Below are 57,471 nucleotides of genomic sequence, written 5' to 3'. Positions count from 1 at the left end.
CACCTGCACGGCGATCCTGCCCGCCTTCGCGGGCGGCAGCGGCCCCTCGCGGTGCAGCAGTGCCACCAGGTCCTGCCCCGCGACGTACCGCATGGCGATGTACAGCACGCCCTCCGTCTCGCCCGCCTCGAAGACCGGCACGATGTGCGGGTGGTCGATCGAGGCGGCCACCCTCGACTCGTGCGCGAAGCGCTTGCGGAAGGTGTCGTTGCGGGCCAGCTCGGGGGCGAGCAGCTTCAGCGCCACCGTGCGGTCGAGCCGCAGGTCCCGGGCCCGGTACACCACGGCCATGCCGCCGCGCCCGATCTCGCCCTCCAGGCGGTAGCCGGCGATCTCCTTGCCGACGAGCCCCGAGGGCCGGCCCGCCGGAAGGTCCGGGTCGGCGTGCGCCCCGCCGGCCATCAGCCCTCACCCGTCGGCGGCCGCTCCACGACCCGCGTCGGCGGAGGCGGTTCCGCCTCCTCGGACGGCTGTTCCACGACCTGGGTCGGAGGCCTTTCCACCGCCTCGGCCGGTGGCTGCTCCACCACCTGCGTCGGCGGCCGCTCCGCCACCCCGGCCGGCGGTTGCTCCACGACCCGCGTCGGATCGTGTCCGACGGGCACCACCCGGGTGGGCTCGTGACCGCCGTCCGCCGGAGTACCGCCGGCCGCAGGAGCACCGCCGTCCGCCGGAACGCCGTCGCCCACCGGACCACCGGCCTCCTCCGCGCCGGCCGGCGCCGGAGCGGTGACCGAGGGCGCGGCCCCGGACGCGTACGTACTGAGCCCCGCGCCGTCGCAGTACACCCAGCGCTCGTGCTCCGCGTCGTACAGCCACACCGATTCGCCGTCGACGACCATGCCCACCCGCAGGCCGCGGGTCCGCAGCCGGAAGGCCTCGCCGTCGAGGCGGCCCGCGCCCAGCTCCTCGGCGGCCCGCCGATAGCGGCCGAGGGCGTCCTCGGCGCGGGCGATCAGCGGACGGGGATCGGCGGTCCTGGTGAGGGGCTGGCCCGCCGCCGGAGGGTCGTCGGGGACGCTGACGAGCAGCCGCGCGTCGACCCAGGCCGTCCAGCCGTTGGAGCACTGGATCCGCCCCCAGTCCCCGCTCCGCTCTTCAAGGCGCACCGGCAGGAAGGCGTCCAGGGGCGCCGTGGGCAGCTCCGGATCGGGCGCCTCCCAGGCGGGCAGGCCGTCGCGCGGCACGACGTGGGTGGGCCGGAAGTCCGGCACGTACTCGGACATGGGGACGGTCACGGGCTACCTCCGCATGACGACCGGCTCGTGGCGGCGCAGCAGCCGGGCCACGACCAGGCCGAGGACCAGACAGAGCACCACCATCATGCCCATGTCGAACAGCCAGGCCTCCGCCGTGTGCCGCATCAGCGGATCGGTGGTCTTGTCGCTCGGCGCCACCTTCCCGATGTCGATCGTCGCGCCCATCGCCGCGAACGCCCACCGCGAGGGCACCAGCCAGGCCAGCTGCTCCAGGACGGGCGTGCCCCGTACGGTCAGGAGCGCCCCGCAGAACACCACCTGCACGATGGCGAGCAGGACGAGCAGCGGCATCGTCACCTCCTCCTTGCGGACGAGGGCGGAGACGAACAGGCCGAGCATCATCGCGGTGAAGGACAGCAGCGCGACGGCGAGGGTGATCTCCACCAGCGGGGGCATCAGGACCCCCTTACCGCCGGGCACGTTCAGCGGCACGCCGATCAGGGCCACCAGGGTCAGGACGACCGACTGCACGACCGTGATCAGGCCGAGGACCACCACCTTGGAGGCGAGGTAGGCCGAGCGGGACAGGCCGACGGCTCTCTCGCGCCGGTAGATCGTGCGTTCCTTGACGAGTTCGCGCACGGCGTTCGCCGCGCCCGTGAGGACCCCGCCCACGCAGAGGATGAGCAGGACGTTCAGGGAGGACTCGGGGTTGAGACTGCCCTCCGACAGGGCACGGGCCATCGCCCCCATCACGAACGGCAGCGCCACCATGATGACGATGAAGGTGCGGTCGGCGGAGAGCGCCGCCGCGTAGCGGCGCACCAGGGTCCGCAGTTGGGAGCCCCAGCTCTGCGCCTTCGGCGGCGGGGCCCGCACCTCGTCCGCGGGGGCGCCGCCGCCCAGGGGGAGGTCCGGGCCCGCCGTGGCGTCGGTGATGTACCGGCGCTGGAAGCGGGAGGAGCGGTAGCCGCCCGCCCAGTCGCGGTCCCGTTCCTTCTCGAAGGCCTCGAAGGCCTCCGGCCACTCCTCGAAGCCGAAGAACCCGAGGGCCTCGGAGGGCGGCCCGTAGTAGGCGACCCGGCCGCCGGGCGCGAGGACGAGCAGCCGGTCGCAGACGTCCAGGCTGAGCACGCTGTGCGTGACCACGACGACCGTCCGCCCGTCGTCGGCGAGCCCGCGCAGCATGTGCATCACGGACCGGTCCATGCCGGGGTCGAGGCCCGAGGTGGGCTCGTCCAGGAAGAGCAGGGACGGCTTGGTGAGCAGCTCCAGTGCCACGCTCACCCGCTTGCGCTGTCCGCCGGAGAGGCTGTGGATCGGCTGGTCCGCGCGCTCCACGAGCCCGAGCTCCCGGATCACCTCGTCCACCCGGGCCTGCCGTTCCGCGCGCTCGGTGTCCTCGGGGAACCGCAGCTCGGCGGCGTACCCGAGGGCCCGGCGCACGGTCAGCTGGAGGTGCAGGATGTCGTCCTGGGGGACGAGTCCGATGCGCTGGCGCAGCTCGGCGTAGTCCCGGTACAGGTCGCGGCCGTCGTAGAGCACCGTGCCCCGGTCGGCGGGCCGCTGGCCGGTGAGGGCGTTCAGGAGCGTGGACTTCCCGGCGCCGGACGGTCCGACGACCGCGAGCAGGCACTTCTCGCCCACCGGGAACGACACCTCGTCGAGGAGGGTCTTGTGCCCGTGGTCGACGGTGACGGCGAGCGACCGCACGTCCAGCGAGACCTCGCCGGTGTCGGTGAACTCGACCAGCTGCCCGCCGATCAGGCAGAACGCGCACCGCCCGATGCCGACGATGTCCTCCGGCGTCACCCGGGCGTCGGTGACGGGCCGGCCGTTGAGGAAGGTGCCGTTGTGGCTGTCCAGGTCGTGGATCCAGTAGGTGCCGTCGGGGTGGGCGCGCAGTTCGGCGTGGCGCCGGGAGACGACGAGGTCGGGGATGACGACGTCGTTGTCGGGGGCGCGGCCGATGCGGATGCTGTGGGTGGGCAGCGGCCGGACGGACGTCGGCTGCCGGAAGGTGCCGGTGGCGGCGGGATGCGAGACGGAAGGGGGCCGGGGAGGCCCGGATTCCCGCTCCCGTACGGGGTCGGGGACGGGCTCGGGGACGGGCTCCGGTCCGGAAAGGGGCTCCGGCTCGGGGGCGGGCGTCGGCTCCCGTACGGGTCCGGAAAGGGGCTCCGGCTCGCGTACGTGCTCGTCGTGTACGTGCTCCTCCCGTACGTGTTCCTCCCGCACACGCTCGTCCGGCGCGTGCTCCCGTTCTGGTGCCTGCTCCGGCTCCGGGACGCGCTCCCGTTCCCGTACCCCGTCCGGCCCCGGCTCCCGTTCCCGCACGTGCTCGGGCTCGGGTTCCGGTACGGGCGGGGGCAGAGGCGGTGATACGGCTTCGGGCGCGGGTCCCGGCTCCGCCGGGCGGGCCCGGGCACCGGTCGAGAGGACGGCGCGCGGGCCGTCCTCCGGGTGTCCGAACCGTACGACGGTCCCGGCGCCGACCTCCCGCGCCCCGGCCACCTTCCGGCCGTCCGCGAAGGTGCCGTTCGTACTGTCCTCGTCGGTCAGGGTCCACCGGCCGGCGGAGGCCCTGAGCACCGCGTGGTGCCAGGACGCCCGGGCGTCCGAGAGGACGATGTCGCTGGTGGGGTCCCGTCCGACGCGGTAGACGCGGCTCGGGTCCATGAGCGTCGCGTCCCCGTCGATCTCGAGGACCAGGTCGGGCGCCGCAGGCGCGGCTGGCCGCTCTCCCATGTCTGGAATTTTATCCGCCGGAGCTGATCCCCGCCCGGCCGGGAGGCGCCGGTATGGTGGGCGTCCGCCGCGGCAGCGGCCCGGACGAACTGGAGGAACCACCCGTGCCGAAAGGCGTCACCAAGCGGCGGCCCCGCACCCGTGCGGCGCTCCTGAAGGCCGCCCTGGAGACCTTCGCCGAGCACGGCTTCCACGCGACGACGATCGAGCAGATCTGCGAGCGCGCCGGTTACACGCGGGGCGCGTACTACTCGAACTTCGCGAGCAAGGAGGAGCTCTTCCTCGCCCTCTTCGACGAGCACAGCGACCGGACGGTGCGGCGGCTCGCCGAGTCGATCGACGCGCTGACGGCCGAGGAGTACACCCTGGCCCGGCTCGCGGAGCTGGCCTCCCGCGTGGAGCCGGACGAGCGGGACTGGTACCTGGTGACCACGGAGTTCACCCTGCACGCCATCCGGGACCCGCAGGCCGCCTGGGTGCTCGCGCGCCACGACGAGCGGCTGCGGGCGGAGATCGCCCGCGGCCTCACCCTCGTCCTGCGCCGGGCCGGACGCGAACTCACCGTGGACGCCGACCGGTTCGCGCGCCTGCTCATCGCCCTGCGCGAGGGCGGTCTCGCGCAGAGCTACGTGGAGCCGGACGAACTGCCGCCGGGCAGCCTGGAACGCCAGTTCCTCCCGGGGTTCCTGGAGGCCTCGACGCGCGAACTCCCCGGCCCGGGAGGTCAGTCGAAGAGGTCCGGGTCGGACGCGGTGATCTGATCCCACAGCGGGCGCGCCTGGAACCAGCCCGCCAGGTGCCCGCCGACCTGACCGCGCGTGAGCAGCGCGGTCTCCCGGTCGATGAGCTGCGGGGTGCCCGCGGCCATCGCGAGGAGCTGGGCCTGGCAGGAGCGCTCCATGGTGACGAACCACCACACGGCCTCGGCGACGGACTGCCCGACCGTGAGCAGCCCGTGGTTCTTGAGGATCACCGCCTTGTACGCGCCGAGGGCCTTGGCGACCCGCTCGCCCTCCTCGCCCTCGTTCACCACGCCCCGGTAGTCGTCGTAGATCCCGTGGTCCTCGAAGAACGCGCAGGCGTCCTGGGTGATCGGGTCGAGCGGGATCCCGAGGCTGGAGAAGGCCTTGCCGTACAGGGAGTGCGAGTGCGCGGCGGCGATCGCGTCGGGGCGGGCGGCGTGGACCCGGGAGTGGATGACGAAGGCGGCCCGGTTCACGGGGCGGCGCCCTTCGAGGACGACGCCCTCGTGGTCGACGAGGATCAGGTCGGAGGCCTTGATCTGGCCGAAGCTCATCCCGAACGGGTTGACCCAGAAGGCGTTCGGGTCGCCGGGGTCGCGGACGGTGATGTGTCCGGCGACCCCCTCGGAGAAGCCGAACCGCCCGAAGATCCGGAATCCGGCGGCCAGTTGCTCCTTGCGGTACCGGCGCTCCTCCTCGACGCTCTCGAAGGCGGGCGGCAGCGGCAGGACGACCCCGTCGGGCAGCGGCCCGACGGCGGCGGCGAGCGCGGGCGGCACGGTGCTCATGGCGGCTCCTCGGCGGAACGGACGGCGGGGCGTGCGGATGGGACTGTCCGGATGGAGTGCGGCGCGCCAAAAGATACAGAGATGTATCCGATACGACAATGGATCGGGGTGAGCCTCCGCAGGCCGCTCCTTGCGGGGCGCCGGTTCCGGTGACTACGGTCGGAGTGAACGATAGAAAGCGCTTTCCCCATCGCTGTCTCCCTGTCTCCTCTGCCTCCCCGTTTCGTCTGTTTCCCCTGGAGCCCGCCCCGTGTCCACCCCAGACGTCCTGATCTACACCCGCACCGCCGGGTACCGCCACGACTCGATCCCCGACGGCGCCGCCGCCCTCGTGGAGCTGGCGGAGGAGGCGGGCCGGGCGGCCGAGGTCACCGAGGACCCGGGCGCCTTCACGCCCGAACGGCTCACCCGGTGCGCCGTCGTCGTCCTGCTCTCCACGACCGGGACCGTCCTGACGCCCGAGGGGCGGACCGCCTTCGAGGCATACCTGCGGGGCGGCGGCGCCCTCCTCGCCGTACACGCCGCCGCCAACGCCGAACCCGACTGGCCCTTCTACGGCGAGCTGCTCGGCACCCGCTTCGACGGCCACCCCGAGGTCCAGCCCGGCACCGTCCTCACGACCCCCGGCGACCACCCGGCGACCGCCCCGCTCCCGGCCCGCTGGACGTGGACGGACGAGTGGTACAACTTCACCTCCGCCCCCCGGGGCGTACGGGTCCTTGCCCGGGCCGACGAGTCCTCGTACCGGGGCGGCACCCACGGCGACGACCACCCGCTCGTCTGGTGCCGGGAGGTGGACCGGGGGCGCGTCCTCTTCACCGCCCTCGGCCACGCCCCGGAGGCGTACCGCGACCCCCTCTTCCGGGCCCACCTCGCCGGCGCCCTGACCTGGCTCACCGCCTGACCGCCCGGGTCACCCCGCCGTCCCGCCCCTGTTGCGCCGCGCCGCTCTTCACGGAAGGTTGGTGTCGGACGGGGGCCGACGCAGGAGGAGACAGGCCATGGGCATCGCCACCGTGAACCCCGCGACCGGCGAGACGCTGCGCACCTACGAGGCCCACGGGCCCGAGGAGGTCGAGCGCCGCGTCGCCGCCGCGCACGAGACGTTCCGCCGGTACCGCACCACCTCCTTCGCCGAACGCGCCCGCCTCCTGCGCGCCGCCGCGAGCCTCCTCGACGAGGACACCGAGGACATCGCGCGCACCATGACCGTCGAGATGGGCAAGCCGATCGCCGCCTCCCGCGCCGAGGCCGCCAAGTGCGCCAAGGCCATGCGCTGGTACGCCCGCCACGCCGAGGAACTCCTCGCCGACGAGCACCCGGCGGAGAGCGACGTCCAGGACTCCGGCGCGGACACCGCCCGCGTCCACTACCGGCCCCTCGGCCCCGTCCTCGCCGTCATGCCGTGGAACTTCCCGCTCTGGCAGGTGATCCGCTTCGCCGCGCCCGCCCTCATGGCGGGGAACACCGGCCTCCTCAAGCACGCCTCCAACGTGCCGCAGACCGCGCTCTACCTGGGCGACCTCTTCCGCCGCGCCGGATTCCCCGACGGCTGCTTCCAGACCCTCCTCATCGGCTCCCGCGAGGTCGAGGGCGTCCTGCGCGACCCCCGCGTGGTGGCCGCCACCCTCACCGGAAGCGAACCGGCCGGCCGGGCCGTCGCCTCCGTCGCGGGCGACGAGATCAAGAAGACCGTCCTGGAGCTCGGCGGCAGCGACCCGTACATCGTGATGCCCTCCGCCGACGTCGTCGCGGCCGTCAAGACCGCCGTCACCGCCCGCGTCCAGAACAACGGCCAGTCCTGCATCGCCGCCAAGCGGTTCATCGTCCACCGGAACGTGTACGACGACTTCTCCGAGCGCTTCACCGCCGCCATGAACGCCCTCACCGTCGGCGACCCCCTCGACGAGTCCACCGACGTCGGCCCCCTCGCCACCGAGCAGGGCCGCGCCGACCTGGAGGAACTCGTCGACGACGCCGTGGCGAAGGGCGCCACCGCCCTCTGCGGCGGCCACCGCCCCGAGGGCGAGGAGCTGCGGAACGGCTGGTACTACCGGCCCACCGTCCTCACCGGCGTCACCCCGGAGATGCGGATCCACCGCGAGGAGGCCTTCGGACCGGTCGCCACCGTCTACGCGGTCGGCGACGCCGAGGAGGCCGTGGCCGTCGCCAACGACTCCCCGTTCGGCCTCAGTTCCAACGTCTGGACCCGCTCCCAGGAGGAGGTCGCCCTCTTCGTCCGCGACCTGGAGGCCGGCGGCGTCTTCGTCAACGGCATGACCGCCTCCCACCCCGCGCTCCCCTTCGGCGGGATCAAGCGCTCCGGGTACGGCCGCGAGCTCGCCGGCCACGGCATCCGCGAGTTCTGCAACGCCACCACGGTGTGGCAGCGCGCCTGACCCCGTCCGGACCCCCTCCTCCCGGCGGCGGGCTCACCCGCCGCCGGGAGCGGCGTCGGCCGGCACCTGCGCCGGGCCGATCTCGCACCACACCGCCTTGCCCTCGCCGCGCGGCTCGACCCCCCACCGGGAGGCCAGCGCGTCGAGCAGCAGCAGCCCGCGCCCCGACGTGGCCGCCTCGCCCGGAGTACGGCGCCGGGGCCAGGCGCTCGACCGGTCCTGCACCGAAAGGCGCACCCGCCGCACCGGCTCGGGCAGCACCTCCAGGGTCAGCACCGCGCCCCCCTCCGTGTGCAGCAGCACGTTGACGAGGAGTTCGCCCGTCAGCAGCTCCGCGTCGTCCGCGAGTTCCCGCATCCCCCAGTCGCGCAGCGCCTGCCCCACGGCCGCCCGCGCGTCCGAGAGGCCCTGCGGATCGGCCTGGTGGATGTACTGGTGGATGCGGGGCGCCCGGGGCGTGCCCGGGTCCGGGCTGCGCCGCAGCACCAGGAGGGCCACGTCGTCGCCCGAACCCCACCGCTCCCACAGTCGGTCGGAGAGGTGGTCGGCCAGCGCCTCGGCCTGCGGCGGACCGCTGGCGATCGCCCCGGCGAGCGCGGCGAGACCGGACGAGATGTCCGAGTCGGGCTGCTCGACGAGCCCGTCCGTGCAGAGCACCAGGGTCTCCCCGGGCACCAGGTCGAGCCGCGTCTCCGGGAACTCCTCGTCCCCGAACACGGTCGCCAGGCCCAGCGGGAGCCCGCCCCGCAGCTTGGGCTGCCCCACCCGCCCGTCGTTGTGCCGGATCAGCGGGTCCAGGTGCCCGGCCCGCACCGCGCGCAGGGTGCCGCTCGCCAGGTCCACCTGCGCGTACGTACAGGTCGCGAAGCGGTTCGTGTCCAGCTCGGCCAGGAACCGGGAAGCCCGCGCCAGCACCGTCGAAGGGGCGTGCCCCTCGCCCGCGTACGCCCGCAGCGCGATCCGCAGCTGGCCCATGATGGCCGCCGCGTGCGTGTCGTGGCCCTGGACGTCGCCCACGACGATCCCGACCCGGCTGCGCGGCAGCGGGATCACGTCGTACCAGTCGCCGCCGACCTGCCGCCCGCTCCACGCCGCGTGGTAGCGGACGGCGATCTGCCCGCCGGTGATCTCCGGGATCCGGCGCGGCAGCATCGCCGCCTGGAGACCGGTCGCCAGCTCCCGCTCCTCGTCGAAGAGCATCGCCCGCTGGAGCGACTGGGCGACGATCGCCGCGAGCCCCAGGGCCAGGTTCCGCTCGTCGGGGTTGAACGAGGTGCGGCCCCGGTAGAACAGCGCCATCCCGCCCAGCGAGCGCGCCTGCGCCACCAGCGGCAGGTAGCAGGCGGCCCGGAAGTCGAGCCGGGGCAGATAGGGGGCCAGCTCGGGGAACTCCCGTCCGAGCGACGGGAAGGACGACGCGAACCGGGGCCGGCCGCTCAGCACCGCCTCGGCCAGCGGCAGCCGCCGGTCGAGACGCCGGTTGCGGAATCCGTCGAGCACGTCGAGGGACTCCCCGCTCAGCGCGATGATGTTCAGCGAGCCGTTCTCCACGAGCCCGAGCGCGAGACCGTCCGCCCCCAGCCGCGCGAGCCCGCCGGGCCCGGTCAGGGCGGCCGTCACGTCGTCCACGGTCACCGCGCGCGACAGCGCGTTCGTCGTCCGCTCCACGATGTTCGTCTGGACCTCGCGACGCTTCTCCAGGTCCCGCACGAAGGCGAAGTGCATCACCTCGGCGGTCGTGTCCCGCACCACGCCGACGATCCGCCGGGCCCGCCCGTCCGGCGAGCGCAGGATCCGCGCCTGCACGTGCGTCCAGTGGGGTGGTCCGTCGTCCTGCGGGATGGGGAAGTGCGCGGTGTACGAGACCGCGCCGCTCTTGACGGCCTCGCGCACGACGCCCCGGAGCTTGACCCGCTCCTCGGGGTCGAGGCGCGCGACGAGCGTCTCCGGACACCCGTCGAAGGCGTCCGGGGACACGCCGAAGACCAGCAGCCCGGACTCGTCGGCATCGATGCTGCCCGTGTCGAGATCCCAGTCGAAGCTGCCGGTCCGGTTCATGGCGAGCCACTCGGCGGGCCCGATCTCGCCACTGCGCGTACGCGGGTCGTCATCGGTCATCCCCCCCATTGTCGAACCCGCACCCCGGCGACGCCATGGCGGTGACACGGCGTGGCGCGAGTTCGCCGCGGAGGACCGGGGCGGACGGACGGGGCGCACCGGCGCCGGGCGCGGCCCCGGATATCGGTGGGACCCGGGGCACCGGCGGGGCAGAATGGGCCGGTGCAGCCGTCCTACCGTGTCCTCGGTCCGTGTCAGGCCCTCCGTACCGGCGACGGGACGGAGGCCGTCCTGGGCGGCGGCCGGCTCCGCGCCCTGCTCGCCGCGCTCGCGGCGGCCGGCGGGCGCGCGGTCGACCCGGGCGCGCTGATCGCACAGGTCTGGGCGGACGCGGACCCGGCCGACGGCCAGGACCGCACCGCCGCGCTCCAGGCCCTCGTCGGCCGGCTGCGCCGGGCCCTGGGCCGGGAGGCCGTCGCCTCCGAGCCCGCCGGCTACCGCCTCGCCGCCGACCGGGACGACATCGACCTGTACCGCTTCGAACGGCTCGCCGCCGAGGGGGCCGCCGCCCTCGCCGCCGGGGAAGCCGGGGCCGCCGGGGACGCGGGCCGTGCCGCCGCCCTGCTGGACGAGGCCCTCGGGCTCTGGCGCGGCCCCGCCCTCGCCGACCTCCCGGGCCGGGACGCGGACCCCCTGGTCGTACGGGTCGAACAGCGGCACGCGCAGGCGCGCCGCGACCGGTTCGCCGCCGACCTGGCCCTGGGACGGGCCGCCGGGGTCCTCGCGCCGCTCGCCGCCCTCGCCGCGGAGCAGCCCCTCGACGAACCCCTCCAGGCCCTGCGGATCCGCGCCCTGCGGGCCGCCGGACGGCCCGCCGAGGCCCTGGCCGCGTACGAGGAGGTGCGCACCGCCCTCGCCGAACGCCTCGGCACGGACCCCGGGCCCGCCCTGCGCGCCCTGCACGCCGACCTCCTCGCGGAGGACCGGCCCGCGGGCCCGGAGCACCCGACGGGCGCCCTGCCCGCCCGTCTGACCTCCTTCATCGGCCGCGACGACGAACTGGGAGACCTCGCCGCCGCCTGGGGCGACCGGCGGCTCGTCACCCTCACCGGGCCCGGCGGCGTCGGCAAGACGCGCCTCGCCCTGGAGGCCGCCGAGACGTACGACGGCCCGGTCCACCTCGCCGAACTCGCCTCCGTACGGGACGGGTCCACGGTCGGCGCCGCCGTCCTCACCGCCCTCGGGGCCCGCGAGACGCAGCTCTGGCAGCGCCCGCCCGTCCCCGACGCCGCGCCGAAGGACCCCTTCGCCGACCTCGTGGAGCACTGCGGCACCCGCCGGATGCTGCTGGTCCTCGACAACTGCGAGCACGTGGTCGGCACGGCGGCGGAGCTCGCGCAGTCGCTGCTGACGCGCTGCCCCGGAGTGACCGTGCTCGCGACGAGTCGGGAGCCGTTGGGGGTGCCGGGGGAGGTGGTGCGGCCGGTGGGTCCGTTGCCGGTGGGGGTGGCGTTGCGGTTGCTGGGGGAGCGGGGTGCGGCGGCGCGGCCGGGGTTCTCGGTGGAGGAGGACCTGGGGGCGGCGGAGGAGGTGTGTCGTCGTCTGGACGGGTTGCCGTTGGCGATCGAGCTGGCGGCGGCGCGGTTGCGGATGTTGTCGGTGGGGCAGATCGCGGAGCGGCTGGATGACCGTTTCCGGTTGTTGACGGCGGGGGCGCGGACGGTGTTGCCGCGTCAGCAGACGTTGCGGGCGGTGGTGGACTGGTCGTGGGAGTTGCTTGAGGGGCCGGAGCGGGTGGTGCTGCGGCGGCTTTCGGTGTTCGCGGGCGGGTGTGGTCTGGCGGCGGCGGAGGCGGTGTGCGCGGACGGGGCGGGTTTGGACGTGCTGGACGTGCTGGGTGCGCTGGTGGACAAGTCGCTGGTGGTGGCGGGTCCGGTGGAGGACGGGATGCGGTACCGGCTGCTTGAGACGGTGGCGGAGTACGCGCGGGAGCGGCTTGCGGAGGCGGGGGAGCGGGCGGAGGTGGAGCGGCGGCACCTGGTGTACTACCGGGAGCTGGCCCGGCGGACGGATCCGGAGCTGCGCGGGTCCGGCCAGGTCGCCGCCATCGCCCGCTTCGAACGGGAGCACGACAACCTGCGCGGCGCCCTGCGGACCGCCCTCGCCCTCGGCGACGAGCAGGAGGTGCTCTGCCTCGTCCACTGCCTCAGCTGGTTCTGGCAGCTGCGCAACCACCAGGTCGACGCCCGCACCTGGGCCGCCGAGGCCGCGCGCCTCGGCCCCGACCCCTTCGAGGAGCCCGTCCGACCCGCGCTGCCGTTCGAGGGGCGGTGCGCCGACGTGCCGCCGCCGTGGACCGGCGAACGCCTCTGGGAGGCCCGGCGCGGCGGCCGGCTGTACGCGCTCGCCACCGAGGGCGGCGCGGGCGCCACCGCCCTCGAACGCCCCGGGACCCGGGACCGGCTCTCCGCCCTCGTCTCCGCGTACCGCCCGGGCCTGCCGCAGACCTGTCGGCAGCCGGGCACCATGTGGTACTTCGCCCGCCTGATGACCGGAGAGCTCACCAGCCTGGACGAGACCCTCACGGAGATCGTCGGCGCCTGCCGCGACCAGGGACCCGGCTGGGACCTCGGCTTCGCCCTCCTCATGCGCGCCAAGCTCGCCGGCCGCGAAGCCGACGCCGAGGAGGCGCTCGCCCTCTTCGAGGCCGCCGGGGACGCCTGGGGGATCGCGGAGTCCCTCGCCGCCCGGGGAGAGGCCTACGAGCAGACCGGCAGGCTCGCCGAGGCCGCCGCCGACTTCGAGCGGGCCACCGAGGCCGCCGCCCGCGTCGGCGCGCGCTCCCAGGTGCCCGTCTTCACCGCGCGCCTGGCCGCCGTGCGGCTCAGGCTCCGGCCGGATGCTGCTCGTCCAGCACTACGGCCACACCGGACGCACCGGACTCGCCCGCGCCCAGCTCACCCTCCTGGAGGGCGAGTTCGGCGAGGTCACCCCGTCGCTCTTCTGGGGCCTGGCCGGCGGGACGTGGGCCTGGCTCGACTGCCTGGACGGCGCCTACGACGAGGCCCTCGACCGGCTGGCCCGCGCCGTCGTGGACGTGGAGACCCTCGCCCACCTGGTCGCCCCGCACCTCGTCGTCGCCCAGTTCGGGACCGCCGCGTGGGCCCGCGCCGGTCGGGGCGGGCCGGGCGACGCCGAGACCGGGGCCCGGCTCCTCGGCGCGTACGACGCCCACGCGGGGCCCGGCGCGGGCGGCTTCCGCCCCTTCACCTCGGAGACGGAGACCCTGATCCGCACCCGCGCGGAGCAGGCCCTGCGCGCGGCCCTCGCCCCGGAGGCGTACGCCCGCCACCACGAGGAGGGCGCCGTCCTGTCCCCGAGGGCCGCCGCCGACCTCGTACGACGGCCCGGCGCCGGGGCTCCTGCGGCCCCGGATGCGTTCTCGCCGACCGGACACCACAATGGCGAGTGCCGGACGAACACGTAGGAGGCGGCATGAACGCTGAGCCCGACAAGACGTCCCCGGGGGACTTCCCGACGCCCGACCGGCTGCTGCACGCCGGATCGGAGGGGGAGTTCACGGCGGAGGACCTGGTCCTCGCCTCCGGCCGCGACGTGACCCCGAAGAACCTCGCCTGGGCGGAACGCCGGATGGCGGAGAAGGGGCGCGCCTCCATGGACGAGCTCCTGCCCTAGGTCCTGTCACCCCGGCCCCGGCCCGGACGCGTCCCGCTCCGGACCGGGGCCGGGGTGCGTCCGGACCGGGCCCGGTCCCCGGCCGCCCCGGTGAAGAACGCCGGCACCGGATGGTGGGGAACGGCGAGCGGCCCCGACTCGACCGGCCGCAACCGGCGGGACGGCGGGGCGTCCGGTTCAGCTGTCACCGGCGTGCACAGGGCGTACGGGGTGCGCGGAATGCTCATGGGCCTCGCTCCCTCACTTCCTCGCCCCGATCCGGTGCCGGACCAGGCTCGTCAGGACCGCCAGCCGGGTCGTGACAGCAGGCACGGGCGGCACCGGGCGCTCGATCCGCCGGGCCTCCTCCGGCAGGGCGGCGAGGTCCTTCCCGAAGCGCTCCCGGGCGGCCGCCGGGGTGTCGGGCGGCTCCGTCCGGAGCCCTCCGCGCATCACGGTCCGCAGCAGCGGCTCGGTGCCCCCGGGCGGCTCCTCGTGCGCCAGGCCGACGACGTCGCGGAGGCCGGGGCCGCGGAAGACCTGCTTCGGGCCCGGCGCCGTCGCCTTCGCCGACGACAGCTTCATGACCGGCCGCCCGTCGTACTCGACCAGCTTGTACGCCGCGTCCAGATACGGCGCGTCGGCGGCCGTGCCGACCTTCGTCCCCACGGCGTACGCGTCGATCGGCGCCCCCTCCCGTACGAGCGCGTCGACGCCGTACTCGTCCAGGCCGCCGCTCGCGACGATCCGCACGTCCGCCAGGCCCGCGCCGTCGAGCGCGGCACGGGCCCGGCGGGCCAGCGCGCCCAGGTCGCCGCTGTCGAGGCGGATCCCGCACCCGGGACCGAGCCGCAGGTCCGTGAGCACGCGCGCGGCCGTCGCGACGCCGCGCTCGGTGTCGTACGTGTCGACGAGCAGGGTCACCGGACCGGGATGGGTGCGGGCGAACGCCCGGAACGCCCGCTCCTCCGAGCCGAAGGCCTCCACGTACGAGTGGGCCATCGTGCCCGCGGCCGCGATGCCGTACCGGCGGGCGGCGGCGACGTTGCTGGTGCCGGCGAAGCCGACCAGGGCGCACAGCCGGGCCGCCTGGACGCCCGCCTCGGGCCCGTGGGCCCGGCGTGGGGAGAAGTCCACCAGGGGACGCCCGGCGGCGGCCAGCACGCACCGCGCCGCCTTGGAGGCGACCGCCGTCTGGTGGCAGAGGAGGGACAGCAGGTACGTCTCCACCAGCTGGGCCTGCGGCAGCGGCGCGGTGACCTCCAGGAGGGGCTCGCCCGCGAGGACGATCCGCCCCTCCGGCACGGCGCGCACCTCCCCGTCGAAGGACAGGCCGTGGAGCGGTGCGAGGTCCTCGACGGGCCGCCGCAGCGTCTCGGCGAAGTCCTGGACGTCGGAGCGGCCCACGCGGAACCGGGAGAGGTAGTCGAGGGCCGGTTCGAGTCCGGCGGCCACGAGGAAGCCGCGGCCCGGCGGCAGATCGCGCACGAAGAGGCTGAAGGTCGCCCGTGCCCGCATGTCCTCCCGCAGGTAGGAGAGGGCCATCGTGACCTCGTACAGATCCGTGGTCGTCACCTGGGACATGCTTCGATCATGCGCGGCCGGCCGGCGCCGCGCACGGGGAGCCCCGGGGCGTCAGCGGGCGCGCAGGGCGGCGAGGGCCGCTTCGAGGTCGGCGGGGCGGGGGCGGTTGTGGGGCAGCTTGCCGAGCACGACGGCCATGCCGCAGGTGTTGGTCACGGCCGAGAAGACGAGACCGGCGGCGATGCCCGCGGAGAGCAGCTGGAAGGCCGGGTGGACGAGCAGGCCGAGGAGCAGTCCGAGGAGGACGACCGAGCCCGCGGTGAGGCGGACCTGCCGCTCCATGGCCCAGGAGGCGCGCGGGCCGCCCTCGGGGCGGTGCAGGTCGTGGCCGCCGTCGGCCCAGGCGCCGGTGCCGCCGGCGAGCGTGGCGGCGGTGATGCCGTGCCCGGCGAGGGTCCGGCAGGCGCTCTCCGAGCGGGCGCCGGAGGCGCAGACCACCAGGACCTCCCCGCGGTCGGCGGCCCCGCGGATCTCGGGCAGGGCGTCCCCGATCCGGTCCAGGGGGATGCTGAGCGCGCCGGGCAGGTGGCCGCTCGCGAACTCGCCCGGGGTGCGCACGTCGATCACGGTCAGCTCGTGCAGGCGGGTGCGTGCCTCGTCGGTGCCGAGGGCGGTGGGCGTGGTCATGGCGGAGGTGGTCCTTGTCTGTCGTCGGGGCCCGCACGGGGCGGGGTCATTTTACCCCTGGGGGTATTGCGGGAGTGTTGCCGGAACGTGTGGTGGTGGCCGGGATCGGTGCGGTCGGGCCCGGGTGCGGCTCTCGGCGGAACGCGTCGGCGAGCATGAGGGTCGCCACCGCCGGGAGCGCGAGCGCGAAGGCTTTCCGCAGCGCGTCTCCGGAGGTCCGGGCGGCAAGCCGCCTGTCGTCCCACGCGCCGAGGACGGCGGCCTCCGCTGGAAAATTACCCCCTGGGGTATGGCTTCCACCGTAACAGGGTTACCCCGGGGGGTATATTCCGGGTCGTGTGCCCCGGTCCCCGCGCGTACGCCGACCCGGGCCCGGCGAAGGACCCCGCGTCGCGGGCCGCTTCCCGTTCCGGTTGCGGCCGCGCGGCTTCGCGGAACCCTGGAAGGGGACCGCGATCGAGGAGGAGCCCCGCGGGGGTCACGGCCGCGCCCGGAGGAGAAGGACACCCGAACGCCGTACGGGAAGTGGGTGGGCAGCATGGAAGCCGTGGGGTTCCCGGAGACCTGCGAGACGCGCACCCGGACGGTCCGGCCCGGCGGACGCGTCGCCACCACCTCCACCCCCGTGCCGGCGGAGGAACGCGGCACCCACCGCTTCGCACCCGGGCAGACGGAGGAGGCGTACGGCATGTTCGGCCGCGCGGCCGACACCGGGGCCCCCGAGGTCGCGCTCGGCGGCCCGCGGCACCCGGCCCTCCAGGTCCCCGACCCGCCGGCCGCCGCGTGAACGGGCGCCACGAGGACACTCCGCCGCCCCGGGCCGTCGTCCTCGACACCGACGGCGTCCTCCTCGACTCCGCCACCGCGCACGCGGCGGCCTGGAAGACCGCGTTCGACGCCTGCCTCGCCGGACGGGCGGCCGACGGCGCCGGAGACCCGGCGCCGTTCGACGCGGACGCCGAGTACCGCCGCCTCGTCGACGGCCGGTCGCGCTACGACGGGGCGGAGGCGTTCCTGACCTCCCGCGGCATCCGCCTCCCGCCCGGAAGCCCCGGCGACCCGCCCGGCCGCGCCACCGTGTGGGCGGTCGCGGCCCGCAAGGAGGCGGCCTTCCTGGACGCCCTGGCCGCCGGGGCCGTCACCGCCTTCCCGGACGCGGCGGAGGCCCTCACGGCCCTGCGCGCCCTCCGCGTCCCGTGCGTCGCCGTCTCCGCGTCCCGCCACGCCCGGACGCTCCTCGCGGACACCGGCCTCGACCGGCTCCTCGCGGACGTCGTGGACGGCGGGGACGCCGCCCGGCTCGCCCTCCCCGGGAAACCGGACCCGGCGCTCTTCCTCCACGCGGCCGCCCTCCTGGGCACCCGCCCCGGCGACACCGCCGTGGTCGAGGACGCGCTCGCCGGAGTACGGGCGGCCCGCCGGGGCGGCTTCGGCCTCGTCGTCGGCCTGGACCGCGCCCCGGACGGACGCGGCACGGCCCCCCTGCGCGAGGCGGGCGCCGACCTGGTCGTCCCCGACCTCACCGCGCTGGTCCGGGAGACGTGGGGCGGGCGGCGATGACCACACCGGTACGGAGCGCGGGGGACGGGCGGCGATGACGACGGACTGGACGTGGACCTACGACCGGTACGACCCGGCGCGCGAGCGGCTCGTCGAGTCGCTCTGCACGCTCGGCAACGGCCGGTTCGCCACCCGGGGCTCCGCACCCGAGTGCCCCGCGGGACCCGTCCACTACCCGGGCACCTACCTGGCCGGCTGCTACGACCGGCGCACCTCCGCCGTCGCCGGCCGGCGGGTCGAGAACGAGGACATGGTCAACCTCCCCGACTGGACCCGCCTGCGCTACCGCTGCCTCCCGGACGGCGGACCGCCCGGCCCCTGGCTGACCCCCGACTCCCCGGAGCTGCGCCACTACGACGTACGCCTCGACCTGCGGGCGGGCACGCTCGTCCGGAACCTGTTCTTCCGCGACGCGGACGGGCGTGCGCTGCGCGTCGGCCACACCCGGATCGTGCACATGGGCGACCCCCGCCTCGCGGCCCAGCGCAGCACGTTCCGCGCCTACGGATGGACCGGTACCGTCGAGGTGGAGTCCGTCCTCGACGGCGCGGTCGTCAACGCGGGGGTGGAGCGGTACCGGAGCCTTGAGGGAAGCCACCTCACGGACCACCGGAGCGGATTCGGACCCGGCGGCACCGCCTGGCTCTCCTGCCGCACCACCGACCCGGTCCTCCACCTCGCCCTGGCCGTCCGCACGGACACCCGCCCCGGGGCGTCCGCCGGGGGGACGGCCACGCCGACCGGCACCGTCCGGACGTACCGCCTGCCGGTCGGCCCCCGCCGCCCGGCGACGCTCGTGAAGACCCTGGCCCTGCGCACCTCGGCGGACCGGCCGGACGGCGACCCGCGCACGGAGGCCTGCGACGAGGTCGCCCGGGCGCCCGCCTTCCCCCGCCTCCTGGCCACCCACGAGGCGTCCTGGCGGCGCCTCTGGGAGGAGGGCGAGCTGTACGTCCCCGGGGAGGTGGGCCGCATCCTGCGCCTCCACCTGTTCCACCTGCTCCAGACGCTCTCCCCGCACACGGCGGAGCTCGACGTCGGCGTCCCCGCCCGGGGGCTGCACGGCGAGGCGTACCGGGGGCACGTCTTCTGGGACGAGCTGTTCGTCCTGCCCCATCTGAACCTCCACTTCCCCGAAGTGGCCCGGGCCCTGCTCCTGTACCGCCACCGACGGCTCCCGGCCGCCCGCGAGGAGGCCCGCAGGGCCGGTGCCGTGGGCGCCGTGTACCCGTGGCAGAGCGCGAGCTCGGGCCGGGAGGAGACCCAGCAACTGCACCTCAACCCCCGCTCCGGGCGCTGGCTCCCCGACCACTCGCACCTCCAGCGCCACGTCGGCTCGGCCGTCGCGTACAACGTGTGGCAGTACGCGCAGGCCACCGGCGACCGGGGGTTCCTGCACGCCGAGGGGGCCGAGATCCTGCTGGAGGTCGCCCGCCACTGGGCCGGCGCCGCCGCCTTCGACCCCGGCCCGGGGCGCTACCGCATCCGCGGGGTCATGGGCCCCGACGAGTACCACGACGCCTACCCCGACGCCACGGCCCCCGGCATCGACGACAACGCCTACACCAACGCGACCGCCGCCTGGGTCCTGGCCCGGGGCCTCGACCTCCTGGCCGAACTGCCCGGCGCCCGGCGGGCGGAGCTGACGGAGGAGCTGTCCCTCGACGACGAGGAGCTGTCCCGCTGGGACGACGTCTCCCGGCGCCTCCACATCCCGTTCCACCGGGGCGTGATCAGCCAGTTCGAGGGCTACGGCGACCTGGCCGAACTCGACTGGGAGGGATACCGGGAGCGGTACGGCGACATCCGCAGGCTCGACCGGATCCTGGAGGCGGAGGGCGACACGGTCAACCGCTACCAGGCCTCCAAGCAGGCCGACACGCTCATGCTCGGCTACCTCTTCCGGCCCGCCGAGCTGTACGGCCTCTTCGCCCGGCTCGGCCACCGGCTCGACGACGACGTCTGGCGCGCCACCGTCGCGTACCACCTGCGGCGCACCAGCCACGGCTCGACGCTCAGCAGCCTCGTCCACGGCTGGGTGATCGCCCGGCAGAAGGGCGCCGACGCCTGGCGGTACTGCGAGGAGGCCCTGCTCGGCGACGTCGCCGACGTGCAGGGCGGGACGACGGGCGAGGGCATCCACCTCGGGGCGATGGCGGGCACGGTCGACCTCGTGGAGCGCGGGATCACCGGCCTGGAGGCGGGCCCGGAGGGGCTCCGGGTGGAACCGGTGGCCCTGGCGCAGATCCCCCGGTTCGCCTTCACGATCTGCTTCCACGGCCATCGGGGCGTCCGCGTGCGCGTCCTCCCCGGACGGCTCTCCGTCCGCGTGCCCGCCTCGTCCGGGAGTCCGCTCACCGTCGTCCTCCCGGGCGGCCGCCGGCACGACGTCGGGGCGGGGGAGGAGCGCTGGTTCCGGCTGTGAACTCCGGACCCCGGCGCGGGCCGGGGCTCAGGCGAACGCGAGCACCTCGGAGACCGGCCGGCGGGGAGTCGCCCGTCCCCGGGGCCCGTACCCGAAGCGGAGCACCATCTGGACGAAGCCCGTCGTGGAGAGGGGGTCCCGCGCGAGCGGGCGCAGTTCGGGCCACTCCAGCGGCTGGGACGTCAGGGAGGTGGCGAGCCCGTCGAGCGTGGCCCGGAGCAGGACCCGCTGGAGGGCCTGCCCCGCCGCCAGCCACTCCCGCGGCGTGTCCCCGGCCGTGCCGAGCAGGGCGATCTGCGGATCCCTCTCGAAGCGCGCCGCACCGCGCTCCGGGACCCGGCGCGGAGGATCGAAGTCCCGCACCGGGGAGGTGACGTCGTACTGCCTCGGACCGAGGGCGTACGAGGGGATCCCCTCCGTCCGGGCGTCCTCCCCGGCCTCGCCGGTGCGGGTCCACGCGGCGATCTCCGCGCGGACCCGGACGTCCGCGGCCTCGAACATCTCGGAGGCGTGCACCAGGCCCATGACGGCCTCGGTGTGCCAGTCCCCGGGGACGACCAGCCGGCACCCCTCCAGGAGGGCGGCGGCCCGGAGCCCGTCGAGGATCTCGGCGGGGACCCGCTCCTCCGTGAATGGGAAGCGGCTGGTGTGCCGCTCGGCCAGCGCGGGCCGGAGCGCGGCCAGGTCCTCGTCCGTCCCGACGGTCCCGTCCAGGCGCACGTCGGCCAGGTGCCAGGGGTCCTCCGGATCGGGCAGCAGCCGCACCTCCGCGCCCAGGCCCCGGTGGGCGGCGGCGACCCGCAGCCCGAACAGGGCCGCTCCGCAGCCGAGGTGGAGGGCACGGCGGTCGGGGTCCGCGCGCGGCATCTCGCGCGCCGGGTCGCCGTACAGCTCGACGGTGTCGGTGTCCGCCCGGTGGACGAACCTCCACGGCTGCGCGTTGTGCATCGACGGCGCGGTGACGGCGTCCTCGACCAGCGACGCCACGAGTGTGCGGGTGGGAGCGGTGGTGATCACGGTTCGTCCTGACTGTGCGTGCGGTGGGGGCGGACGGGGGGACGAGGGGACGAGCGGGGTCCGGGAGGCGAGGGCGCCTCGTCCCTCCCACCGTCCGTCGCGCGCCGGGAGTCCGGGAGGGCCGAACGGCCCCCTCTTCGGACCCACCGGCCCCACCCGCGCGGGCGGGACCTCCGGCCCCCTCGTCCCGGCGGACGCGTCCGGCAGGAGCGGACCGGGCTCGGGGATTACCGTGGGACCGGGCGCGGCCGGCGTCGCGCGGGCGCCCGACGCGACCGGAGGTTTCGATGGGCCGGGAGAACACGGGGTCGGCGGACGCACGGCTGCCGCGGCTGCGCCTCGACGAACTGCTCGACGAGCTCCAGACGCGCATCGACGAGGTCCGGGGGACCCGGGACCGCCTCCACGGACTCCTCGAAGCCGTCATGTCCGTCGGCCGGGAACTCGACCTGCCCCAGGTGCTGCGCGGCATCGTGGAGTCCGCCGTGACCCTGGTGGACGCCGAGTACGGAGCGCTGGGCGTCATCGGCGACGACCGGAAGCTGTCCGCGTTCCTCCCCGTCGGCATCGGCGACGAACTCCGCGAACGGATCGGCGCGCTGCCCTCCGGGCACGGCATCCTCGGCGAGCTGATCCGCCACCCCGAGCCGCTGCGCCTGTCCGAACTGGCCGAGCACCCCGCTTCGTACGGCTTCCCTCCCCACCACCCGCCGATGCACTCCTTCCTCGGCGTCCCGATCCGGGTCCGCGACGAGGTGTTCGGCAACCTCTACCTGACCGAGAAGCGGGGCCGGGCGGACTTCGACGCGGAGGACGAGGCCGTCGTGACGACCCTGGCCGTCGCGGCCGGAATCGCCATCGAGAACGCCCGGCTCTACGAGGAGGGCCGCCTCCGCCAGCGCTGGCTGGCCGCCAGCTCCGACTTCACCAGCGCCCTCCTGTCCGGCGCGGCGGAGACCGAGGTCCTCGACGGAATGCTGGAGCGGGCCGTGGACATCGCGGGCGCCGACACGGGCGTCTTCCACCCGGTCGGGCCGGGCGGCGAACCGCTGGGGGCGCTGGCCCGCGGCGAGCGCGCCGACGCGCACCGGGGCGTGGTGCTGCCCGGCGGCGAGGGCATCCTGGCGGCGGTCGCCCTCGCCGAGGACGGTCTCGTGACCGTCGCGGACGTCGGGACCGACGAACGGATCACGGTCCGGCCCGAGCGCTGGGAGGGCTTCGGTCCCGCCGTGGCCGTCAGGGTCGGCACGAAGGAGCGGCTGAGCGGTGTGCTGGTCCTCGCGCGGCGCGCCGGGCGGCCGCCCTTCACGGGCGCCGAGATCGCCGCGCTGCCGGTCTTCACCGGGCAGGCGGCGCTGGCCCTCGAACTGGCCGACCGGCGGCGCGACGCCGAGCAGGTGAGCCTCCTGGAGGACCGCGACCGCATCGCCCGGGACCTGCACGACCTGGCGATCCAGCGCCTGTTCGCCACCGGCATGACGCTGCAGAGCGCCCGGCGGTTCGTGGACCATCCGGAGGCGGCGGCCCGGCTGACCCGGGCCATCGACGACCTGGACGCCACCATCAAGATCATCCGCTCGACCGTCTTCGGCCTCCGGGAGCACGAGACCCCCGGGACGGCCCCGAAGCTCAGGAGCCGCGTCGTCGAGGCGGTCGACTCGGCCGCCTCCACGCTCGGCTTCGCCCCCGCGCTGCGGATGGAGGGCCTGCTCGACACGGACGTGCCGGCCGGGGTGGCCGACGAGGTGGTCGCGGTGATCGGCGAGGCCCTCACCAACGTGGCCCGGCACGCGGGGGCCCGCCGGGCGGAGGTGGCGGTCGTCGTCGGGGACGGCGTCCTCGCGGTCACGGTGGCCGACGACGGCGTGGGCGTCCGGGAGGGCGGGCGCCGGGGCGGTCTGCGGAACCTGACCGAGCGGGCCGAGCGCCTGGGCGGCGGCCTGTCCGTCCGCCCCCGTCCGGACCCGCCGGGCGGTACGGTCCTCGCGTGGCGCGTACCCCTGGAGACCACCCGGGGGTGAGCCGTGGTGGGCCTTCGGAGAAACGGCAGCCGGAGGCGAAGGTCACCCCTCCCGGGTCCCGTGCTCGTGCTCGTGGGCCTGCGCCGCGATCACCGCCGCCTGGACGCGCCGCTCCACGCCCAGCTTTCCCAGGAGCCGCGAGATGTGGTTCTTGACCGTCTTCTCCGACAGGAAGAGCCGCTCGGCGATCCCCCGGTTGGTGAGCCCTTCCCCGACCAGCTCCAGGACGGCCCGCTCCCGCTCGGAGAGCGCCGCGAGCCGCTCGTCCTCCGGCGGCCTCGCCGCCTCCGGGCCCCGCAGCGAGCGCATCAGCCGGGCCGTGGTGGCCGGATCGAGCATCGACTGCCCGGTGGCCACCGTCCGTACCGCCGCCACCAGGTCCGAGCCCTTGATCTGCTTGAGCACGTACCCCGCCGCCCCCGCCATGACGGCGTCGATCAGGGCGTCCTCGTCGTCGAACGAGGTCAGCATCAGACACGCCAGACCGGGCATCGCCGAGCGCAGCTCCCGGCACACCGCGATCCCGTCGCCGTCGGGCAGCCGCACGTCGAGGACGGCCACGTCCGGCCGCAGGGCGGGGCCCCTGGCCAGCGCCTGGTCCGCCGTCGCCGCCTCCCCGACCACCTCCATGTCGGGCTCGTCGTCGATCAGGTCGCGCAGCCCCCGGCGGACCACCTCGTGGTCGTCCACGAGGAAGACCCGCGTCGGCGCGCCGGCCGCCCGACCGTCCGTCACGGGGCGCCCTCGCGCCGGGCGCCGGACCCGGTCCAGGTCCAGTCGGCGACCTCGGGCATGTCGGTGCCGTGCTCCCGGATCCAGGAGTGGTGGCGGGTACGGGCGTCGGCCATGGCCTGCCGCACCCCCACGGCCCGTACGCCCAGACCGGGCACGCGGTCGATCACGTCCATCACCAGGCGGTAGCGGTCCAGGTCGTTGCGCACGACCATGTCGAACGGGGTCGTGGTGGTGCCCATCTCCTTGTAGCCCCGCACGTGCAGGTTCGCGTGCCCGGCCCGGCGGTAGGCCAGCCGGTGCACCAGCCAGGGGTAGCCGTGATAGCCGAAGATCACCGGCCGGTCCGTGGTGAACAGCGCGTCGTACTCCCCGTCGGTCATGCCGTGCGGGTGCTCCTCGTGGGGCATGAGCCGCGTCATGTCGACCACGTTCACCACCCGGACCGCCAGGTCGGGCAGGTGGAGCCGCAGCAGGCCCGCCGCCGCGAGCACCTCCTGGGTCGGCACGTCGCCCGCGCAGGCGAGGACCACGTCCGGCTCGCGCGTGCCGTCCTCGGTGCCCGCCCACTCCCACACCCCGGCGCCCCGGGCGCAGTGGGCGCGGGCCTCGTCCAGGGAGAGCCAGTCGAAGCAGGGCTGCTTGCCGGCGACGATCACGTTGACGTAGTCACGGCTGCGCAGCGCGTGGTCGGCGACGGACAGCAGGGTGTTGGCGTCCGGCGGCAGGTAGACGCGGACGACCTCGGGGCTCTTGTTGAGCACGTGGTCCACGAAACCCGGGTCCTGGTGCGAGAAGCCGTTGTGGTCCTGCCGCCACACGTGCGAGGTCAGCAGGTAGTTGAGGGAGGCGATCGGCGCCCGCCAGGGCAGGGCGCGCGAGGTCCGCAGCCACTTGATGTGCTGGTTGACCATGGAGTCGACGATGTGGACGAACGCCTCGTAGCAGGAGAACAGCCCGTGGCGCCCGGTGAGCAGGTACCCCTCCAGCCAGCCCTGGCAGGTGTGCTCGGAGAGGATCTCCATCACGCGCCCGTGCCGGTCGAGGTGCTCGTCGGTCTTCAGGAGCGGTTCCTGCCAGGCCTTCCCACTGGCCCCGTACACCGCCTGGAGACGGTTCGACGCGGTCTCGTCCGGGCCGACGAGCCGGAAGTCGCGCCGGTCGGCGGTGGCGGCCATGACGGCTTCCAGGAGGTCCCCGAGGACCCCGGTCGGCTCGTGCCGGGTGGCGCCCGGCTCCTCCACCGCCACGGCGAAGCGCTCCAGGGGCGGTACGGGCAGGTCCCGCCGCAGCAGGCCGCCGTTGGCGTGCGGGGTGGCGCCGAGCCGGCGCTCGCCGTCCGGCACACAGGCCAGCACCCGCGCGGACGGTGCGCCGTCGTCGCCGAACAGCTCCTCGGGACGGTACGAGCGCAGCCACGCCTCCAGCTGCGCGCGGTGCTCCGCGTTCTCCCGTACGCCCGGCAGCGGCACCTGGTGGGAGCGCCAGGTGCCCTCGACGGGCAGCCCGTCGACCTCCGCCGGGCCGGTCCAGCCCTTCGGGGTGCGCAGGACGATCACCGGCCACCTCGGCCGCTCGGGCGAGCCGCCGTCGCGGGCCTCGCGCTGGACGTCCCGGATGCGGTCGAGCGCCGTGTCCATCGCCGCCGCCATCGCGCGGTGCACCCGGCGCGGGTCGTCGCCGGTCACGTGCAGGGGCTCGTGGCCGTAGCCGCGCAGCAGCTCGTCGAGCTCCGCCTCGGGGAGCCGGGCGAGCACGGTGGGGTTCGCGATCTTGTAGCCGTTGAGGTGCAGGATCGGCAGGACGGCCCCGTCGTGGACCGGGTCGAGGAACTTGTTCGCGTGCCAGGACGCGGCGAGCGGTCCCGTCTCCGCCTCGCCGTCGCCGATGACGCACGCCACCAGGAGGCCGGGGTTGTCGAGGGCGGCGCCGTAGGCGTGCGCCAGGGAGTAGCCCAGCTCGCCGCCCTCATGGATCGAGCCCGGGGTCTCGGGCGCCACGTGGCTCGGCACCCCGCCGGGGAAGGAGAACTGCCGGAACAGCCGGGCCATGCCCTCCTCGTCCCGGCTCACGTCCGGGTAGACCTCGCTGTAGCTGCCCTCCAGCCAGGAGTTCGCGACCACGGCCGGGCCGCCGTGCCCCGGCCCCCAGACGCACAGGGCGTCCAGGCCGCGGTTCCGGATCACCCGGTTGAGGTGGGTGTGCACGAGGTTGAGGCCGGGGGAGGTGCCCCAGTGCCCGAGCAGCCGGGGCTTGATGTGCTCCGGCTCCAGGGGTTCGCGCAGCAGCGGGTTGTCCATCAGGTAGATCTGTCCGACGGCGAGGTAGTTGGCCGCCCGCCAGTGGGCGTCGAGCGCGTCGATCTCCTCGTCGGTCGGGGACGCGTCGTCCGAGCGCCTGTTCTTGCGCATGTCTCCTCCGTCGTACGAGTCCTGTCGAGCCGTATGGGTTACGTGGCCCGTACGGGGCCCGCGGCCGGACGCGGTCGTCCGGCCGGCTCGGTGTCCCCGGAGCGCCTGCCCGTGTGCCGTCCCGGGCACACCCCTCGCGGTCGCGGACGCGCCCCTCGCGCGCCTCCGGTGCGGTACGCCCCCATGGTGGTGTGTGATCCGCCCGAAGGCGGTGTGACACGGGGCGGAGTGCCCGGAAGAAGGGCCGGACGGGCCATGAGGAGGGAGCCCGCGGGCCGGAGCTCCGGGCCCGGACCCGGCCCGCGACCTCCCTTCCGCGGTGCCGTTCGCGGCCGGGAGGCGCAGACTCGGGTGTAAGGACCTGTCCGGGCGGACCCCTGCGAGGTCTACGTGCTTGACGTGCCGTTCTGGCTCTGGGGGGCCTTCGCCGTCACGGTGATCGTGTCGCTCACGGTCGACCTGCTGGCCCACCGCCGCGAACACGTCATCGGGTTCAAGGAGGCGGCCGCCTGGAGCGGGCTGTGGGTGGGGCTCGCCCTCGTCTTCGGCGCGGTCGTCTTCCTCGTCCTCGGAGGGACGGCCGGCACCGAATACACCACCGCCTGGCTCCTGGAGAAGAGCCTGTCGGTCGACAACCTCTTCGTGTTCGCCCTGATCTTCGCCTACTTCAAGGTCCCCCGCGCCTACCAGCACCGCGTGCTGTTCTTCGGCGTCATCGGAGCCCTGGTGTTCCGCGGTGTCTTCCTCGCCGCCGGCGTGGCGGTGGTCAGCCGGTTCACCGCCGTCCTGTTCGTCTTCGCGGCCGTGCTCTTCTACAGCGCCTACAAGATCCTCAAGGGCGATGAGGAGAGCTTCGACCCGGGCAGGAGCCCGGCGCTCCGGCTGCTGCGCAAGGTCGTCCCCGTACGGGACGAGTACGCCGGGACGAAGTTCTTCGTCAAGGAGGCCGGCAAGCGCGTGGCGACCCCGCTGCTCGCGGTGGTCGTGGCGATCGAGGCGGCCGACCTGATCTTCGCCGTGGACAGCGTTCCCGCCGTGCTCGCCGTCAGCGACGACGCCTTCATCGTCTACACCAGCAACGCCTTCGCCATTCTGGGCCTGCGTGCCCTGTACTTCATGCTCTCGGGACTCCTCGACCGCTTCCATCACCTGAGCACGGGCCTGGCGGTCATTCTCGCCTTCATCGGCGTCAAACTCGTCCTCCAGGCGTCCCATGAACTCATCAGCACCTCGATACCGGAGATCCCCTCCCCGGTGAGCCTGGCCGTGATCGTCGTGGTCCTGGCGGTTTCCGTGACCCTGAGCCTGCTGCGTCCCCCCGAGGCGTCCGACACCGGCCCGCGGGACGATCCGCCCGACCGGAAGCGGTGAGTATGAGGACATAACGTCCAATAAAACTACAATGAGACAGTAAAGAGACTTAAAGTACTTCTCAAATCTTTTCCATGGTTCTACCGTGAGACGCATGACCAGCCACATGCGTGAGAGCGAGCCGCGGGCCGAGCACGTCTGTCCGGTCTGTCGCGGCGATGTCCACAGCGAGATCAAGCGGCACAAGACCTTGGGGGTCTTCGTTCCGCTCTGGGGTCCGGGCCCCTGTCACAACCCCGACTGCGCCGCGTACGAGCCCCCGCGCCCCCGGCCGCGTCCCCGTCCGTGACGCGGCGCGCGGGCGGACTCCTCAGCCGGTGCGGAAGGCCCGCAGGGCGGACGGGGTGACGTTCCTGAGGAACGGCACCGGGGTCACCGCGACGGCCAGCGCGAAGACGCCGAAGGCGAGCCGCGTACCGCCCCACTCGGCCAGGAGGCCGACCAGGGCCGCGCCCAGCGGCATGGCGCCGAAGCTGAAGAGCCGGGCCGCCGCGTTGTAGCGGCCGAGCATCTCGTCGGGGACCGCGCGCTGGGTGAGGGTGCGGGCGTTGACCGTCCAGAGCGTGCCGCCCATGCCGCCGAGGAAGGCCCCGGCCGCCACCGCCCGGATGTCGGTGGTCAGGGCCGGCAGGGCCACCATCAGGGCGGTGCCGACCAGGTCGGCGAACATCGCCCAGCGCGCGCCGAGCAGCCGGTTCACCCGGGTGACGGCCATCGCGCCGACGAGCCCGCCGACGCCGAGGGCGCTGAGCACGATGCCGTACTCCCGGGGGCCGAGCTCCATGGCCTGCCGGGCGTAGAGCGGCATGAGCGCCAGCCAGGCGCCCCAGACGGCGGCGAGCACGGCGACGATCAGCGACAGCGTGCGCAGCACCCGGTCGTGCCACAGGAAGCGCATCCCCTCGGCGATCCGGGCGTTCACCGGGACGGCCACCGCGTCCGGGGCGGGCGCGGGGGCCCGGAAACGGCCCACCAGGAGGAGCAGCGCGAGGGCGGCCAGGGCGTACGCGACGCTCGTCGCCCCCAGGGCGATCCCCGTCCCGGCGGCCAGCAGCAGCCCGCCGACGAACGGCCCGGCGAACTCCTGGCCGACGGTCTCGGCCCCCACCATCCAGGCGTTGGCGCCCTCGCGCCGCTTCTCCGGCACCGCGGCCGGAACCAGGGCGGAGGCGGAGGTCGAGGCCAGGACGTCGGCGACGCCGAGGACCGCCCCGGCGGCGAGGAGCGTCCCGAGGGTGAGGCCGCCGCCCGTGGCGGAGGCGGTGAGCCAGGCCGTCGCCGCCAGCCGCGCCCCGTTCGCGCCCCAGAGCAGCAGCCGCCGGTCGAAGCGGTCGACGAGCACGCCGATGTGCAGGGCGACGAGCAGCCAGGGCAGCGTGAGGGTCAGCGAGACGGCCGTGACCTCGGCGGGGGAGCCGGTGAGCCGGGCGGCGAGCACCGGGAGGGCCATCTTCACCACCCCGTCGGCGAGGTTGGTGACGGCGGTGAAGCCGACCAGGACCGGGGTGTTGCGGCGGCGGGGGTCCGCCGGGCCGGACTCCTCGCCGGTCTTCGTCCCTCCGGACAGCACGGTGACTATGATCCTCCCCTAACCGCCGAAAGCTTTAGCCGGTGAGACCACTCTGACGTACGACCGGCTACCTCCGCAACCGTCTAAACGCTTAGCCGGTAGAGTGGGCGGCGCAGGTACGGACGAAAGGAGCCCGCCGTGCTGGAACAGCCCGCCCCGGCCGTCCTCGTGGAGGCCTTCGCCAACACGGTCGACGTGGAGGAGGGGAGCGACGAGATCGCCACCCCGGCCGGGCTCGCCCGCTGGCTGGAGGACCGGGGCCTGCTCGACGCGCCCGGCACGGTCCCCGACGAAGTCCACCGGAGCTACCTGGCCCTGCGCGCCGGCCTCCGCGAGGAGCTGGGAGCCCACGTCGGAGACGTCCCCGACCCCGGCCTGCTCGCCGAGGCGGACCGGGTCCTCGCCGCGCACCCCGTACGGGTCACCGTGCACGGAACCCTGGTCCCCTCGGCGGAACTGCCCCCGGAGCGCGAACCGCTGGCGCTGCTCGCCATCGCGTGGAGCGAACTGGTCGCGGCCGGGGACGCGGCCCGCCTCAAGCGCTGCGCGGAGCACACCTGCGGATGGGCCTTCTGGGACGTCTCGAAGAACCGCAGCCGCCGCTGGTGCTCCATGCGGGTCTGCGGAAACCGCAACAAGTCCCGCGCTTATGCCTCCCGCCAACGCCGAACGCCCTGAGGCCGGGTCCCTTCCGGGACGTGGCCTTCCCGGGCCCTCTTCGGGGAGCCGCCCGTACGTCGTCGTACGGAGGGGATTCGTACGGGGCCTTCCGGGCCCTCTTCGGGGCGTACCCTCTCCGGCCCGGCCCCTCCGGACTCCCGGGCCCTTCGGACCCACGGCCCCCGGGCCTCCCGGACCCGCCTCGCCCTCGGAGGCAAAGCGCAGCGCCCGCGCGGAAAGCCCCGCACGGCAGGCTCTACCGCCGCCGTTCCGGCGTAGCCTGAACGCCATGAGGCAGGACGCCGATCCCGGGCTCTTCGGGCCCCGTTCCGTGACCTGGCAGTTGCACAGCGACCCGGTGATGTGGATCGCCGGGGTCAGGGCCCTGTGGCTCCAGGCGCTGCACCCCGTCGCCGTGCGCGGCGTCATGATCAACAGCAGTTTCCGGCAGGACCCCTGGGGCCGTCTCCTGCGGACCGCGGACTTCGTCGGGACCCTCAGCTACGGGACCACCGAGGCCGCGGAGGCGGCCGGCGCCCGGGTCCGCCGGATCCACCGGCGGCTCGGCGTGGACGACCCCGAGCTGCTGCTCTGGGTCCACTGCGCCGAGACCGACTCGTACCTCTCCGTCGCCCGCCGCTCCGGAATCCCGCTCACCGACGCCCAGGCGGACCGCTACGTCGCCGAACACCGCGCCTCGGCCCGGCTCGTCGGCCTCGACCCCGACGCCGTCCCGGCGTCCACCGCGCAACTCGCCGCCTACTTCGAGGCGGTGCGCCCCCGGCTCGCCGCCGGACCCGACGCCCGCACCGTCGAGGACTTCCTGCGCCGCCCGCCCGTCAAACCCGTCCTGGTACCGGCGCGCGAAGTGATCTGGCGGCGCGTCACGGCACTCGCGTACGACACCCTGCCCCCGTACGCCCACGCCCTCTACGGGCGGCCCGCCCCGCCCCCGGAGACCGTCACCCGCCGGCTCGCCGCCACCGCCCGCCTCCTGCGCCGCATCCCCTCCGGCCTGCGCTGGAGGCTGCCGCCCCGGCACGTCCTGCGCGCCGTGGAACGGCTCGGACCGGAGACGCGGCCCGATCCGTACGCGTACCCCACCCCGTATCCACTGTCCGACCCGGCGGCCATACTGGACACACCGGAAAGGGCGCACGGAATCGACGGGGGCGGCGGCACGCGATGGGGGACTCCAGACTGATCCAGGGCCGGTACCGCCTGCACGAGGTCATCGGCCGCGGGGGCATGGGCGAGGTGTGGCGCGCCACCGACGAGGCGCTCGGCCGCCGCGTCGCCGTGAAGTGCCTCAAACCCCTCGGCCCGCAGCAGGACCCCCACTCCCGCGACGTGGTGCGCGAGCGCTTCCGGCGCGAGGCCCGGGTGGCCGCCGCGCTCCAGCACCGCGGCATCACCGTCGTGCACGACTTCGGCGAGTACGAGGGCGTGCTCTTCCTCGTCATGGAGCTCCTGGAGGGCCGCAACCTCAGCCAGCTCCTCGCGGCCAACGCCCAGAACCCGCTGCCCGTCCAGGACCTCGTCGAGATCGCCGACCAGGTCGCCGACGCCCTCGCCTACACGCACCGCCAGGGCATCGTGCACCGCGACCTGAAGCCCGCGAACATCATGCGGCTGCGGGACGGCACGGTGAAGATCTGCGACTTCGGAATAGCGCGCCTCGGCGCCGACATGGGCTTCACCTCCAAGCTCACCGGGACCGGCATCGCCATGGGGACGCCCCACTACATGTCCCCGGAGCAGATCGGCGGCGGCGAGATCGACCACCGCAGCGACCTCTACTCGCTGGGCTGCGTGCTGTACGAACTCGCCACCGGCGCCCCGCCCTTCGACCTCGGCGACTCCTGGGCGATCCTCATCGGCCACCGCGACACGGTGCCGAGCCCGCCGCGCGCCCACCGCGCCGAGCTGCCCGACTACTTCGACCGCCTCGTCGTCGACCTGCTCGCCAAGGTCCCCGAGGAGCGGCCGGCCGACGCGGGGGACCTGCGCCGCCGGATCGTCTCGGGCCGCGCGGGCCCCTCCCCGTTCGCCCCGCCGCCCGGCGTGCCCGCGCAGCCGCCCCTGCCGCCGACCCGGCCCGTTCCGGTGGACCCCGGGCCCGCCCCCGCTCCCGTCCTCGTCGCGCCCGCGTGGGCCCGCGGCATGAGCGGCGGACACCGCCCGGCCGGGACCGCCGCCGGCCCGCGCCCGGCCGTCCACGACCCCGCTGCGGCCGTCCTCACCACCGAATGGACCACCGCCGCCGCGCCTGCCACCGCCGCGTCAGCCACCGCCGTCGCGCCCGCCACGACCCCGCCCGCCCCGGCCGCGCCCCCCGCCGAGCTGGTCGCGGTGCTCGCCGGCCGCCACCGGGCCGGCATGGGACTCGGCCGACTCGGCCGCTGGGACGAGGCCGAGGCGGTGCACCGGTCCGTCGCCGAGGACCGCTCGCGGGTCCTCGGCGCCGACCACCCCGACACCCTCGCCAGCCACTACGAGGTCGGCTTCGCCCTCGCCCGCCTCGACCGCCCCGCCGACGCCCTGGACGTCTTCGGCCGGGTCGCCCTGGCCCGCGCCCGCGTCCTCGGCGCCGACCACCCCGACACGCTCGCGGCGCGCCAGGAGCGGGCGTACGCGCTCGGGCGCCTCGGACGGCACCCCGAGGCGTACGAGCTCTACGTCGAGGTGATCGCCGCCCGCGAGCGCACCGTCGGCCCCGACCACCCCGACACCCTGCGCTGCCGTCACAACCTGGCCTTCACCCTCGGCCGCCTCGGGCGCCTGGAGGAGTCGTACCGCACGGCGCACGAGGTCGCGGAGGCGCGGGCCCGGCTGCTCGGCGCCGCCCACCCCGACACCCTGGCGACCCGCCACGAGGTCGCCCACGTCCTCGGGCGCCTGGGGCGCGGGGAGGAGGCGCTCGCCCAGTACCGCGCGGTCGCCGAGGCACGCGCCTCGGCCCTCGGCGCCGACCACCCCGAGACCCTCGCCGCCCGCTACGAGACCGGCGTCTTCCTCGGGCGGCTCGGCCAGGCCGCTGACGCCCTGGACGTCTGCCGCGACCTGATCGCCGCCCGGACCCGCGCCCAGGGCCCCGACGGGCCCGAGACCCTGCGCGCCCGCCACGCCCTCGCCGTCAACCTCGGCCGGCTCGGACGCTGGGAGGAGGCGCTCGCGGAGTCCCGGGACGTCCACGCGGCCCGGGAGCGGGCCCTGGGCGCCGACCACCCGGACACCCTCCTCAGCCGCCGCGAGACCGCCGTCGCCCTCGGCCGGCTCGACCGCTGGGAGGAGGCCCTGGAGACCCACCGGGCCGTCGCCGCCGCCCGCACCCGGCTCCTGGGCCCCGCGCACCCCGACACCGTCGCCGCCCTGGAGGACGAGGCCCACTGCCTGGAGCGCCTCGGCCACCCCACCGAGGCCGCCGCCCTCCTCCTTGGCGCGGCCACGCCCCCGCGGGGAGCCGCCTCCGCCTGACCGCCCCGGGGAAGGCGACGGGCCCGGCCCGTCCCCTTCCCCGGCCCCCGCCCGCGTGTGAGCATGAGCCATGACCGCCTCCGCCCCGCTCCCCGGCACCCCCGCGCCCGCCGCCCCGTACGACGCCGTCGTCGTCGGGGGCGGGCACAACGGACTCGTCGCCGCCGCCTACCTGGCCCGCGCCGGGCGCACCGTCCTCGTCCTGGAACGGCTCGGCTCCACGGGCGGGGCGGCCGTCTCCACCCGCCCGTTCGCCGGGGTGGACGCCCGCCTCTCCCGCTACTCGTACCTCGTCTCGCTCCTCCCGGAGAAGATCGTCCGGGACCTCGGGCTGACCTTCGGTGTGCGGAAGCGGTCCGTCTCCTCGTACACCCCGAAGGACGACGGCGGCCTCCTCGTCGGCGGCGGCCCCGAGCGCACCCGCGCCTCCTTCGCCGCGCTGACCGGCTCCGACCGCGCGTACGAGGCCTGGCAGGCGTTCTACGCCCGCACCGGCCGGGCCGCCCGCCGGATCTTCCCCACCCTCACCGAACCGCTCCCCACCCGGGCCGCCCTGCGTGCCCGCGTCGACGACGCCGACACCTGGCGGATGCTCTTCGAGGAGCCCCTCGGCGTCGCCGTCGAGGAGCACTTCGCCGACGACCTGGTCCGGGGCGTCGTCCTCACCGACGCCCTCATCGGCACCTTCGCCGACGCCCACGACCCCGGCCTCCTCCAGAACCGCTGCTTCCTCTACCACGTCATCGGCGGCGGCACCGGGGACTGGGACGTGCCCGTGGGCGGCATGGGCGCCCTCACCGACGCCCTCGCGGACGCGGCCCGCGCCGCCGGGGCCCACCTCCGCACCGGCCACGAGGTCACCCGGATCGAGACCGACGGACGCCGCGCCGAGGTCACGTACCGCACCGCCGACGGCGAGGCCACCGTCGAGGCGGGCCACGTCCTCGTCAACGCCTCCCCACAGGAGCTCGCCGCCCTGCTCGGCGACCCGCCCCCGCCCGCCCCGGAAGGCGCCCAGCTCAAGGTCAACATGCTGCTCACCCGGCTGCCGAAACTCCGGGACCGCTCCGTCGACCCCCACGAGGCCTTCGCCGGCACCTTCCACATCGCCGAGGGGTACGGACAGCTGGCCGCCGCCCACGCCGAGGCCGCCGCGGGCCGCCTCCCCACCGCCCCGCCCTCCGAGATCTACTGCCACTCCCTCACCGACCCGACGATCCTCGGCCCGGAGCTCGCCGCCCGGGGGTACCAGACCCTCACCCTCTTCGGGCTGCACACCCCCGCCCGGCTGTTCGCCGCCGACAACGACCGCGCCCGCGCCGCGCTCCTCGACGCCACCCTCGCCCAGCTCGACGCCCACCTGGACGAGCCGATCACCGACTGCCTCGCCCTCGACGCCGACGGGCGGCCCTGCATCGAGGCGAAGACCCCGCTCGACCTCGAACGCGAGCTGCGGCTGCCCGGCGGCCACATCTTCCACCGCGACCTCTCCTTCCCGTACGCGGACGGGTCCCCCGACGGGGAGGGCGGCGGCCGCTGGGGCGTGGAGACCCGCCACCCCAATGTGCTCCTGTGCGGCGCGGGCGCGATCCGGGGCGGGGGAGTGAGCGGCATCCCCGGTCACAACGCGGCGATGAGCGTCCTGGGCCGATGACCTCCCCGGAAGGGTGAACGCCCCCTCCGCGTGTTGACGCCGGGCCGTCCCCGCCCGGGGTGTGAAGCTGATCTGCGAGCGCGCTTAAGAAATCCTCGATGGACCCGGAGCCGCGCGTACGGAAGATTCTCTTCCAGGGATCTTGGGCGCACAGCCCTGCCCTCACCCCCACATCACAGGACACGCACGTCGGGAGCCGTTGCATTGAAGGCACTGGTCAAGCTGAAGGCGGAGCCGGGACTCTGGCTCACGGACGTGCCCGAGCCGGAGACCGGCCCCGGAGACGTCCTCATCAAGGTCAAGCGGACCGGCATCTGCGGCACCGACCTGCACATCCGCTCCTGGGACGGCTGGGCGCAGAAGACGATCGACACCCCGCTGACGCTCGGCCACGAGTTCGTCGGCGAGGTCGTCCACACCGGCCGTGACGTCGCCGACATCGCCGTCGGCGACCTGGTCAGCGGCGAGGGCCACCTCGTCTGCGGCAAGTGCCGCAACTGCCTGGCCGGCCGCCGCCACCTCTGCCGCGCCACCATCGGCCTCGGCGTCGGCCGCGACGGCGCCTTCGCCGAGTACGTGGTCCTGCCCGCCTCCAACGTGTGGGTGCACCGTGTCCCCGTCGACCTCGACGTCGCCGCGATCTTCGACCCCTTCGGCAACGCCGTGCACACCGCGCTCTCCTTCCCGCTCGTCGGCGAGGACGTCCTGGTCACCGGCGCCGGCCCGATCGGCATCATGGCCGCCGCCGTCGCCAAGCACGCCGGCGCCCGCAACGTCGTCATCACCGACGTCAGTGAGGAGCGCCTCGAACTCGCCCGCAAGACGGGCGTCACCCTCGCCCTGAACGTCGCCGAGCGGACCATCGCGGACGGCCAGCGCACCCTCGGGCTCAAGGAGGGCTTCGACGTCGGCCTGGAGATGTCCGGCAACCCGCACGCGATGCGCGACATGGTCGCCAACATGACCCACGGCGGCAAGATCGCCATGCTGGGCCTGCCCAGCGAGGACTTCGCCGTCGACTGGGCGAAGATCGTCACCTCCATGATCACGGTCAAGGGCATCTACGGCCGCGAGATGTTCGAGACCTGGTACGCCATGTCGGTGCTCCTGGAGGGCGGTCTCGACCTCGCCCCCGTGATCACCGGCCGGTACGCGTACACCGACTTCGAGGCCGCCTTCGACGACGCGGCCTCCGGCAAGAGCGGCAAGATCATCCTCGACTGGACTGCGGGAGCCTGACCCATGTTCGATTCCGTACGCGACGACATCCGAGCCACCCTCGAAGAGATCGAGCGGGCCGGACTCCACAAGCCCGAGCGCGTCATCGGCACCCCCCAGTCGGCCACCGTCGAGGTGACCGCAGGCGGCCGCCCCGGCGAGGTGCTCAACTTCTGCGCCAACAACTACCTGGGCCTCGCCGACCACCCCGACGTGGTCGCCGCCGCCCACGAGGCCCTGGACCGCTGGGGCTACGGCATGGCGTCCGTCCGCTTCATCTGCGGCACGCAGGAGGTCCACAAGGAGCTGGAGGCGCGCCTCTCCTCCTTCCTCGGCCAGGAGGACACGATCCTCTACTCCTCCTGCTTCGACGCCAACGGCGGCGTCTTCGAGACGCTCCTCGGCGCCGAGGACGCCGTCATCTCCGACGCCCTCAACCACGCCTCGATCATCGACGGCATCCGCCTCTCCAAGGCCCGCCGCTTCCGCTACGCCAACCGCGACATGGCGGACCTGGAGCGGCAGCTGAAGGAGGCCGTCGAGGGCGGCGCCCGGCGCAAGCTCATCGTCACCGACGGCGTCTTCTCGATGGACGGCTACGTCGCCCCGCTGGACGAGATCTGCGACCTGGCCGAGCGCTACGACGCCATGGTCATGGTCGACGACTCGCACGCCGTCGGCTTCGTCGGCCCCGGCGGGCGCGGCACCCCCGAGCTGCACGGCGTCATGGACCGCGTCGACATCATCACCGGCACCCTCGGCAAGGCCCTCGGCGGCGCCTCCGGCGGCTACGTCGCCGCCCGCGCCGAGATCGTCGCCCTGCTGCGCCAGCGCTCCCGCCCGTACCTCTTCTCGAACACCCTCGCCCCGGTCATCGCCGCCGCCTCCCTCAAGGTCCTCGACCTCCTGGAGTCCGCCGGCGACCTGCGCGACCGGCTCAGGGCCAACACGGAGCTCTTCCGCTCCCGGATGACCGAGGAGGGCTTCGACGTCCTCCCCGGCGACCACGCCATCGCCCCCGTCATGATCGGCGACGCCTCCGAGGCCGGACGCATGGCCGAGCTGCTCCTGGAGCGCGGCGTGTACGTGATCGGCTTCTCGTACCCGGTCGTGCCGCAGGGTCAGGCCCGCATCCGCGTCCAGCTCTCGGCCGCCCACTCCACGGAGGACGTGAACCGGGCCGTGGACGCGTTCGTCGCCGCCCGCGCCGCCCTCGCGGGCTGACCCCGGTCCGCGGGCCGGAGCAGCCCCTCCGGCCTGCGAGACTGGGAGCATGATCGAAGCGCGGCGGTTGCACATCCTCCGTGCGGTGGCCGACCACCGCACGGTCACGGCGGCGGCCGCCGCGCTCTACCTCACCCCCTCCGCCGTCTCCCAGCAGCTCGCCGCCCTGGAGCAGGAGACCGGCCACCGCCTGGTCGAGCGGAGCGCCCGGGGCGCCCGCCTCACCCCGGCCGGCGAGATCCTGCTGAGCCACGCCAACGCCGTCCTGGCCCAGCTGGAGCTCGCCGAGGCCGAGCTCGCCGCCTACGGCTCCGGCGAGGCCGGTACGGTCACGGTCGCCGCCTTCGCCACCGGCATCGGCCTCGTGGTGGCCCCCGCCCTCACGGCGCTCGCCCGCACCGCGCCCGGCATCCGGGTCCGGGTGCGGGACGCCGAGGGCGACGAGAGCCTGCTCATGGTCCTGGACCGGCAGGTGGACGTGGCCGTCGCCGTCGAGTACCGGGGCGCCCCCGGCGAGGACGACGACCGCCTCACCCGCGTGCCGCTCTACGCGGAGCCCTTCGACGCGGTCCTGCCGCCCGGCCACCCGCTGGCGGCCGGCGAGCGGGTCGCGCTCGCCGCCCTCGCCAAGGACGACTGGATCGGCCAGTCCACCGGCAACCCCTGCCACGACGTCACCGTCCTGGCCTGCGAGTACGCCGGGTTCGCGCCCCGCTTCGCGCACGTCTCCGACGACTTCCGCGCCGTCGTCGCCCTCGCCTCCGCCTCCGCCGGGGTCGCCCTCGTGCCGCGCTCCGCGCTGCGCGGGATGGACCTCACCGGCGTCGGGATCCGCCCGGTGGACGGGGTCGCCCCCACCCGCCGGGTCTTCGCGGCGGTACGGCGCGGGGCCGAGGAACACCCCCTGATCAGCCCGCTCCTGACGGAACTGCGCACGGCGGCGGCCGACTGAGCACCCCCGGACCCGTGCCGGACCCGAACCGGCGGGTCAGTCCCGGGACGCCGTCCACCCCACCGCCTCGATCCGGGCGCCGTCCGCGGGCCGGGCCTCGTCGAAGAGCGGGCGTCCCGCGGCGTCGAGGACCCGGACCCCGTCCACGTACACGCCCCGTCCGACGTACCGCGCGTCCGTCGTGTACCGCCACCGCAGCCGTACGGGGACGGCGCCCCGGGCCGTCCCCGGCACCTCGGCCGCGAGCCGGTGCCAGACCCGCCCGGACCAACCGCCCGCCGCTCCCGCCGGGTGCGCCACCGGCTCGGCTCCGGGGCGTGCGGTGACGAACGGCAGCGGCTCCCAGGTCGCCCCGCCGTCGCGGGAGGCCTCCAGGAAGGCGGCGTCCGCGTCCGGTTCGGTGTCCCACCACAGCGCGCACTCCAGGCGCGCGGCGCCGGGCACCGGGGGCAGGGCGAGGGTGGCGGTCGTGCCGCTCTCCATGCCGGAGAACCAGGCCGTCCGCCCCCGGACGGGCCGTACGGGCACGGCCCTGGCCAGCCGGTTCGCGGCGGCGACGCGCGGCGCGGAGCCGGAGCGCCAGGAGCGCACCGGGTGGACGGAGTTGCCGAGGACGATCAGGAAGGAGTCGGTCGTCGGGTCCAGGACGAGACCGGTCCCGGTGAAGCCGGTGTGCCCGGCCGTGCGGGGCGTGGCCATCGCGCCCATGTACCAGTGCTGGTGGAGTTCGAAGCCGAGCCCGTGCGCGTCGCCGGGGAAGTCCGTGTTGAAGTCGGTGAACATCAGCTCCACGGACGCGGGGGAGAGGATGCGGGCCGGGCCGTACGCCCCGCCGTTGAGCAGGGCGCGGGCGAGGACCGCCAGGTCCCAGGCGCGGGAGAAGATCCCGGCGTGCCCGGCGACCCCGCCGAGCGCGTACGCGTTCTCGTCGTGGACCTCGCCCCACACCATGCCCCGGTCCAGGCCCGACCAGGGCGGCCGGGCGTCCTCGGTGGCGGCGATGTCCGGCCGCCAGGAGGGCGGCGGGTTGAAGCGCGTGCGGCGCATCCCGAGCGGAGCGGTGATCTCGTCGTGGAGCAGGACGTCCAGACCGCGCCCGGTGATCTCCTCCAGGACCAACTGGAGCGAGATCAGGTTGAGATCGGAGTACAGGTACGCGGACCCCGGCGGATTCGCGAGCCTCTCCTCCCACAGCAGCCGCAGCTTCCCCTCCCGCGTCGGCTCCCGGTAGAGCGGGATCCAGGACCGGAACCCGGAGGTGTGGGTCAGGGGCTGACGCACCGTGACGTCCCGCTTCCCTCCGCCGCCGAACTCCGGCAGGTACGCCGTGACCCTCGCCTCCAGGTCGAGCGCCCCGCGCTCGATCTGCTGCACCGCCAGGATCGAGGTGAACAGCTTGGAGACCGAGGCCAGGTCGAAGACGGTGTCCCCGGTCATCGGCCGCTGCCGCTCCGGCGGCAGTTCGATCCCGGTGTCGGTCCTCTCGTCGTAGCCCGCGTACCGCACGGCCGAGCCGATCGCCCGGTGCAGGGCCACGGTCCCGCCGCGCCCGGCGAGCAGGACGGCGCCCGCGTACCAGGGGTGCGCGGGGGAGGGGCGGAGGAAGGCCTCGGCCTCCGTCACCAGTCGGTCCAGGTGCGGCGCGAGCAGTCCGGCCCGCGCGGCCGAACCGCGCCGCAGCGTGGTCCGCCGCGCGGGGACACCGGCCCCGAGACCGCCTCCTGACCCGCTTTCGGCCCCCGTCGCGGGACCGGCGCCCGGCACCGCACCGATCATCACCGCTCCTCCGAGGGCCAGGAGCCCGCCGCCGAACGCGCGCCGGGTCGAACGTCCTTGTCTCGCCGCATCCTCCGTCATGCCCCCTGTCTCCCACCGGGCACAGCCGCCAAACGGCTCCCCTCGAACATTCCTTCAGGTAGCATCACTCGTAAAGATCTCTTTGCTTTCAAAGCAAAATAAAGAGTTTGAAACCGAAATGAAGGGGAAGGGTGCACGTGCAGAACGCCCATGAGGAGGACGAGGACCCCGGACCGGATCTGGACGAGGCCGTACGCACGCTGCTGCTGCTGATGCCTCGGACGGTCGCACGGGTCAAGCGCGTCAGGATCCCCGAGGACCTGCAGTCGCTCACCCTCGCCCCCCGCCACCTCTCCCTGCTCGCCCACCTCCTCTTCGACGGGCCGCTGAGCGTCAACGAGCTCGCCGCCCATCTGGAGGTCGCCCCCACCACCGTCAGCCTGATGGCGGGGGACCTGGCGAAGAAGGGCGTTCTGGAGCGGGTCGAGGACCCCGCCGACCGCAGGCGCAAGATCGTGTCCATCTCCGAGCGGTACCGGGCCGCCATCGACGGCTGGCTCGGACGCAGCGCGGACGCCTGGCGTGCGGCCCTGGCTCCGCTCGACGCGAGGGAGCGGCGGATGTTCATCGAGACCCTCGCCGCGTACGAGCGTGGCCTCACCGAACCCCTGGAATGACCGAAATCGGGCGAAAGCCCCCTTTGTGGCAGGATGCGGATCATGAGTTCGAGCACGGTGGCAATGACACGTCAGTGGACCACCTGGGGACCAGTGGTGGCGGCGCTGGCCCTGGGCGCGGCCTGGGGGCGTGACCTCCCCGGCTTCGTCGTGGGGCTCATCGCGCTCTGCCTCCTCGCGGCGGTCCTCGCGGCGGTCCACCACGCCGAGGTGATCGCCCACCGCGTCGGCGAACCCTTCGGCTCGCTCGTCCTCGCCGTGGCCGTCACCATCATCGAAGTCGGACTCATCGTCACCCTGATGGTCGGAGGGGGCGAGGGCACTTCGACCTACGCCCGCGACACCGTCTTCGCCGCCGTCATGATCACCTGCAACGGCATCGTCGGCATCTCCCTCCTCGTCGGCGCCCTCCGCAACCGCGTCGCCGTCTTCAACGCCGAGGGCTCCGGCGGCGCGCTCGCCATCGTCTGCACCCTCGCCACGATGACGCTGGTCCTGCCGACCTTCACCACCAGCCACCCCGGCCCCGAGTTCTCCGGCATCCAGCTCGTCTTCGCCGCCGTCGCCTCCCTCTTCCTGTACGGCGTGTTCGTCGGCGTCCAGACGATCCGGCACCGCGACTACTTCCTCCCCGTCCCGCGCCCCGGCCACGAGTCGGAGGACGAGCACGCCGCCCCGCCGAGCAGCCGCGAGGCCTGGACCAGCCTCGGCCTGCTCCTCCTCGCCCTCGTCGCCGTCGTCGGCAACGCCAAGCTCATCTCGCCCACCATCGAGGACGGCGTCGCGTCGGCCGGCCTGCCCAAGGCGGTCGTCGGCGTCGTCATCGCCCTGATGGTGCTGCTCCCCGAGACCCTCGCCGCCGTCCGCGCGGCCCGCCGGGACAGGATGCAGACCAGCCTCAACCTCGCCTACGGCTCCGCGATCGCCAGCATCGGCCTGACCGTCCCGGCGATCGCGCTCGCCTCCATCTGGCTCTCCGGGCCCCTGGTCCTCGGCCTGGGCCCCCTCCACCTGGTCCTGCTCGCCCTCACCGGTGTGGTGAGCGCCCTGACCGTGGTGCCCGGACGGGCCACGCTCCTCCAGGGCGGCGTCCACCTCTCCATCTTCGCCGCCTTCGTGTTCATGTCGTTCAGTCCCTGACGACCACCACCCGCAGCGCCGGCGAGCGCAGGATGTCCTTCTCGCAGAACCGGGAGGTCACCCAGCGTTCGCCGGCGTACAGCCGCGTCTGGTCGGCGTGGTGCGGCGACGCCGGGTTCGACGACTGAGAGTACGACAGCAGGGTCCGGGCCACCGGGCAGCGGCTCCCGTCCCAGCCGACCGCCTGCACGTGGCTGGTCCCGTGCGCGACCTCCGTGTAGCCGCCGCCCGCCGCGTTCCACACGGGCTCGATCTTGTTCCAGACGCCCAGCGCCTCGGTCCCCCCGCTCAGCGGGATCCGCTGCCCGTTCCGCACCGCGAACTGGTGCGCGCCGAGCGGCGCGTCCAGCGGGATCCTGGCCGCCCGCAGCTCCGCCACCGCGTCCGCGAGCGCCTTCGCGAAGCCCGGCGCGGCCGTGTTCACGGCGCGCGGGGTACGGACCGGGTCGGCTGCCGAGAACGGCACGAGCCACTGCTGCGCCGCCGGCACGGTCCCGGTGAACTTCCGCCAGAACCGGTCGAAGAGCAGCGCGCCCCGGCTGCCCGTGTCCACCGTCCGGTCCCAGGCCGCCAGCACCCGGCAGGCCTCCGGATCGTCCGGCAGCGCCGCCGGGCAGGCCCCCGCCACGTCGGCCGCCGCCAGGTCACCGACCGGGACCCGGTTCGCGAACTGCTGCCGCTGGAGGTCGGACACCGTGAGCCGGCCCCGCTCCGCCATCGCCGCCACGTCCTCGATCCCGCCCCGGGTGCGCGGCGAGCGCTGCGTCGCGACCGTCCCGAAGATCCGCTCGTAGCCGGTCAGCGGCCGGTCGGCGTTGGTCAGCCAGGCGCTGTCGTTGGAGTTCTCCGCGTACGGCGCGTCCCGCAGCACCGGCATCCGCGCCGGCCCGAAGACGCCGGGCTGCACCGCGTCCGGGTCGGAGCCGAGCGCGCAGTCGGACCGCGAGCCGTCCAGGACGGCGACGCCCGACGCCGGGTAGACGGCCCGGCCGAGCGGCGTGGAGCAGCGCTGCGCCAGTTCGTCGGTGATCCGGGGCAGCAGCTGGGCCTGGGCGAAGAAGGAGCGTCCGCCCGAGTCCGCCGCGACCGTGTTCACCCAGGGCAGCCCCTGCGTGCGCCTCAGCACGTCCGCGACGTCCCGGGTGGAGCGGGCCTTCCCGAAGCCGAGTGCGGTGTCGGAGGCGCGCAGGTTGGCCGCGTTGGGGTCGTTGAGCGCGTACGCCGTGGCCGCCGTCCAGGGCAGCGGGAGCTGCGCGCCGAGCCGGTCGACGACCGGCCCGTACCGGGTCCACCACTGGGTACGGGTGACGGGGGCGCCGCCGCCGACCGCCACCGTCACCGTGCGCGGCGTCATCCGCTCCGGCTTCCCGTCCACCAGGTAGGAGGTCGGGTCGCCCGGGACGAGGGCCAGCTGGTGCAGGTTGAGGGGCACTCCGGTGGCGACGGTGTGGCTCCAGGCGACCTTGTCGTTGAAGCCGATGTTGACGACGGTCGTGCCGAGGAGCGAGGCGCCCGAGACGTTCAGCTCGCCCGGGACGGTCTGCTGCGACTGCCAGAAGCGGCGGCCGCCCTGCCAGGGGTAGTGCGGGTTCCCCAGGAGCAGCCCGCGCCCGTCGGCCGTCACCGCCCCCGAGAAGGCCACGGCGTTGGAGCCCATGGCGGCGTCGGAGACGTCGAACAGCTTCCGGGCGGCCTCGGCGGTCCGGCCGGGGTCGGGAGCGCCGGAGGAGCCATCGGCCGGAGGGCCGGCGGGCGGCCGGGCGGCGGTGATGCCGTCGACCGCCCGCCCCTGGCCGCCGAGCACCGAGACGGCGAACCCGCGCCGGGCCACGTCGAGGGCGGTCACCGGACGGACCCACCCGGCCCGCGCGCAGGCCGGGTCCGTGATCCGGTTCTTCCGCAGCCAGGCGTTGTACCCGGCCGCCCAGCCGCGCATGAGCTCCCGGACGTCGCGGCTCGGACCGGCCGGCGCGGGGGTGCGCAGGAGCCGCTCGACGGTCCCGGCGTCCCTCACCCCGCGGAAGTACAGGTCGCTGGAGAGGTTCGTGGTCGCGGAGGAGAGCGAGCCGTCCGGGGCGGCGTCCGGACCGAAGTGCCGGGAGCGCTCGCCGGCCACGGTCACGAAGCCGTCCGCGAGCGTGCAGACCTGGTCGGCGGCCTGCGCCCAGCCCGTGCCGAAGCCGAGGTTCGCGTAGTCCTTCGCCACGATGTGCGGGATCCCGTACTCGGTGTACCGGACGACGGCCGACAGGCCCCGGTCCGACGGGCGGTGGTCCCGGCCCCCGGAACCGGGACCGGCGGCGGCGCTCGCGGGCATCGAGGCGGTGACGAGGGCCAGGGCCGCCCCGGCGAGCGCCAGGAGCCTCAGCCGGGTGCGGAGGTGCGGGCGGAGGTGCAAGGTGCCTCCCGGTGACGGTGGAGCACTGCGGATCGGACCATGCACCCAGCCGGGCGCCCCCTTGTCAACATCCCGGACGGCATCCGGGGCCGGACCATGTCCGCCGCGCCGCAGGGTACTTGACCGGCCGTACGGCACGCGCCGAGGATCGCGCCATGAGCCGACTCCCCAGCCGCACCGTCGACGGCGTCCTGCGCGCGAGCGCCCGGCGCGTCCCCGACCGGACCGCCCTGCGGTACGCCGACCGGAGCTGGACGTACGCGGAGCTGGACGCGGCGGTCTCCACCGCCGCCGCCGTCCTGCGGGAGGCCCACCACGGCATCGGGCTGCCGGAGTACGCCCGGGTCGCCACCTACGGCCACAACTCCGACGCCTACCTGATCGCGTTCCTGGCGTGCGCCCGGGCCGGCCTCGTCCACGTGCCGGTCAACCACCACCTGACCGGCGACGACCTCGCGTACGTCCTGGAGCAGTCGGACAGCTCGCTCGTCCTCGCCGACCCCGCCCTCGCGGACCGGATCCCGGCCGGCTTCCCCGTCAAGCCGCTGCGGGACGCGCCCGGTTCCCTGCTCGACGCGCTCGCCGAACCGGAGGCGTACGACACCGACCGCGACGCCCGCGACCTCGTCCAGCTGCTCTACACCTCGGGCACGACCGCCCTGCCCAAGGGCGCGATGATGACCCACCTCGCCCTGGCCCACGCGTACGTCAGCGCCGTCGAGGCCCTCGACCTGCACGAGGACGACCGGCCCGTGCACGCCCTGCCGCTCTACCACTCGGCGCAGACGCACGTCTTCCTGCTGCCCTACCTCGCCGTCGGCGCCGAGAACACCCTCGTCGACGGCCCCGACCCGGCCGTCCTGTTCGACCTGGTCGAGGCGGGCCGCGCCGACAGCCTGTTCGCCCCGCCGACGGTCTGGATCGGCCTCGCCGGCCACCCGGAGTTCGCCATCCGCGACCTCTCCGCGCTCCGCAAGGCCTACTACGGGGCCTCGATCATGCCCGTGCCCGTCCTGGAGGGCCTGCGCGCCCGGCTGCCGGAGCTGCGCTTCTACAACTGCTTCGGCCAGTCCGAGATCGGCCCGCTCGCCACCGTCCTCGGCCCCGACGAGCACGAGGGCCGGATGGACTCCTGCGGCCGCCCGGTCCGCCACGTCGAGGCCCGGGTCGTCGACGAGAAGGGCGACGACGTCCCCGACGGCACCCCCGGCGAGATCGTCTACCGCTCGCCGCAGCTCTGCGAGGGCTACTGGAACAAGCCCGAGGAGACCCGGGCGGCCTTCCGGAAGGGCTGGTTCCACTCGGGCGACCTCGCGGTCCGCGACGCCGAGGGCTACTACACGATCGTCGACCGGGTGAAGGACGTCATCAACTCCGGCGGCGTCCTGGTCGCCTCCCGCCAGGTCGAGGACGCCCTCTACACCCACCCCGGAGTCGCCGAGGCGGCTGTGATCGGCCTCCCCGACGCGCGCTGGATCGAGGCGGTCACCGCCGTGGTCGTCCCGCGCGGCGAGGTCACCGAGGCCGAACTCCTCGCCCACGCACGCGAGAAGCTCCCCCGTTTCAAGGCCCCCAAGCACGTCCACTTCGTGCCCGAACTGCCCCGCAACGCGAGCGGCAAGATCCTCAAGCGCGAACTGAGGGACCGCTTCGCGAAGGCCTGAGACGCCCTCCCGGCCGGGAGGCGCTCACGGGCTCAGGTCGGTCCTCGCCTCGCCCGTGCGGGCGTCGTAGGGATACGAGACGTGCTGGTGGACCATGGTCCACTCGCCGTCACGGCGCCGGAGCACCCGGGTGCCCCGGGACCAGGACTCCGAGGCCGTGCCGTCGGCCTCCCGGGCGGTCATGCGGTTGAGGCCCCAGACGACCGCGAGGTCGTCGCGGATCAGCACGCGCATGTCGGGGACCTCCCAGGTGACGGTCCCCGGCGCCGATTCCAGCCCCTGCCGGCACACCTCGCGCACCCGGTCGCGCCCCACGTACTGCAAGGGGGCGTCGTGCTCGTAGGACACGACGTCGTCCGCGATGTGCCTCATCAACCCCTCCAGGTCCTTCGCCGCGGTCCGCTCGAACCAGTGCTCGTGCACCGCGCGGACCCGGGCCTCGGCCTCCTCCTCCCGGGGGTCGGGGCCGCTCAGGTCGGGGAAGGAGTGGTGCTCGTGCGCGACCACCCAGCGGCCCGCCTCCTTGCGCAGGCCGAGGGTGAGCCGCAGCCGGAAGCCGGGGCGGGCCGCGAGCTCCTCCTCGGTGCCGCACCGCACGAGCGCGTGGGCGAAGGCGACGTCCTGCCCCGCGGTCACCTCCAGCTCCTCGACGTCGAAGACGGCCCCCTGGTCCTGCCACGCGAAGAACGGCGGCCAGACCTCCCGATAGGCGTCGATGCCCCGCACCCCCTCGTAGGGCGGCGGAACGTCGAACATCACGACGTCCTCGGCACGGTCCTCCACCACCGCGTCGATCCGCCCTTCGTGCACCGCCCGCGCCCACCGCACGATGAGCTCCCGAATCCGCTCGCCGTCGTTCCCCATGGTCCCTCGGTCCTTCCGCTCGGGGCACCGCGCTCCGGCGACGCGGTTCCGTGCGCGGTCCCGGGGTGCCGCCGGCCGGGACCACGGGACCGTCCCGGGCCCGTGCCGCCCGGCGCCGCGGGACGCGTCCTACAGAACGAGACCCGCGCGCCTCAGGAAACTCATCGGTCCGTCACCGTGGGCACGGCGTTCCGTGCGCCGCGTGAGCGAGGGCGGATCCGGCGACCGCGCCGAAGCGGCGGACCGGGGCCGGACGGGCCGTGCCGGGAGCCCCGCGGTTCCTCACTCCGGGCGGGCCCGCCCGGTGGAGTCGAGGACCGCGGCCAGGAAGCGGCGCACGGTCTCCAGTTCGTCCGGCTCGAACGCCTCCGCCGCCGCCACCACCTCGCCGATGACCGGACCGAAGAAGGCCCGTCCCAGCTCCACGGCCTTCCCCTCCACCCGGAGGAGGACGCGCCGCCGGTCCTCGGCGTCCCGCTCCCGCCCGACGAGCCCCAGCCGTTCGAGCCGGTCCACCAGGGCGGTGGTTCCGGCGGAGTTCAGCCGCAGCCGCTCGCCGAGCCACCCCGGCGTGGCCCGGGTGCCGTCCCGGGCCGCGTCTAGCAGGTGGATCAACGCCCGCACGTCGGTGGGGTGCAGCCCCTCGCGCGCGGCGAACTCGGCGCCGAGCAGGTCGAATTCGACGGTGACCGCCCGCAGCAGGTGCACCAGCCGCATCGCCGGACTTCCGTCGTCCATCCGTACTCCCCGTGCTCTCGAACCCTTGCGTAATATCTCGCTGAACGAGACTATCGCTTAGCGAGAGGAACGCGTATGCCCGCGTCCGCCTTCGACCTCGCCTACGACGAACTCCGCGCCCGCTGGCCCGAGTCCACCGAGGAACGGGACGTCGACACCCCGTACGGGCCGACCCGCGTCCACGTCCACGGCCCGGGGGACGGCCCCCCGCTGGTGCTGCTCCCCGGCGGCTCCGCCACCGGACTGGTCTGGTTCGCCAACGCGCCGGCCCTCGGCGCGCGGTACCGGGTCCACGCGGTCGACCTCCTCGGCGACGCGGGCCGGACCGAACGCCGGGGCAGGCCCCTGAGGAACGCCGACGACCTGACGGCCTGGCTGGACGCGCTCCTGGACGGACTCGCCCTCACCCGCACGCACCTGTGCGGCCACTCGTACGGCGCCTGGCTGGCCACCCGGTACGCCCTGCACGCGCCGGAGCGGGTCGACCGCCTCGCCCTCGTCGACCCCACCCAGGTCTTCGCCGGATTCCGCCCCGGCTACCTGCTGCGCGCCCTGCCCCTCCTGATCCGCCCGAGCGAGGCCCGCGCCCGTGCCTTCCTGGCCCGGGAGACGGCGGGCACCCGCCCGGACGAGGCCTGGCAGCGCCTCTACGCCCTCGCCGCCACCGCCCCCGGTCGCAAGCTCGTCACCGGCGGCCGGCCCCGGGCCGCCGACCTGCGCGCACCGCTCCTGGTCCTGCTCGCGGAGCGCAGCCGCGCCCACCGCGCCGCCGAGGTCGCGGAGCGGGTCCGGCGCACGCTTCCCGAAGCCGAGGTGGTCCTGCTCCCGGGCGCCACCCACCACTCCCTGCCGCTCGCCGGACCGGAGCGGCTCGACGCCCGGCTGCTCGCCTTCCTGGGCTGACGGCCCCGGCCGCCGTTCTCCCCGGACGGGCCCCCTACGCGGACTCCCGCAGGTCCACGATCCGCCGGATCTTCCCCACCGAGCGCTCCAGCGTCTCGGGGTCGACCACCTCGACCCCGACCGAGACGCCGATCCCGTCCTTGACCGCCGCCGCGATCGTCCGGGCCGCCTCCGCCCGCTCCCCGGACGTCGCGTCCGGCCGGGCCTCGACCCGTACGGTCAGGGCGTCGAGCCTGTCCTCCCGGGTCAGGCGCAGCTGGAAGTGCGGGGCCACGGCCGGGGTGCGCAGGACGATCTCCTCGATCTGGGTGGGGAAGAGGTTCACCCCGCGCAGGATGATCATGTCGTCGCTGCGCCCGGTGACCTTCTCCATCCGCCGGAAGACCCGCGCGGTCCCCGGCAGCAGCCGGGTCAGGTCCCGGGTCCGGTAGCGGACCACCGGCATGGCCTCCTTGGTGAGCGAGGTGAAGACCAGCTCCCCCTCCTCCCCGTCCGGCAGCACCTCGCCCGTGAACGGGTCCACCACCTCCGGATAGAAGTGGTCCTCCCGGATGTGCAGGCCGTCCTTGGTCTCCACGCACTCCTGCGCCACGCCCGGCCCCATGACCTCCGACAGGCCGTATATGTCGACCGCGTCGATCGCGAACCGCTCCTCGATCTCCTTGCGCATCTCCTCCGTCCACGGCTCGGCCCCGAAGACGCCCACCTTCAAGGAGGTCGACCGCGGGTCCACGCCCTGCCGCTCGAACTCGTCGAGGAGGGTCAGCATGTACGAGGGGGTCACCATGATCACCTCGGGCCGGAAGTCCTGGATCAGCCGCACCTGCCGGGCCGTCATGCCGCCCGAGGCGGGGATCACCGTGCAGCCCAGGCGCTCCGCCCCGTAGTGGGCGCCGAGTCCGCCCGTGAACAGGCCGTAGCCGTACGCCACGTGGACCTTGTGCCCGGGACGCACCCCGGCGGCGCGCAGGGAGCGGGCCACCACGTCCGCCCAGACGTCCAGGTCGCCCTCGGTGTAGCCGACGACGGTGGGCCGGCCGGTGGTGCCGCTGGAGGCGTGGATCCGCCGGATCCGGTCCTGGTCCACGGCGAACATCCCGAAGGGGTAGTGGTCGCGCAGGTCCGACTTGGCGGTGAAGGGGAAGCGGGCCAGGTCCGCGAGCGTGCGGCAGTCGTCCGGGGCGACCCCGGCCGCGTCGAAGGAACGGTGGTAGAAGTCCACGTTCTCGTACGCGTGCCGCAGGGTCGCGCGCAGCCGCTCCAGCTGGAGCGCCGCCAGCTCCTCCCGCCCGAGCCGCTCGCCGCCGTCCAGCAGTTCTTCCGTCATGCGCCGCTCCTCCACGCGCTCCCACACACTCTCCGTGCAACCTACCGATCATTCGGTAGATCCGCTCGGGTCAGTAAAACCGGAGGTACGGGGGGCTTGGCAAGGGGTCGGACACGAGGAGCCGGGAGGCGGGGGCGCCGATCACCCGGAGGGGCCACACGTCCCGCGCCGCCCCGCCCGCCGAAACCCGTTGCCCGGCCCCGGCCCGGGTGCTGGAGTAACCGCCATGGAACCCCGGCACCCGCACGCACCGCACGCACCGCACGCACCGCACGCACCGCACGAGCCCCGCGACCCGCACGAACTGCGCGACCTGTACGACCGCCAGATGCGCCGCGAGGCCCGCCCCGAAGGCCCCGGCAGCCGCGTCGAGCGCGTCGGGCACGTCGTCCGCGCCACCGGCCCCGCGCACGCCTGGAACGGCGTCCTCTGGTCGGGACTCGACGCCCACGACACGGCGGGCGCCGACGCCGCCGTCGCCGCGCAGATCGACCACTACCGGGCCGCCGGCCTGCCCTTCGAATGGAAGCTGTACGGGCACGACGCCCCCGCCGACCTCGGCGAACGCCTCCGCGCCGCGGGCTTCACCGCCGGGGAGCCCGAGACCCTGATGGCCGCCGAGGCCGCCGCCCTGCCCCGGGACGTCCCGCTGCCCGAGGGCGTCGAACTCCGCGCCGTCACCGACGAGACGGGCGTACGCCAGGTGGTCGAGGTCCACGCCCGCGCCTTCGGCACCGACAGCGCCGCCATCGGCCGCCGCCTCCTGGACCAACTCGCGGCCGACCCCGGCGCCGTCGCCGCCGTCGTCGCCCTCGTCGACGGCGAACCCGTCAGCGCGGCCCGCCTCGAACTCCACCCCGGCACCGACTTCGCGGGACTCTGGGGAGGCGGCACCGTCGAGGGCTGGCGCGGCCGCGGCCTCTACCGCGCCCTCGTCTCCCACCGCGCCCGCATCGCCGCCGACCGGGGCCACCGCTACGTCCAGGTCGACGCGGCGCCCACGAGCCGCCCGATCCTCCGCCGCCTCGGCTTCCTGGAACTGGCCACCACGACCCCGTACGCGTACGAGGTCTGAAACCGGCCCCTCAGGCCGCCCAGTGCGCGGGGCGCTCGAAGCCCTCCGGGAGCCGGGTGGCGGCGTTCCCCCGGGCCGCGTTCAGCTGGGGCTGCGTGAGGAAGAGGGCGTCCGTCAGGTCCGCGCCCGACAGCTCGGCGTCCCGCAGGTCGGCGCCGATCAGATCGGCGAGCGACAGGTCCGCCCCCGTCAGGTCGGCGGCGATGAGCAGCGCCCCGCGCAGGTCCGCGCCCCGCAGCCTCGCCCCGCGCAGCCGCTTGCCGATCAGGTCCGCCCCGCGCCGGCCCTTCGGCCGTCCGCCCGCCGTGGCGCGGACCAGCTCGCTCGTCCGGAGCAGCAGCGGGTTCACCTCGGCCCGCACCGCGTTCACGTCCAGCTCCTCCAGCGCGTCCGGCGTTCCCGCCGCGAGCGCCTCCACGCGGGCGAGCGCCGCCCGCACCTCGGCGCGGACGGGACGGGCGGCGGGCCGCGCCAGGGCCTCGGTGAGGTACCGCAGCAGCTCGTGGAGCCCGCGCACCACCGGGAACACCTCGTACATCCGCCGCGCCGTCTCCGGCGCCTCGCGCCACGACACGCCCCCGAAGGTCACCTGGGAGACCCGCTGGCCCGCGCCGAAGCAGTCGTACACCGTGCAGCCCTGGAAACCGCTCGGCCGCAGCCGCGTGTGGATGCCGCAGCGGAAGTCCTCCCGCAGATTGCGGCAGGGCTCGCCGGAGGACTTGTCCACGGCGAAGTCCGCCGACCTGGCGAAGGGCAGGGCCACACAGCACAGGCCGAAACAGCTGGCGCAGTCGCCGCGCAGGGCGGATTCCCGGGTGTCGGGCACGGTGAGACGATTCCTCGAAAGGTCGGGGGAAGGTGCCGGGGGAGCGGCCCGTCCACCGTATCGCGCGCCCGGCCCCGCGCTCTCGGCGAAATCCGTTGCCAAGATCACTACGGCCCGGTGAGGATCGGCCCATGCCGACGTTCACGACGTATGACGGGACCGAACTCGCCTACCGGACACGGGGAGCGGGCGAGCCGCTGGTGTGCCTGGCGGGCGGCCCGATGCGCGACGCCGCCTACCTCGGGGACCTCGGCGGGCTCACCGCCCACCGCACGCTCGTCCTCCTCGACGCCCGCGGCACCGGAGCGAGCGCCGAGCCCGCCGACCCCGGCGCGTACCGCTGCGACCGGCAGGTCGGCGACGTCGAGGCGCTCCGCGCCCACCTAGGCCTGGACCGGATCGACCTCCTCGGCCACTCGGCCGGCGGCAACCTCGCGACCCTCTACGCCGCCGCCCACCCCGGACGGATCCACTCCCTCGTCCTCGTCACCTCCGCCGCCCGCGCGCTCGGCGTCACCAGCACCGACGAGGAGTGGGACGCGGCCGCCGAGGTCTTCGCGGACCGGCCCTGGTACCCGGAGGCCAGGGCCGCGCTCGACGCGACCGGCCCCGACACCCCGCTGTCCCGCGTGTGCGAGATCGCCGCGCCCTTCTCCTACGGCCGCTGGGACGAGGCGGCCCGGGAACACGCGGCCGCCTCCCACCGACAGACCCACTGGGAGGCCGCCGGCGCCTACCACGGCGAGGGCGCCTACGACCCGGCCGCGACCCGCCGCGCCCTCGCCGCCCTCACCGCCCCGGTCCTGGTCCTGGCGGGCGAGCACGACCCCGGACCGACCCCCGCGAAGGCCGCCGAGGCGGCCGCCCTCTTCCCGTCCGCCGAGCTCGCCGTCCAGCCGGGCGCCGGACACCACCCCTGGGTGGACGACCCGGACGCCTTCGCCCGCACGGTCGCCGCCTTCCTCGACCCCGCCGTCCGCACGGTCACCGTGGACGGCGTCCGCCTCGCCCACCGGGTCACGGGACCGGAGGACGCCCCGCCCGTCGTCCTGGTCCACGGACGCGGCGAGAACGGCACCACCTGGGCCGAGGTGGCCGCCGACCTCGCCGCCGACCACCGGGTGTACGCGCTCGACCTGCGCGGCCACGGGCTCAGCGACCGGCGGCCCGGCGGCTACGGCTTCGACGCCTTCCGCGACGAGCTCGGCGGCTTCCTCAAGGCCCTCGGCCTCACCGGCGCCACCGTCGTCGCCCACTCCATGGGAGCCGCCGCCGCGTACCTCCTCGCCCGGGACGAACCCGGACTCGTCGGCCGCCTCGTCCTGGAGGAGCCCCCGGTCTTCTTCCCGCTCAACCCGCCGCGCCCCGCCGCCGAGCGCCCCGAGGGCCCCCTCGGCTTCGACTGGGAGATCGTCCCGGCCACCGACGCCCAGCTGAACGCCCCCGACCCCGACTGGCGCGACCGGTTCGCGTCGATCACCGCCCCCACCCTCGTCCTGGCCGGCGGCCCGACCAGCCACGTCCCCCAGGACCGGCTGTCCTGGCTGGCCGACCGGATCCCCGGCGCCCGCCTCGCCACCCTGGACGCCGGACACCTCGTCCACACGGACCGCCCCCCCGAATTCCTGTCACTGATAAGGGAGTTCGGCCTCTAAGGCGGCGGACCCTCACCCTCCGTGACGCTCCTGCGCGGCCATCACCTCGTCGCCGTGCTCAAAGGCCCACGCCCCGAACGCGTCGATCGGACCGAGCAGGGTCCGCCCCAGAGGGGTGAGTCCGTACGTGACCCGGGCCGCCGTCCCCGCACGGACGCGCCGCTCCACCAGGCCGTTGAACTCCAGCCGCCGCAGCGTCTCGGTGAGGACCTTGGAACTGATGCCGCCGACGCGCCCGCGCAGTTCGACGTGACGGCTCGGACCGTCGCGCAGGGCCCAGAGCACCACCGAGTTCCAGGTGTTGGCGAGCAGGTCGAAGGCCAGGCGGGCCCGGCAGTCGGCGAGGTATCCGTCGGAAGTCACGTACCAGATGGTGCCCGACCGGCTCCCTAGTGTCGTTCCCGAAGTGCCGGAAGACGAGAAAGACCGGAAGACGAGAAAGACCGGAAGGACGGGAACGATGAGGATCGGTGTGCTCGGAACGGGCGACATGGCGGACGCCCTCGCCACCCACTGGGTACGGGCGGGTCACGAGGTGCTCGTCGGCGGCCGCGACGGGCTGCGGGCGGAACGGCTCGCCACCCGGCTGGGCGGCGGGACGCGGCACGGGAGCCTGGCGGAGGCGGCCGGTTTCGGGGCCGTCGTCCTCGCCGCGCTGCCGTACGGAGCGGGGGCGCGGGTCGTCGCGGACGTACGGTCCTCCCTGGCCGGACGGGTCCTGCTGGACTGCTCCAACCCGGTGGGCCCCGGCTTCCGGCTGCTCACGGACGGCGGCCCCTCCGCCGCCCGCCGACTGGCCGACGCGGCGCCCGGGGCGCGGGTCGTCAAGGCCTTCAACCTCTGCCACGAGGACGTCTGGCGGATGACCCCGCCCGTCTTCGACGGCCGGCCCCTCGCCGTCCCGGTCTGCGGGGACGACGAGGAGGCGCTCGCGCTCACCGCGGACCTGGTCCGGGACACGGGCTGCACCCCCCTCGCCGCCGGCGGCCTCGACCGCGCCGCCCTCCTGGAGGCCACCGCCGCCCTCTTCATCGGCCTGTGGGTCGGCGAGGGCGCGGACGCCCAGGCGATCGCCCCGCCCCTGGCGTTCGCGGCCGGCCCGGCGCACGCGTGAGTAGATCCGCCTACCCTGGCGCCCATGAACGCGGAACGTGATCTGACCCGGCTCCTCGCCGGCCTGCGACCGGAACTCGACCCCGGCCGGTACGTCTTCACCACGGTGGACGGCCCCGCCCCGGCCGGGGTCGCCCCGGTGGTCACCGTCACCGAGGCCGAAGGCCTCACCCTCGTCGTACGGCAGGAGGAGGCGGACGCGGCCTCCCTCGCGTACGACTACGTGGCGGGCCGGATCACGCTGCGGGTGCACTCCGCGCTCGACGCCGTCGGGCTCACGGCCGCCGTCGCGGGCGAACTCGCCGCCGCCGGCATGAGCTGCAACGTGGTGGCCGGCTTCCACCACGACCACCTCTTCGTCGAACACGCCCGCGCCGAGGAGGCGTTGGCCGTCCTGAACCGGCTCGCGGAGCGGTCCGGCGGCCGGACCGGGTGACACGCGCACGGCCCGTCGGTCCGGGGCCCGGGCCCCGGCCGCGCGTGCCGCCCGGAGCCGTGAACGCACCGGGGAGCCGGTCACCCGTACGGCGCACCCGAAGCGACCGTCCGTACGCCCAGGGTCACCACGGGCCCCCGCCGGAAGGCCTCCGGAGCACGGATGACCAGCCGGGCCGCCCCCGCGCGGGCAGGGCCCCGGTGTGGAGGCGCCCGGCGCGTCGCGTCCCCCCGCGGGGCACGTACCATGGCCGTATGTCCTTCCTCCGCCGCCGCAGCGCCGCCACACCCGCGGGTCCGGACTTCGACGTCCTGGCCATGGACCCGGGGGACTGGCCCGGCAACCTCGGCGCCGGCCTGCTGCCCGCGCCCGACGGTTCCTGTCAGGGAGTGTTCCTCCGGTACGACCTGTTCGGCGGCCGCGGGCCCGCGATGATCATCGGCAACCTGCCGGAGGGCTCCCCGGCCCGTGAGCTCGCGGACGGCCAGATCCCCTTCGAGGTGGCGCAGCTCCTCGCCGCCCTGGAGAACGACGAGCCGGTCGAGGTGCTCGACACCGAGGACGTCCCCGTGATGCAGGGCGACAACCTCCTCATCGTCCGCCGCCTCAAGCTCTCCGAGAGCCGCATCTCCTGCGTCCAGTTCGACCGCAGCGACAACGTCCTCGTGACGATCGCCAGTTGGGACCGGCCGATCACCGACGACCTGTACGCGCTGCTCAAGCCGCTGCCCGCCGAGCTGTTCCAGCAGGGCTGACGGGGGAGCGGGGGCCGCATGAGCGCGCGCGTCGACAGCTGGATCTGGGCGGTCCGCCTGACCAAGACCCGCTCCCAGGCCGCGGCGGCCTGCCGGGCCGGGCACGTCAAGGTCAACGGCGAGCGGGTCAAGCCCGCCCAGCCCGTGAAGCCCGGCGACGAGGTCCGGGTCTTCCACGGCGGCCGGGAGCGGATCGTCGAGGTCAAGGTGCTGCACACCAAGCGGATCGGCCCGCCGGTCGCCGCCGAGGCGTACGTGGACAACAGCCCGCCCCCGCCGCCGCGCGAGCACGTCGCGGTCGCCGCCGTCCGCGACCGGGGCGCCGGCCGCCCCACCAAGCGCGAGCGCCGGGAGATCGACGAGCTGCGCGGCCGCCGCCCCTGAGACTCGCAGGCGCCCCCGGGGCTCTCCCCGGGGGCGCCTGCGAGTCTCAGCGCGGCGCGGACCCGAGCAGGTCCACCACCCGCGCCGCCGAGGTGCCGAGCCCCTTCGGGCCGTGCCGCAGCAGCGGGGTCCCCGCGCCCGAGCGCACGTCCTCGGCCCGGTAACGCCGCACGTTCCGGTGCCAGTTGAGGATTCCGGCGAGCCAGTCCTCCAGCTCCCGCAGATACGCCCCGAAGGCCGCCCTGCCCTCCTCGTCGAGCCCGAAGTCCTCGTACAGCAGCGGCACCTCGTGCTTCTTCACGTGCTCGTACTGGCGCAGCCGGCCCCGCATCAGGTCACCGACCATCGCGACCGCCGTCGGATAGTCGCAGTCGAAGAACGTCTGGAGCACGAGCACGCCGTTGTGCACCTCGCCCTCGACCTCGATCTCCTTCTGGTACGAGAAGAGGTCGTTGAGGAGCGTCGCGTAGTCCATGACCGACCGCTCCAGGGCGCGCACCGTGCCCGTGCGGTAGAGCGCGGGCGGCAGCGCGTCGGCGTGCCGCAGCCGACACAGCAGGGTGGTCAGCTCCGAGCCGAAGGTGGAGCGGCGCATCTCGATGTAGTCGACCGGGTCGGGCACCCGGTGCTGCGCCTGGTTGTGCAGCTCCCACAGCCAGGCGTCCAGCATGGCGTCGAGCGCGTGCCGCAGCTGCCCGCGCCCCTCCGGCGACATCGGGCCCGCCGTCCGCGCCCAGAGGTCGGCGAGCGAGCGCTCCATCGGGTTCACGGCGAGCGCCGCCCCCAGGGACGGATCCTCCAGCGGCAGGCAGGACTTGAACCGCTCGTTCTGCTCCCGCGCCCCGGCGAGGTCGCGTACCCGGCCGAAGACCAGCGGATAGTAGTCGTCCCCGTACGTCCCCCAGGTCAGCCACTCGGCGCTGAGCTCCAGCTCCTCCGGCGTGGCATCCGGGTCGAGCCCCGCCGCGCACAGCGCCAGGTCGAAGCCCTCCAGCATCGGCCGGTCCCAGATGTCGTCCAGGAGCCCCATCCGCTCGGCCCAGTCCTCCGAGCGCCGCTTCGCCTCCGCGTGGTGCGGGCTGAGCGCCAGCGGGTACGGCAGGTCGAACTCGGGCAACAGCGAGGGCCCCACGTACTGGTGCGGCACGTGGGTGAGCGCCCGCAGCCGCGAGGCCGCGGGCCGCCCGAAGAGGTTCCGGACGTCCAGGGCCGAGGTGCCGATGATCCCGTCCAGGTGCGAGGAGCCGCCGACCATGCCCTCGTTCATGTACCGGCTGGAGCGCATGTGCCACTCGTGACCGCCGGACTGCCAGTCCTGGAGCCCCTTCGCGTACGCCGCGACGGCCGCGCACTCCTGCGGCGTGAGCCCCTTCTCGGCGGCGAGCGGCGGCACCTCGGTCAGGGCCGTGTTCTCGAACTGGTGCAGGCGCGAGGTCAGCAGGTCGTTGACGGCGTTCGCCGCCTCCTGCGTCGTGCAGCCGAGGAACCGCTCCAGGACGAGCACGCCGTTGCTGTTCTCGCCCTCCTCCTCCACCTCCCGCTGGTACGAGAAGAGGTCGTTGCGCAGGTGCACCGCGTCCGAGAAGGTGTCCCGCAGCACGCACAG

44 protein-coding genes and 2 pseudogenes (2 of these 46 running past the window's edge) are annotated in these 57,471 nt (G+C 74.7%); 26 read left to right on the top strand and 20 right to left on the bottom strand.

Going from position 1 to position 57,471, the window contains the following annotated elements; genetic code table 11:
- The 3 genes in view from ACIQD7_RS08350 to ACIQD7_RS08340 are tightly spaced (at most 3 nt apart) and all read right to left on the bottom strand, a layout consistent with a single transcriptional unit that may run on beyond the window.
- Positions 1-402: the 5' portion of a protein kinase domain-containing protein gene (locus ACIQD7_RS08350; RefSeq protein WP_391166877.1), read on the bottom strand. It extends 591 nt beyond the left edge of the window; 402 of the gene's 993 nt are visible here — the first part of the coding sequence; the start codon lies at positions 400-402; its stop codon lies off the left edge, out of view.
- Complete coding sequence (locus ACIQD7_RS08345) at positions 402-1,238, bottom strand: hypothetical protein (protein WP_402440645.1); 837 nt, start codon at positions 1,236-1,238, stop codon at positions 402-404. Before ACIQD7_RS08345 ends, ACIQD7_RS08350 begins: the two co-directional genes overlap by 1 nt.
- A gap of 3 nt (positions 1,239-1,241) precedes the next feature.
- On the bottom strand, positions 1,242-3,947 hold the full coding sequence (locus tag ACIQD7_RS08340) for an FHA domain-containing protein (protein ID WP_402440643.1): 2,706 nt from the start codon (positions 3,945-3,947) through the stop codon (positions 1,242-1,244).
- Between the two features lie 104 nt (positions 3,948-4,051).
- Here ACIQD7_RS08340 and ACIQD7_RS08335 point away from each other — a divergent pair, with 104 nt between their 5' ends.
- On the top strand, positions 4,052-4,708 hold the full coding sequence (locus ACIQD7_RS08335) for a TetR/AcrR family transcriptional regulator (RefSeq protein ID WP_121833319.1): 657 nt from the start codon (positions 4,052-4,054) through the stop codon (positions 4,706-4,708).
- Here ACIQD7_RS08335 and ACIQD7_RS08330 read toward each other — a convergent pair.
- Complete coding sequence (locus ACIQD7_RS08330; RefSeq protein WP_402440642.1) at positions 4,672-5,478, bottom strand: class II aldolase/adducin family protein; 807 nt, start codon at positions 5,476-5,478, stop codon at positions 4,672-4,674. The genes ACIQD7_RS08335 and ACIQD7_RS08330 overlap by 37 nt on opposite strands.
- 250 nt (positions 5,479-5,728) lie before the next feature.
- Here ACIQD7_RS08330 and ACIQD7_RS08325 point away from each other — a divergent pair, with 250 nt between their 5' ends.
- On the top strand, positions 5,729-6,382 hold the full coding sequence (locus ACIQD7_RS08325) for a ThuA domain-containing protein (protein WP_402440640.1): 654 nt from the start codon (positions 5,729-5,731) through the stop codon (positions 6,380-6,382).
- A gap of 97 nt (positions 6,383-6,479) precedes the next feature.
- Positions 6,480-7,877 (top strand): NADP-dependent succinic semialdehyde dehydrogenase, encoded by a 1,398-nt coding sequence (locus tag ACIQD7_RS08320; RefSeq protein WP_402440638.1) that lies wholly within the window; start codon positions 6,480-6,482, stop codon positions 7,875-7,877.
- A 33-nt stretch (positions 7,878-7,910) separates the two neighbouring features.
- Here ACIQD7_RS08320 and ACIQD7_RS08315 read toward each other — a convergent pair whose 3' ends face one another.
- The gene (locus ACIQD7_RS08315; RefSeq protein ID WP_161372781.1) at positions 7,911-9,995 is read right to left on the bottom strand and encodes a SpoIIE family protein phosphatase; all 2,085 of its coding nucleotides are present in this window, start codon (positions 9,993-9,995) and stop codon (positions 7,911-7,913) included.
- A gap of 162 nt (positions 9,996-10,157) precedes the next feature.
- Here ACIQD7_RS08315 and ACIQD7_RS08310 point away from each other — a divergent pair, with 162 nt between their 5' ends.
- Complete coding sequence (locus ACIQD7_RS08310) at positions 10,158-13,631, top strand: ATP-binding protein (RefSeq protein ID WP_402440635.1); 3,474 nt, start codon at positions 10,158-10,160, stop codon at positions 13,629-13,631.
- A gap of 240 nt (positions 13,632-13,871) precedes the next feature.
- Here ACIQD7_RS08310 and ACIQD7_RS08305 read toward each other — a convergent pair whose 3' ends face one another.
- Together ACIQD7_RS08305 and ACIQD7_RS08300 are read right to left on the bottom strand one after the other, a co-directional pair.
- Positions 13,872-15,194: a nicotinate phosphoribosyltransferase gene (locus ACIQD7_RS08305; RefSeq protein WP_402440633.1), complete on the bottom strand. Its 1,323-nt coding sequence runs from the start codon at positions 15,192-15,194 to the stop codon at positions 13,872-13,874.
- Between the two features lie 51 nt (positions 15,195-15,245).
- A complete protein-coding gene (locus ACIQD7_RS08300; RefSeq protein ID WP_402440631.1) occupies positions 15,246-15,821 on the bottom strand; it encodes a rhodanese-like domain-containing protein in 576 nt (191 codons plus the stop codon).
- Between the two features lie 529 nt (positions 15,822-16,350).
- On the opposite strand from ACIQD7_RS08300, the gene ACIQD7_RS08295 reads away from it, so the two are divergent.
- From ACIQD7_RS08295 to ACIQD7_RS08285, 3 genes are read left to right on the top strand one after another with little or no spacing between them, the layout of a single operon-like run.
- A complete protein-coding gene (locus ACIQD7_RS08295) occupies positions 16,351-16,608 on the top strand; it encodes a hypothetical protein (RefSeq protein ID WP_402440629.1) in 258 nt (85 codons plus the stop codon).
- The gene (locus tag ACIQD7_RS08290) at positions 16,605-17,381 is read left to right on the top strand and encodes an HAD family hydrolase (RefSeq protein ID WP_402440627.1); all 777 of its coding nucleotides are present in this window, start codon (positions 16,605-16,607) and stop codon (positions 17,379-17,381) included. Before ACIQD7_RS08295 ends, ACIQD7_RS08290 begins: the two co-directional genes overlap by 4 nt.
- A gap of 34 nt (positions 17,382-17,415) precedes the next feature.
- On the top strand, positions 17,416-19,806 hold the full coding sequence (locus tag ACIQD7_RS08285) for a glycoside hydrolase family 65 protein (RefSeq protein WP_402440626.1): 2,391 nt from the start codon (positions 17,416-17,418) through the stop codon (positions 19,804-19,806).
- 27 nt (positions 19,807-19,833) lie between these two features.
- Here ACIQD7_RS08285 and ACIQD7_RS08280 read toward each other — a convergent pair whose 3' ends face one another.
- Positions 19,834-20,823, bottom strand: a complete 990-nt coding sequence (locus ACIQD7_RS08280) for an Acg family FMN-binding oxidoreductase (protein WP_402440624.1) — start codon at positions 20,821-20,823, stop codon at positions 19,834-19,836.
- A 287-nt stretch (positions 20,824-21,110) separates the two neighbouring features.
- Here ACIQD7_RS08280 and ACIQD7_RS08275 point away from each other — a divergent pair, with 287 nt between their 5' ends.
- Entirely contained in the window at positions 21,111-22,844 is a 1,734-nt protein-coding gene (locus ACIQD7_RS08275) for a GAF domain-containing protein (protein ID WP_402440622.1), read from the top strand.
- Positions 22,845-22,886: 42 nt separating this feature from the next.
- Here the strand turns inward: ACIQD7_RS08275 and ACIQD7_RS08270 are convergent, their stop codons facing one another.
- On the bottom strand, positions 22,887-23,579 hold the full coding sequence (locus ACIQD7_RS08270; protein ID WP_402440620.1) for a response regulator: 693 nt from the start codon (positions 23,577-23,579) through the stop codon (positions 22,887-22,889).
- Positions 23,576-25,987 (bottom strand): phosphoketolase, encoded by a 2,412-nt coding sequence (locus ACIQD7_RS08265; protein ID WP_402440618.1) that lies wholly within the window; start codon positions 25,985-25,987, stop codon positions 23,576-23,578. Before ACIQD7_RS08265 ends, ACIQD7_RS08270 begins: the two co-directional genes overlap by 4 nt.
- 390 nt (positions 25,988-26,377) lie before the next feature.
- On the opposite strand from ACIQD7_RS08265, the gene ACIQD7_RS08260 reads away from it, so the two are divergent.
- Positions 26,378-27,358, top strand: coding sequence for a TerC family protein (locus tag ACIQD7_RS08260; RefSeq protein WP_402440616.1), 981 nt, complete (start codon positions 26,378-26,380; stop codon positions 27,356-27,358).
- Positions 27,359-27,668: 310 nt separating this feature from the next.
- On the opposite strand, the gene ACIQD7_RS08255 is transcribed toward ACIQD7_RS08260, so the two are convergent.
- The gene (locus ACIQD7_RS08255) at positions 27,669-28,928 is read right to left on the bottom strand and encodes an MFS transporter (protein ID WP_402440614.1); all 1,260 of its coding nucleotides are present in this window, start codon (positions 28,926-28,928) and stop codon (positions 27,669-27,671) included.
- Between the two features lie 138 nt (positions 28,929-29,066).
- On the opposite strand from ACIQD7_RS08255, the gene ACIQD7_RS08250 reads away from it, so the two are divergent.
- The 7 genes from ACIQD7_RS08250 (at position 29,067) to ACIQD7_RS08220 (ending at position 38,113) form a co-directional block, all read left to right on the top strand.
- The gene (locus ACIQD7_RS08250) at positions 29,067-29,606 is read left to right on the top strand and encodes a CGNR zinc finger domain-containing protein (protein WP_402440612.1); all 540 of its coding nucleotides are present in this window, start codon (positions 29,067-29,069) and stop codon (positions 29,604-29,606) included.
- Positions 29,607-29,877: 271 nt separating this feature from the next.
- A complete protein-coding gene (locus ACIQD7_RS08245; RefSeq protein ID WP_121833776.1) occupies positions 29,878-30,792 on the top strand; it encodes an oxygenase MpaB family protein in 915 nt (304 codons plus the stop codon).
- The gene (locus ACIQD7_RS08240) at positions 30,774-33,065 is read left to right on the top strand and encodes a tetratricopeptide repeat protein (RefSeq protein ID WP_402440610.1); all 2,292 of its coding nucleotides are present in this window, start codon (positions 30,774-30,776) and stop codon (positions 33,063-33,065) included. The genes ACIQD7_RS08245 and ACIQD7_RS08240 overlap by 19 nt, the downstream gene beginning before the upstream one ends.
- Before the next feature lie 70 nt (positions 33,066-33,135).
- A complete protein-coding gene (locus ACIQD7_RS08235; RefSeq protein ID WP_402440608.1) occupies positions 33,136-34,719 on the top strand; it encodes a phytoene desaturase family protein in 1,584 nt (527 codons plus the stop codon).
- A 204-nt stretch (positions 34,720-34,923) separates the two neighbouring features.
- Complete coding sequence (gene tdh, locus ACIQD7_RS08230) at positions 34,924-35,958, top strand: L-threonine 3-dehydrogenase (protein ID WP_121829664.1); 1,035 nt, start codon at positions 34,924-34,926, stop codon at positions 35,956-35,958.
- A gap of 3 nt (positions 35,959-35,961) precedes the next feature.
- Entirely contained in the window at positions 35,962-37,161 is a 1,200-nt protein-coding gene (locus ACIQD7_RS08225) for a glycine C-acetyltransferase (protein ID WP_121829663.1), read from the top strand.
- A 49-nt stretch (positions 37,162-37,210) separates the two neighbouring features.
- Entirely contained in the window at positions 37,211-38,113 is a 903-nt protein-coding gene (locus tag ACIQD7_RS08220; RefSeq protein ID WP_402440605.1) for a LysR family transcriptional regulator, read from the top strand.
- 36 nt (positions 38,114-38,149) lie between these two features.
- Here the strand turns inward: ACIQD7_RS08220 and ACIQD7_RS08215 are convergent, their stop codons facing one another.
- On the bottom strand, positions 38,150-39,970 hold the full coding sequence (locus ACIQD7_RS08215; protein ID WP_402440602.1) for a serine hydrolase: 1,821 nt from the start codon (positions 39,968-39,970) through the stop codon (positions 38,150-38,152).
- Positions 39,971-40,182: 212 nt separating this feature from the next.
- On the opposite strand from ACIQD7_RS08215, the gene ACIQD7_RS08210 reads away from it, so the two are divergent.
- Together ACIQD7_RS08210 and ACIQD7_RS08205 are read left to right on the top strand one after the other, a co-directional pair.
- Positions 40,183-40,587 (top strand): MarR family winged helix-turn-helix transcriptional regulator, encoded by a 405-nt coding sequence (locus tag ACIQD7_RS08210; RefSeq protein ID WP_121829671.1) that lies wholly within the window; start codon positions 40,183-40,185, stop codon positions 40,585-40,587.
- A 42-nt stretch (positions 40,588-40,629) separates the two neighbouring features.
- Complete coding sequence (locus ACIQD7_RS08205; protein WP_402440600.1) at positions 40,630-41,727, top strand: calcium:proton antiporter; 1,098 nt, start codon at positions 40,630-40,632, stop codon at positions 41,725-41,727.
- On the opposite strand, the gene ACIQD7_RS08200 is transcribed toward ACIQD7_RS08205, so the two are convergent.
- Positions 41,717-44,044, bottom strand: a complete 2,328-nt coding sequence (locus ACIQD7_RS08200) for a penicillin acylase family protein (protein WP_402441376.1) — start codon at positions 44,042-44,044, stop codon at positions 41,717-41,719. The two genes, ACIQD7_RS08205 and ACIQD7_RS08200, sit on opposite strands and share 11 nt — an antisense overlap.
- 236 nt (positions 44,045-44,280) lie before the next feature.
- Here ACIQD7_RS08200 and ACIQD7_RS08195 point away from each other — a divergent pair, with 236 nt between their 5' ends.
- Complete coding sequence (locus tag ACIQD7_RS08195) at positions 44,281-45,789, top strand: fatty acyl-CoA synthetase (protein ID WP_402440598.1); 1,509 nt, start codon at positions 44,281-44,283, stop codon at positions 45,787-45,789.
- Positions 45,790-45,813: 24 nt separating this feature from the next.
- Here the strand turns inward: ACIQD7_RS08195 and ACIQD7_RS08190 are convergent.
- The 3 genes and pseudogenes from ACIQD7_RS08190 to ACIQD7_RS08180 form a co-directional block, all read right to left on the bottom strand.
- Positions 45,814-46,221 (bottom strand): annotated as a pseudogene (locus ACIQD7_RS08190) (YybH family protein); the annotation flags it as partial.
- Between the two features lie 24 nt (positions 46,222-46,245).
- Positions 46,246-46,653 (bottom strand): annotated as a pseudogene (locus ACIQD7_RS08185) (nuclear transport factor 2 family protein); the annotation flags it as partial.
- A gap of 282 nt (positions 46,654-46,935) precedes the next feature.
- Positions 46,936-47,391 carry a MarR family transcriptional regulator gene (locus ACIQD7_RS08180; protein ID WP_402440596.1) on the bottom strand — a complete coding sequence of 152 codons (456 nt, stop codon included), beginning with the start codon at positions 47,389-47,391 and terminating at the stop codon, positions 46,936-46,938.
- Positions 47,392-47,466: 75 nt separating this feature from the next.
- Here ACIQD7_RS08180 and ACIQD7_RS08175 point away from each other — a divergent pair, with 75 nt between their 5' ends.
- Entirely contained in the window at positions 47,467-48,294 is an 828-nt protein-coding gene (locus tag ACIQD7_RS08175; RefSeq protein ID WP_402440594.1) for an alpha/beta fold hydrolase, read from the top strand.
- 34 nt (positions 48,295-48,328) lie between these two features.
- On the opposite strand, the gene paaK is transcribed toward ACIQD7_RS08175, so the two are convergent.
- Positions 48,329-49,621: a phenylacetate--CoA ligase PaaK gene (gene paaK / locus ACIQD7_RS08170; RefSeq protein WP_402440592.1), complete on the bottom strand. Its 1,293-nt coding sequence runs from the start codon at positions 49,619-49,621 to the stop codon at positions 48,329-48,331.
- Between the two features lie 328 nt (positions 49,622-49,949).
- On the opposite strand from paaK, the gene ACIQD7_RS08165 reads away from it, so the two are divergent.
- Positions 49,950-50,696 (top strand): GNAT family N-acetyltransferase, encoded by a 747-nt coding sequence (locus tag ACIQD7_RS08165; protein ID WP_402441375.1) that lies wholly within the window; start codon positions 49,950-49,952, stop codon positions 50,694-50,696.
- 10 nt (positions 50,697-50,706) lie between these two features.
- Here the strand turns inward: ACIQD7_RS08165 and ACIQD7_RS08160 are convergent, their stop codons facing one another.
- Positions 50,707-51,522: a pentapeptide repeat-containing protein gene (locus ACIQD7_RS08160; protein ID WP_402440590.1), complete on the bottom strand. Its 816-nt coding sequence runs from the start codon at positions 51,520-51,522 to the stop codon at positions 50,707-50,709.
- Between the two features lie 131 nt (positions 51,523-51,653).
- Between ACIQD7_RS08160 and ACIQD7_RS08155 the strand changes: the two genes are divergently transcribed.
- On the top strand, positions 51,654-53,177 hold the full coding sequence (locus tag ACIQD7_RS08155) for an alpha/beta fold hydrolase (RefSeq protein WP_402440588.1): 1,524 nt from the start codon (positions 51,654-51,656) through the stop codon (positions 53,175-53,177).
- Positions 53,178-53,189: 12 nt separating this feature from the next.
- Here the strand turns inward: ACIQD7_RS08155 and ACIQD7_RS08150 are convergent, their stop codons facing one another.
- The gene (locus ACIQD7_RS08150; protein WP_391054287.1) at positions 53,190-53,540 is read right to left on the bottom strand and encodes a winged helix-turn-helix transcriptional regulator; all 351 of its coding nucleotides are present in this window, start codon (positions 53,538-53,540) and stop codon (positions 53,190-53,192) included.
- A 97-nt stretch (positions 53,541-53,637) separates the two neighbouring features.
- Between ACIQD7_RS08150 and ACIQD7_RS08145 the strand changes: the two genes are divergently transcribed.
- The 4 genes from ACIQD7_RS08145 (at position 53,638) to ACIQD7_RS08130 (ending at position 55,865) form a co-directional block, all read left to right on the top strand.
- Positions 53,638-54,291: an NADPH-dependent F420 reductase gene (locus ACIQD7_RS08145; protein WP_402440586.1), complete on the top strand. Its 654-nt coding sequence runs from the start codon at positions 53,638-53,640 to the stop codon at positions 54,289-54,291.
- 24 nt (positions 54,292-54,315) lie between these two features.
- Positions 54,316-54,726, top strand: coding sequence for an ACT domain-containing protein (locus tag ACIQD7_RS08140; protein WP_121829651.1), 411 nt, complete (start codon positions 54,316-54,318; stop codon positions 54,724-54,726).
- Between the two features lie 254 nt (positions 54,727-54,980).
- Complete coding sequence (locus tag ACIQD7_RS08135) at positions 54,981-55,481, top strand: hypothetical protein (protein ID WP_024757478.1); 501 nt, start codon at positions 54,981-54,983, stop codon at positions 55,479-55,481.
- Positions 55,482-55,499: 18 nt separating this feature from the next.
- Positions 55,500-55,865: an RNA-binding S4 domain-containing protein gene (locus ACIQD7_RS08130; protein ID WP_030208147.1), complete on the top strand. Its 366-nt coding sequence runs from the start codon at positions 55,500-55,502 to the stop codon at positions 55,863-55,865.
- Positions 55,866-55,911: 46 nt separating this feature from the next.
- On the opposite strand, the gene ACIQD7_RS08125 is transcribed toward ACIQD7_RS08130, so the two are convergent.
- Positions 55,912-57,471: the 3' portion of a germacradienol/geosmin synthase gene (locus ACIQD7_RS08125; RefSeq protein WP_402440583.1), read on the bottom strand. The gene runs 636 nt beyond the window's last position; only the last 1,560 of its 2,196 coding nucleotides appear in the window; its start codon lies beyond the right edge, outside the window — the gene reads right to left on this strand; the stop codon is at positions 55,912-55,914.

Source organism: Streptomyces sp. NPDC093071 (assembly GCF_044754545.1).
Taxonomy (GTDB): Bacteria; Actinomycetota; Actinomycetes; order Streptomycetales; family Streptomycetaceae; genus Streptomyces.
The sequence above is the reverse complement of the archived record's forward strand: the minus strand, read 5'-3'. Positions and strand labels throughout refer to the sequence as shown.

Excerpts from the sequence above, each read along its gene's own strand:
- ACIQD7_RS08275 (WP_402440622.1), top strand. The coding sequence starts at position 21,111 with ATGGGCCGGGAGAACACGGGGTCGGCGGACGCACGGCTGCCGCGGCTG.
- ACIQD7_RS08195 (WP_402440598.1), top strand. The coding sequence starts at position 44,281 with ATGAGCCGACTCCCCAGCCGCACCGTCGACGGCGTCCTGCGCGCGAGC.
- ACIQD7_RS08300 (WP_402440631.1), bottom strand. The coding sequence starts at position 15,821 with ATGACCACGCCCACCGCCCTCGGCACCGACGAGGCACGCACCCGCCTG.
- ACIQD7_RS08330 (WP_402440642.1), bottom strand. The coding sequence starts at position 5,478 with ATGAGCACCGTGCCGCCCGCGCTCGCCGCCGCCGTCGGGCCGCTGCCC.
- ACIQD7_RS08155 (WP_402440588.1), top strand. The coding sequence starts at position 51,654 with ATGCCGACGTTCACGACGTATGACGGGACCGAACTCGCCTACCGGACA.
- ACIQD7_RS08145 (WP_402440586.1), top strand. The coding sequence starts at position 53,638 with ATGAGGATCGGTGTGCTCGGAACGGGCGACATGGCGGACGCCCTCGCC.
- ACIQD7_RS08240 (WP_402440610.1), top strand. The coding sequence starts at position 30,774 with ATGGGGGACTCCAGACTGATCCAGGGCCGGTACCGCCTGCACGAGGTC.
- ACIQD7_RS08135 (WP_024757478.1), top strand. The coding sequence starts at position 54,981 with ATGTCCTTCCTCCGCCGCCGCAGCGCCGCCACACCCGCGGGTCCGGAC.
- ACIQD7_RS08305 (WP_402440633.1), bottom strand. The coding sequence starts at position 15,194 with ATGTCCCAGGTGACGACCACGGATCTGTACGAGGTCACGATGGCCCTC.
- ACIQD7_RS08235 (WP_402440608.1), top strand. The coding sequence starts at position 33,136 with ATGACCGCCTCCGCCCCGCTCCCCGGCACCCCCGCGCCCGCCGCCCCG.
- ACIQD7_RS08180 (WP_402440596.1), bottom strand. The coding sequence starts at position 47,391 with ATGGACGACGGAAGTCCGGCGATGCGGCTGGTGCACCTGCTGCGGGCG.
- ACIQD7_RS08205 (WP_402440600.1), top strand. The coding sequence starts at position 40,630 with ATGAGTTCGAGCACGGTGGCAATGACACGTCAGTGGACCACCTGGGGA.
- ACIQD7_RS08175 (WP_402440594.1), top strand. The coding sequence starts at position 47,467 with ATGCCCGCGTCCGCCTTCGACCTCGCCTACGACGAACTCCGCGCCCGC.
- ACIQD7_RS08130 (WP_030208147.1), top strand. The coding sequence starts at position 55,500 with ATGAGCGCGCGCGTCGACAGCTGGATCTGGGCGGTCCGCCTGACCAAG.
- ACIQD7_RS08285 (WP_402440626.1), top strand. The coding sequence starts at position 17,416 with ATGACGACGGACTGGACGTGGACCTACGACCGGTACGACCCGGCGCGC.
- ACIQD7_RS08165 (WP_402441375.1), top strand. The coding sequence starts at position 49,950 with ATGCGCCGCGAGGCCCGCCCCGAAGGCCCCGGCAGCCGCGTCGAGCGC.
- ACIQD7_RS08265 (WP_402440618.1), bottom strand. The coding sequence starts at position 25,987 with ATGCGCAAGAACAGGCGCTCGGACGACGCGTCCCCGACCGACGAGGAG.
- ACIQD7_RS08210 (WP_121829671.1), top strand. The coding sequence starts at position 40,183 with ATGCCTCGGACGGTCGCACGGGTCAAGCGCGTCAGGATCCCCGAGGAC.
- ACIQD7_RS08245 (WP_121833776.1), top strand. The coding sequence starts at position 29,878 with ATGAGGCAGGACGCCGATCCCGGGCTCTTCGGGCCCCGTTCCGTGACC.
- ACIQD7_RS08340 (WP_402440643.1), bottom strand. The coding sequence starts at position 3,947 with ATGGGAGAGCGGCCAGCCGCGCCTGCGGCGCCCGACCTGGTCCTCGAG.
- ACIQD7_RS08220 (WP_402440605.1), top strand. The coding sequence starts at position 37,211 with ATGATCGAAGCGCGGCGGTTGCACATCCTCCGTGCGGTGGCCGACCAC.
- ACIQD7_RS08200 (WP_402441376.1), bottom strand. The coding sequence starts at position 44,044 with ATGCCCGCGAGCGCCGCCGCCGGTCCCGGTTCCGGGGGCCGGGACCAC.
- ACIQD7_RS08315 (WP_161372781.1), bottom strand. The coding sequence starts at position 9,995 with ATGACCGATGACGACCCGCGTACGCGCAGTGGCGAGATCGGGCCCGCC.
- paaK (WP_402440592.1), bottom strand. The coding sequence starts at position 49,621 with ATGACGGAAGAACTGCTGGACGGCGGCGAGCGGCTCGGGCGGGAGGAG.
- ACIQD7_RS08215 (WP_402440602.1), bottom strand. The coding sequence starts at position 39,970 with ATGACGGAGGATGCGGCGAGACAAGGACGTTCGACCCGGCGCGCGTTC.
- ACIQD7_RS08225 (WP_121829663.1), top strand. The coding sequence starts at position 35,962 with ATGTTCGATTCCGTACGCGACGACATCCGAGCCACCCTCGAAGAGATC.
- ACIQD7_RS08320 (WP_402440638.1), top strand. The coding sequence starts at position 6,480 with ATGGGCATCGCCACCGTGAACCCCGCGACCGGCGAGACGCTGCGCACC.
- ACIQD7_RS08140 (WP_121829651.1), top strand. The coding sequence starts at position 54,316 with ATGAACGCGGAACGTGATCTGACCCGGCTCCTCGCCGGCCTGCGACCG.